Here is a 57,576-nt window from a genome sequence, read left to right as displayed (position 1 = left end):
TGGCACTGATCTCGGTCGTTCTTGTCTTCGTCCTCAAGTAGCCGAATAGGCGGTAGGACAAAAAGGGGATGAGCGGCGCGGTTTGGGTCTAGCCGGCCTTTAATGCGTATCGCGACTGAAACGAACAGAGTTGTCCAAGTCAAATATACTAACCCGAGCGACCTGCGTTGATCAGCTGCACGGCTGAGAGACCATATGGGGTTGCTCATTTGTCCTCGTCCAAGTGGCGGGGGCGGGAAATGTATGTTTTTGGTTCAGAAGAATGACTGCCTTTAGTTACCAGCTGGGCGGTCTCGATTGACATGAGTTCTGGCGCAGCTTCGGTTGTGGACGGTTAAACGTCCTCAAGTAGCCGAATAGGCGGTAGGACAAATATAGTGTGCTCAAGTAGCCGAATAGGCGGTAGCGCACTAAGTTATGTCTTTCTTTTTCTGGATCAAATCAAGCGCGAGAAGGGCGTTTGGTGAATGCCTTGGCAGCAAGAGGCGATGAAAGACGTGATACTCTGCGATAAGCCATGGGGAGCTGAGAATAAGCTTTGATCCATGGATTTCTGAATGGGGCAACCCACCTGATACACTCTTATTTATTCGACTGCATGTTTTGCTATGCGAGGTTCGTCCTCAAGTAGCCGAATAGGCGGTAGGACAAAATAAGTGTGTTAAACAGGTACTTAAGACCTGAATACATAGGGTTTTAAGAGCAAACCCGGGGAACTGAAACATCTAAGTACCCGGAGGAAAGGAAATCAATTGATACTCCCCCAGTAGCGGCGAGCGAACGGGGACCAGCCGAGCCGTGAGTGTGAATAGAACCTGTTGGGAAGCAGGACCATAGAGGGTGATAGTCCCGTATATGAAGCATGATCGGACGTATTAAGTAGGGCGGAACACGTGAAATTCTGTCTGAAGATCGGAGGACCACCTTCGAAGGCTAAGTACTCCTTGCTGACCGATAGCGAACCAGTACCGTGAGGGAAAGGTGAAAAGCACCCCGACGAGGGGAGTGAAACAGTACCTGAAACCGAACGCCTACAATCAGTCGGAGGCTCCTTGCGAGCTGACGGCGTACCTTTTGTATAATGGGTCATCGACTTGGTCTCACGAGCAAGCTTAAGCCGTTAGGTGTAGGCGTAGCGAAAGCGAGTCTTAATAGGGCGTTGAGTTCGTGGGATCAGACCCGAAACCGAGTGATCTAGGCATGGCCAGGTTGAAGGTAAGGTAACACTTACTGGAGGACCGAACCCACATCCGTTGAAAAGGATCGGGATGAGCTGTGCCTAGGGGTGAAAGGCCAATCAAACTCGGAGATAGCTGGTTCTCTGCGAAATCTATTTAGGTAGAGCGTCATCCGAATACCCCGGGGGGTAGAGCACTGGATGGGTAATGGGGCCCCACAGGCTTACTGATCCTAACCAAACTCCGAATACCCGGGAGTACTAGATGGCAGACACACTGCGGATGCTAACGTCCGTAGTGGAGAGGGAAACAACCCTGACCTACGACTAAGGCCCCCAATTCATGGCTAAGTGGGAAAGCAGGTGGGACGACCAAAACAACCAGGAGGTTGGCTTAGAAGCAGCCATCCTTTAAAGATAGCGTAACAGCTCACTGGTCTAAATAAGTTGTCCTGCGGCGAAGATGTAACGGGGCTCAAGCCATGAGCCGAAGTCTAGGGATGCGTAAGCATCGGTAGCAGAGCGTAGTGTGACATAGAACTCATCCGTATTTGCATCTGTGTTGTGTAAGCAGCTGGATGTAATGACGGATCGAGTTCTTTCGATGAAGCCGGGGCGTGAGCCATCCGGTGGAGAGATCACTAGTGAGAATGATGACATGAGTAGCGACAAAGAGTGTGAGAGACACTCTCGCCGAAAGTCCAAGGGTTCCTGCTTAAAGCTAATCTGAGCAGGGTAAGCCGGCCCCTAAGCCGAGGCCGAAAGGCGTAGGCGATGGGAACTAGGTTAATATTCCTAGGCCAGGAGGATGTGACGGATTGCAGATGTAGTTCAGCCTTATCGGATTGGTTGGGCTGCTGAGCAGTTCCTGGAAATAGCCCTCCATCAGACCGTACCCTAAACCGACACAGGTGGACTGGTAGAGCATACCAAGGCGCTTGAGAGAACGATGTTGAAGGAACTCGGCAAAATACCTCCGTAAGTTCGCGAGAAGGAGGCCCGGTTCCTAGGCAACTAGGGGCTGGGGGCACAAACCAGGGGGTGGCGACTGTTTATTAAAAACACAGGGCTCTGCGAAGTCGCAAGACGACGTATAGGGTCTGACGCCTGCCCGGTGCCTGAAGGTTAAAAGGAGAGGTGAGAGCCTTGAATTGAAGCCCAGGTAAACGGCGGCCGTAACTATAACGGTCCTAAGGTAGCGAAATTCCTTGTCGGGTAAGTTCCGACCTGCACGAATGGCGTAACGACTTCCCCGCTGTCTCCAACATCGACTCAGCGAAATTGAATTGCCTGTCAAGATGCAGGCTTCCCGCGGTTAGACGGAAAGACCCCGTGCACCTTTACTACAGCTTCGCACTGGCATCAGGATTGTGATGTGCAGGATAGGTGGTAGGCTTTGAAACCGTGACGCCAGTCGCGGTGGAGCCTCCCTTGAGATACCACCCTTCGCACTCTTGATGTCTAACCGCGGTCCGTTACCCGGATCCGGGACCCTGCGTGGCGGGTAGTTTGACTGGGGCGGTCGCCTCCTAAAGCGTAACGGAGGCGCGCGAAGGTTGGCTCAGAGCGGTCGGAAATCGCTCGTTGAGTGCAATGGCAGAAGCCAGCCTGACTGCAAGACTGACAAGTCGAGCAGAGTCGAAAGACGGCCATAGTGATCCGGTGGTCCCGAGTGGAAGGGCCATCGCTCAACGGATAAAAGGTACGCCGGGGATAACAGGCTGATACTGCCCAAGAGTCCATATCGACGGCAGTGTTTGGCACCTCGATGTCGGCTCATCTCATCCTGGGGCTGGAGCAGGTCCCAAGGGTACGGCTGTTCGCCGTTTAAAGAGGTACGTGAGCTGGGTTTAGAACGTCGTGAGACAGTTCGGTCCCTATCTGCCGTGGGTGTAGGAGACTTGAGAGGAGTTGCCCCTAGTACGAGAGGACCGGGGTGAACGATCCACTGGTGGACCAGTTGTCGTGCCAACGGCAGTGCTGGGTAGCTATGATCGGAAAGGATAACCGCTGAAGGCATCTAAGCGGGAAGCCCCCCTCAAAACAAGGTCTCCCTGAGGGCCGTGGAAGACCACCACGTCAATAGGCCGGAGATGTACGCGCAGTAATGCGTTCAGTTGACCGGTACTAATCGCCCGATAGGCTTGATTTGATCCAGTAACAGAAAGACAAATCAAAAACATACACCTCAGTAAACATGGATAACTTCGTCGCTTCAAACGACGATGTTGATTGACATAGCAACCGTGCAGGAACGCGCATCCGCTTCGCGAATACGCTGCCTCCTGCGCGTCGCCTTTTTGCAAAGCAAAAAGAGCGACGGGGATTTTCCTCGGTTTGGTGGTCATAGCGCAAGTGAAACACCCGGTCCCATCCCGAACCCGGAAGTTAAGCACTGCCGCGCCAATGGTACTTGGGCTTAAGCCCCGGGAGAGTAGGTCACCGCCAAACCTAGAAAAATCCCCAATCTCTCAAAACGATGAAAAGAACACTACCCGGTCTCAAGTAGCCGAATAGGCGGTAGACCAACGCTAAGTGTCGCGGGATGGAGCAGCCCGGTAGCTCGTCAGGCTCATAACCTGAAGGTCGCAGGTTCAAATCCTGCTCCCGCAACCAGCGTTTCCGACATAGCCCCCGCCATTCGCGGGGGCCTTGTTGTATCCAGATCTCCGAAACTCAGAATGCCCGCAAGTTCCCCAACAAGTTCAATGGCATGGCCATAGCGCGCTGCCGCGTCCGGCATCATCCGAACCTCTGAAATCAGCCCCCGCAAGCTTTCTGCCGCCTCTCGTTTGACTTCGGGTGCGTTTAGTGAGCCGGCGAGATCTTCGATCTGCTCGCGGTACAGGGTCGACAGGCTTGGGTGCAGCCGCAGGGCAGGGGGCTCGGGGCTCGGCAGGGCCCCCATTGGATCAGGTCTGTTTCTCCACCCATAGGCCGAGAAATGTACCCGCTACAATGAACCCGGCGCCGACCACTGCAGTCGGCGTTGCCGGCTCGGACAGGAGTGCCCATGCAAGCTCGCGCCCCAGACCAGCGCCACGCCGAGCACCGCCAGATCCGCCCAGAGCGTCGTCTGCCCTGCCATAAAACTTTTCGATACCGCCACCTTTTCCTCCGTGTCCCGTGTGAAATCACGGTGTGATAGGTCGGCGGGCGTGTTGCGATATAGAACGAAAACGCGGTGTCAGCCCTTGGCGAAGGCCGCGGGGGTGATGCCGACGATGGCCCGGAAGTGGCGGCCCATGTGGCTCTGGTCCGCAAAGCCTGCCTGGGCAGCCGCTTCTGCCGGAGATAGGCCTGTGCGGAGCAGGCGTTTCACCAGAAGGACCTTTCTCTGCAGGTGCCAGGCGTGGGGTGGCAAGCCGGTAGCGCGCCGGAAGGCCTCGATTGTCTGCCTGCGCTGCAGACCGGTGATCCGGCACAACTCGTCGAGCGAGACATCCTCCTCGACGTGACTGTCCAGATAGTCGACCGCATCTGCGATCCGCCCATCGCCCTGCGGTTCCGACGCTGAAAGCTGGGGAGCCAGTTCCCGCAGGAGCGCGCCGAGCAGCGCATCGAGCGCCACGTCCCGGGACAGTCGCTGTACCGAATTGTGCAGGGCCTGGTGTAGGACGGAAAAGCTCTGCGCAAGATCGGGTCGGGCATGAAAGGCCGCGCCGAAATCAAGCGTTCCGGTGGGCACGCGCCCGGTGATGTCTTTCACCAGCGCCCGCATCCCGGCTTCGGGAATGTAGAGCATCCGCTGCCGCCAGCCGGTCTCGCTCCCTGCGCCGCCGTGATGGATGTCGCCGGGACGCATCGTGACGACCGAGCCACGCGGCACCCGGTGCATCTCGCCGCGGCACCAAACGGCATGGACGCCGCCTTCGATCACGCCGAACAGGTACTCGTCATGGGCGTGGGGCTTGAAGGTCTGCTTCAGGTAGCGCGCCGACAGGGTTTCGATGCCATAGAAGTCGGGACGCGACCGCAGGGTCACTTCGTTTCTGCGGCGGTGCAGGTCCTCTTCTGACAAGACAGGACGTTCCTTCCGGGTGATGGCCTGACGCTTACCGCCGAGATTCCGGCGGGTCAATGCGTCCTGACCCTAGCTCGATCGGATGACTTTCCACTAAGCTGACATTGACTTCCAGAGCTTGAGTTACAGCCCCGTTGGCTTTTTGGCATTCCAACACCTTGCAGATAAGGTCCGTTCCGAGCCCACACCTACCGAACTTCTTTTGCCAGCTTTCCAGCAAACCCAAGAAGTACAATCCCGGATAAAACCCGAAACCCTCGGTACCTGGACTGGGTCAGCATGCGCGCGCGCAATAATCCGGCAAGTGCCGCGTAGGTTGTCAGAGAAGCGATGGAAATTGCACTATAGGTGGACACCAGTACAAGTGCCTGCGGCGCGGCGGACACGTCCGGTTGAATGACTTGTGGGAAGATCGCCACGTAAAAAAGAACGGCCTTCGGGTTAGATACCGCCAGAGTAAACGCCTCCAGAAACAGTGCCGCGGTCGACACAGACGGTCGGGCGGATGTTGATGGGCCAAGGTCAAGCGTTTCGCGCACGAAAATCAGGCGTAGCCCCAAGTAAGCAAGATAGAGCACGCCCGCCCAACGAAACAGGAACCATAGCCACTCAGACGCAAGAACAAACGCAGCGACGCCAAACGCGCATGCAAATCCGGCAACGGCGAGCCCGACCGCGTTTGCAGCAATCGTCGGCAGACATTGTTTGAAGCCGAGTTGCGCGGCCCGTCGGATCGTATTCAAGATCGCGGGACCCGGTGTCACGATGTTTGCAGCGGAAATCAACGTAAATGCAAGCCATGCTTCAAATGACATTCTTTTCTCCGCCAGCGAGACCAATCAAACATTGAAGGTGATCTAAAGACCGTTCGGCGGCTCCCTCGCAGAATTTCAGCCTAAAGGCAATGTCCACAAAGCCTCTCCGCTTTGCGGTCGTAGCCTCCCTATTGTTGAGCTTCAATTGTTCGTTTTTGTGCCCAGTTTGCCCAATGCTGCGTCGCCAGCGAACGGCTGCTTCTGTCAGTTCAAATGATGTAACCAGGCTCGACCTAAAGCCAATCTACAAACTGGCCATGCGGGCCTGTTCGGGCAATTGCACGACCGTTGTAGGAAAGGACAAATGCCCCCGGTCTTCCTTCCAACATTTTCAATGATGCAACCTCGGGAAGGATACTTGCGCCTTCGTTTGCAAGCCATTCTGCTCCGTTATCATTGACGAGCGTTGCAAACTCTTTGCGGACTTCTGGTGCCACGTAACTCAGAACTGCGGAATGAAAGATTACAAGACGTGCATCAGTCGGAGCTTGTGCCGCTAACGCCTCGGTTGCTTCGAGAAGGTCACCTGCGATGACATTTGGTGGATCGCGTCTGGCAACCGAAATTGCTGCCTCCAGTCGGGAGAGTCTGTCGGCTTGTTCCGGCCAGACCAGTGTCTTGAGCCATTGCATGTCCTCGTCACTGCGCACGTCCAGCGGGTTGAGGTCGAGGCCCGCTCGCCACACTATATTGGGAAGAGAGGGTGGAATGGGGGTCTGATCGGAGGTTTTACAAGGAAATACCGGGGCTCCATCTTCGACGGCTGACAACCGAGCGCGACCATAATCGTAACCGTAACGGTCGGGGATCAGACACAGACCTGCCGCCGCTCCGACTTCGATGATGGCAAGAGGTTCTTTGAATTGTGCAAGTGCCGGAAGCAGGCAGGCGCAGCGCCCAGGCTCGTTTGTTTGGGTGGAGCGAGAAAGAATGATGGGCCTTATCTCGTCCCACGCGTCCAAAACGTGCTGAGCGAAGTCAGCATTCGCCTCAGGAAGACCAACAGCATGGCGTGTTGCAGCCAACAGTAGGTTTGGTTGCTGCTTGCCGCAGGGCAAACCCAAAAGCCGTTCCAGCAAGTCGCTACTTTCGGCCACGGACGTCGTATAGCTTTCGTATGTCGGCGAGAAACCGTGCGCTTCGCGGCGTGCGAAGCCAAGGTATCGGTCTGCGAGTTCTCGGGTGTTTACCTTCATGTAAATGAGCTAACGGAAATGAGTACTGTCCGAAAGGCTGTTATGTAGTTAAATTGGATGACTTTTTCAGTGAGCTGACATTGACCTCAAGCATCTGAATGACAACAAAGTCCCGCATTTCGAGAGTTCAGGCAGCCTTTGATTTTGTGCCCGCAGCGAACGGCAGGTTCGACGGGCCGCGCCGCAGCATGGAGACTGTAGGGTTAAGGTCGGGAAAGAGCCGGGACCATCATGCCGCGCCTGCAGTCACGTGGATCTGACGCATGGCATCTCAGGGCTCATTCGACCATTTCGGGCTTGTCGCAGAGAATGGCCGTATCGAACCCCATGCTGACATTTTCTGCACTGAGTATGAATGAAGGCAGAGGAGCTACAAACTAATCAGGTAGTCACGAAATTCCTTGCCCTTTTCCTTCTTGAACACTTCACCGGTTTCGGAGGCTGAAACGAGCCGACCTATTCTGAAATTCTTGAACCCAGATCTGAGCTCACACCATCCGGTCAGCACCCAAACGGTTTCGAATGCGGTCAGTCCAAGTGGGCGTACAATACGCTCGCTCGTTTTTTATGAGCTTCCTCATAAGTTATGGCCAGCTTTTTCCTATGTCTTATTGCGGCTCTGAGGGCGCTCAAGCCTGATGTCGTCTCGGCCTTGTTCTCACCGCCGACAGCCAACAGTGGCTGTTGAAGGTGCCTTCGGTCCTGTGACAAAACGGCTTCGATTTTCCCCAACAGCCGATGTGCGGCCTGTCCGAGCGGTTCGTCGCCGCGCGCCGTTACCATTCGAACACCCAGGAGCAGGGCATCAAGCTCGTCTGGATCAAAGTGCAGTGGGGGCAGGAAAAAGCCTGCCTCGATTTGGTATCCGATACCACCTTCACCCCTGATGGGCGCTCTCATCGACTGCAATGTTGAGATGTCACGATAGATCGTTCTGACCGAAACGAGCAGATCTGCAGCGAGTGTATCTGCGGTAGCCGGTGTTCGCCGACCGCGAAGGTGATCAAGGATCGAAAAAAGTCTTGTCGTTCGCATCACACCCCTGACGAAAATTGTCAATTAGTTCCATTAACACGCTGGGAAGCATCAATTGAAAGGACTTTATATGCTAAAGAAAAACATTGGCCCTGTATCGGGCATGGGGTTCGCGCGGTACTCTTCCAAGCCTGGGATTGATCCGGCTGATCTGATCGCAGTTACGCGGGTTTGGCAGAAGGAGTTTTTGGCACATCAGCCCGGTATCGCGATGCACTGTTTTCTCGGGAATTTGAATGGTGACTTTGCCGATGCCATTCTTGCAACCGATGAAGCTTCCTTTGTCGCGATGGCGCAAGCATATCCTACGGCCCCTTCCACCGGGCCGTTCATGGAAATGCTGGACAGGGACAGCATTCGGCTGGCTAAGAATAATCTGCTTGGCGGACCTGCACCGCTGCCAGAGGGATTTTCGTGTGTTGAGTTCGGGACCTTCTCCCCTGGTCAACCAAAGTCTTTTTCGGAAGAAGACTTACTGGCAGTCTCCCGCAAGGTTGAAAGCTCGTACCTCTCGCAGTTTGAGGAAGCAAAGTCTCACTTTGTTGCACGAATTGATGAGGGGACATACTCGGAAATCGCATTTGTAGAGTCATCGGGCGCTGCTCGCGAAATCTGTTCAGGGTATCTCGGCAACAAAGATTGCACGCCGATGTTGGAGATGTTCGATCCACAGTCGTTCGACTTGGATTTCTGACACGTGTTAGCTTAAACTGAACCAAAGCTGTCGTTGGTGTGAAAGCCGCTAACGGCAGCAAAGTCCGCATGTCAGACGCTGGACACCGTCGCAGCGAACGACCGGATTGGATTTCCGCGCATTAAACCGATCTTAACGTCCGGTTAGGGGAAGCGGTGCTGCGGAGCCGCGACGCAAATCGCGATTTAGTTATCACTTGGGACCAGATTTCGCCGCATCCGCATCAGGCTGAAAAGTCCGCGATCTGTGAATTCGAACAGGTCAGGATTTTTGCAGTGCGGCGAAAGTCCGGTCTGACGGGCCGCGTTGCAGCATGAAGGACCTGGGACGGACGGCAGCTATGAGCCGTTCCTTGATGCTTAATCTCACTTCAAAGGTTTGCATTCTGAACTTTCGCTGATCATCGCGAGGACCCCTGAACGGAAGTGTCAAATTCTAACTGCTTGTGCTCGCAGTGCCAAGTATCCTGAGCAGGCACGAAGATCCCTAACGTGGCGCAGCGAGGTTTTCGGCCATTGATGCATAGTGCAACGATTTTGAAGATGTATACTCACAAACTGCGGAGTTTCCTGACCGTCGCGGACTACATTTTTTGGCAAATCTTGAAGTATTCAGAACCGGGGTCGAGCCTCGTTCTTATTTCTTATCCAAAACATAGTGGTTAAGGCGAGGGCGATTGCGGACAGAAAGACCTTTGTGCTGCGAATGAAAAAGAACTGGGTGAGCGATAGCAAAGTTAAATGCTGCTGGAATTCACGACTTGCGCTGAAGAGCAAAAAAGCAGTTGATGGCGAAGCTATGTGGCTACAGGAAAAATTGAGCTTAAGTAATGGCCGCGCCGAAACTTCGTTCGGATCCGTCGATGAGCAGAAAATAGCGGGAACGGAATTTGTTTAGCGCGATACTCAACGCGGCTTCTCAACGTTACATGGATATCCGCTTAGGCATCCCCGGCGGATATCGCGTGTGCATTCTTGAACGTCCCGGCCTATGGATGCCGGACGATGCGCTTACCACACTGATCGAGGATCTGCGGCTTGTTGCGTCAAAAACTCTACCTGCCGGGAACCTGACCTATGGTGTCTTTGCCGGTGATCGGGATCGGCTTGAACATTCGGTGATCACCGTGATCTCGCGCCGGGATGATGACACTCCCGTGGCCTTCAACGCGCTTGCCCTGATGGATGTAGACCTTGGGCATCGGTCCGAACAGGTTGTGCATCTGGGATTGGTGATGGTTGATCCAGACCTGCGCAGCCAGGGAGTCAGCTGGGTTCTTTATGGTCTGACCTGCGTTTTGATCCTATTTAGAAACGGTATGCGTCCGCTCTGGGTTTCGAATGTGACGCAAGTTCCGGCAGTGGTCGGGCTGGTCGGGCAGGGGTTTGCCCGGGTCTTTCCGTCGGCACAAATGGGCCCTCAGAACCGACGCAGCTTATTGCACCTGCAATTGGCGTGGAGCATCATGCGTGATCACCGCCAAGTTTTTGGCGTCGGCCCTGACGCCGGGTTCGACGAAGACCGCTTTGTAATCACCAACGCCTATACCGGAGGGTCGGATCATCTGAAGAAAACCTTCGCTGATGCTCCAAAACACCGCGATCAGGTCGTCAATGCGTTCTGTGCGGACCAACTCGATTATGATCGGGGCGATGATGTCCTGCAATTGGGGCAAATGGATATGCAAACCGCGCTGTCTTATGTTGGACACGACGTCCCGCGCGGATCCTTTGCCGCCCTCGCCTTCGCCGTCGGCGCAGCGGCGTTGCAGCGACTGGCGATGCCGCTCTGGCAATGGGCAGATACGCAGCACGAATTCGGTATTCTAAGACCACGCGAGCAAAAAAAATGACGGCTTGTAGATATCAGGAGTTCACCTCCCGAAACCTTGTTTTTGTCTCGGAGGATGAGCAAACACGCCTGCGCAAAACCTGTGCTTTCGCCTGCGGCACCGGCGGAATAGGGGGCAGCGCACTCATGATGCTGATCCGCGCTGAGGTGAGCCGTTTGACCCTAGCCGATCTGGGCGGGTTCGAATTGTCCAACCTAAAACGTCAAGTGTTTGTGACGCTGAAAGTCGTAGAACAAGACCAAGCAAGGGCAACCAGGGATCAGTGTCTGGAAATTATCTCCGAGGTTGAATACGTGCTGACCCATTCCTCGTCCCGGCATCATTTTGATCTGGCCTTGGCGGGCGGGTTGACTGCACGAACCCGCAGCCGCATGTCTTTTGCGCCGATGGTCATCATGGCAGGAAATTTGATGAATAGAGTTGCGTTGCAGGCCGTTCTGGATTGCCCGCGAGGTACTGGTTCCCGCGGTTGGTTCCTAAACGCCCACAGCGGAAGCATCGAACGTACGTCGCCGCGTTTCCTCTCCGCGCTGATGCGCCCGCTGGTCCGACAGTAGCTAAAGAGGCTGCTGACCGAATGACAAACATGGCGGTGTTTCTCTCAGATTCCTGGGTTTCAGTCTGCGCCGCATTTGGCGCTGCAACCGTACTGCTGCACCTTCAGGATCTTGTGCAGAGACCTCAGATCGCCAGACGGTTTCGATTTTGTCTGTGGTTGCTGATTGTCCTGATGCTGGCGCGGATTGGTCACTGGGGTGGCTGGGGCTGGTTTTTCTCGGCGCTCACAAACATCTGTGCGGCGCTAATACCGTTGGCAGCCCTTCTTCTGTCCGAGGGGTTGTTGCGACGCCACGCACCCGCGATGCTAAAGCAATTTTGCGCGTGGGGAGCTTTGATTTTCGGGCTATTGGGTCTTTTCCAGTTCAACAGCCTGGAGTTTGTCAGGCTGGCAGGACTACTGCTGCTTCAATTGTTTGGCTTGGTTGGTGTGGCCTTGTTCGTGATACAGCGCGATAAGAACAGCCTGTCGTCAGCGGAAAATAGAACCATCAATTGGATCAGCTTGTCCTTTCTGTTGATCCTGCCCTTTCTTGCAACGGATTTCATGCGCGGAACAACGCTCGATCTGCCGGTCAGGCTGGGTGGTGTGGCGGTGCTGGGGCTGTGCTGGTTATCGGTCGCGATGAATCGCTCGGGCTTGCGACCGCGAGACACGCTACGCGGTTTCGGCATCGTCTGTGTCATGGCCGTTCTTCTGTCACTGATCGTTTCGCAGATTATGCCGCCGGATGTTTGGACGGTTGTGCAAGTCGTAGCGATCAACTTGTCTGCACTCATGCTGCTGGCAATATGGCAAGCGGCGATTGCCTTGCGAATTGAGGATCGCCAGTTGTTCGCGCTTCGCGAGATTGCTGATGCCAATGGGCAGGGCCCTCAGGCCAGCCTGGCTCTGCTGCGTCGGGCTGCCGGGGCTCCGGACGCGATATTGGTGGAAGAGGCGGACTTGGCGGACATGGATCTGGAAGATCTGTGCGCCAGCTTCGAGACTACATCAGTGCAACAGCTGGGGACGGCAGAGAACGAACAGGTCAATTGGCTGTTTTCGCGTTTTGATGCCACTCATGCAGTATTCTTATCCGGCGCACCGCTACGGTTGGTCATGCTCAACGCTCCTGACATTGCTACACTGGACAGTACCGGCGCTGCTTTGCGCGCGGTTCAACGGATTGCGCGGGTCTTGGTGGATGAGGGGAAAGCCTGATAGTGCTGCCGGAACGGGACTTCACAAGTTTCTTTGCGGAGCCGTTTCATTCCTGTGATGCAGACGCACCACGTGTTCCTCTAATGAATGCGAACCTGAAGCGCTTTTTGTGCGTCGCTAATCCCCGGTTTTTGGACGTATCAGATTTCACCGATTTGCCGCTGAAACGAGGCGCCAAGCCTGTTGGCTCGATCACAGTATCTCTGTTTCGTAAATCAAATGAGTTGCATGACGAGGTGCGCGGATGATTTGGTTTTTCTTTCTCAATTTTCCCGCGCGCCAAACTCGAGAGACCGGGTCGTGCGCTGTGCAGGTTGCACCTTTCTTCTAAGGAGTTGTCATAGTGGATCATGCTGAATTTGAAGCAATTGTTGCGCAGGCGATGCTTGCCCCGTCAGCGCATAATACGCAGCCAGCACGATGGCGGCTGCATTCGGACTGCATCGAGATCTTTGCGGATCTGTCGTGGCGACTGACTGTTGGCGATCCGAATGATCGTGATTTGGAAGCATCCTGTGGTGCTGCGGTTGAGGGCACCGTATTGGCTTTGGCTGCACATGGGGCAGGTGCCAACGTTACCCTGTTAGAGGAACCGGTGGAGGCCGGATTGCGCCCAGTTGCCCGCATCACTCCGAAGGCGATCGCTGACGCCGAGGATGCACAGACGGCTGTTCAGATCCCGAAACGCCTGACGCACCGCGCGGGCTTTGTACCCGCGCCGAAAACGGCCTTTGACGACTGGAATGCCAGCCACAAGACTCTGGTTCAGGACAAGACCCAGATCGATTGGCTCGCCAAACAGATCGACATCGCATCGGCCCGTGTCATGCGATCCAGAGCCTTTCGCTCAGAGTTGCAGCAATGGATGCGATTGCAAGAGAATGATTCGAACTACCACATCGACGGGCTGAACCGAGAGGTGCTTGTCATGGATACGAAAACTGCAAGGTATGTGCCCACAATTCTGGGTGGCAGGCTTTATGATCTGTTGTCGATGCTGGGCCTTGGCCTTCATCTGTCCGGCGAAGCGCCGCGCAGCCGTGGCGCGTCCGCAATCGCACCGTTTCACTGGCCCGCGACCGGTTCGATGGTCGAAGGGGGGCAGGCGTTCTATCGATCTTGGTTGCAATCTACTGCGCGTGAGTTGGTAGGATGGCCCGCTGCGGCGCAGGCAGATGATCCCATCACACGGGCCGACGTATCGGATCGGTTCATGATACCTGCCGACAGAGTCTTGTTTAACGCGTTTAGACTGGGGGTCGCAAATCTTGCCACCCCCAGTCGAACGCGCCTGTCTCTGCGCGAGGTTATCGTTTAGGCAGCGATATTCTCGCCCACCTCTTTTAGAAGTTTTTCGGTTTTTGCGTCTTCGATGCGGTTGTGCAAACGCTGGGATTCCTCGCGGTCGCGCAGGGTTTTCGTAATCGAAACGGTGGTGTGTACCAGCATCAGCGCCGACATCGAGTAGAAGCCTTTTGCCGCAAAGCTGGCTTCGAGGAAGTAGATGCCACCAGCCATCATGGCGGCAGCGACAATAAACGAAGCAATGGTGAACATATTCCAGGCATTGGACTGCGGCAGGTTCAGGTTTTCTTCGGTATTCATGGTTCAATTCCTTTCAGCTTAAGTTTCAGTTTAATTCAACGTGGTCGTCAGCTCGATTTCGATCTCTTGGATTTCCGGGTCTTTTTCTTCAGGCGATCGAGAACGTCATCGGTGCTTGATCGCACCGGCTTGCCGCACCCGGCCGCGGCCAGTCGGTCACGAGTATTTTCGGCTGATCCGGTGGTTTCCAACTCGGTCATGGCGCGAGCTGTTGCATCTATCTCGCTTTGTCGTTCCTGCAAACGTTGCAAGGTGTCTTCCGCCTCGCGCAATGTGGATAAACCGCTGTCCGGCACGACTTGCTGAAGACGCTGCGTCTTGTCAGTCGCTGTGGCAAGACGCTGACCGCGTTGTAATTGTCTCAGGCGGGCTTCCGCCTCGCGCAGCACAGCGCGCAGTCGGGCAATCTCTGTGTCAAACCGGGTTTGGGCTTGAGCTGACACATCACGCTCGGCCTCGAGAAGGGCGATAGTCTCAGCTGCGTCCCGCGCCAGATCCTCGCGATCTTTTTGTAAGGCGTCCAGGGTTCGGGCCTCGAGGTCTGCGATCTGTTGGGTCAGCCTTGTGTGCTGTTTCATCTCCTGTTCGTTCTGCGCCATCGCAACGGCAACAGCCTTGCGGGACATTTGAACAGCATGGGCGCAATCCCGGATCTGCTGGCGGAGAATGGGCAGAGCATGGCGGTCCGTTACGACGGTTGCCGCCTCAAAGGCCCGGCCTCTTATCAAAGTGGCAAACTGTTTGAACATCGTAGGCTCCTCATTTATGAACATTGTTCATGATTAGACTATGTGGTGATTCTGAACATTGTTCAATATAAAAGTGAACAATGTTCAATTATTGTCAGATCGAGAGGGTTAAGTGGCTAAAAACAAGAAGGAAATTCTGAAAGAAAAAATCCTGAATGCCGCGGAATCGCGCGTAAAAGCACAGGGGCTGACCGCATTGCGTGCTCGTGACGTCACAAAAGATGCCGGATGTGCGCTGGGTAGCCTGTACAATGCGTACGAGGACCTGGATCTTTTGATTCTGGCGGTAAACTCACGCACTCTGGCGCGTCTTTACGCGTCACTGAAAGACGCATCTAGCGCTCAAACAGCGCCCCGGGACAAGCTCCTTGCACTCACATTGGCTTATATTGATTTTGCCACCGTAAACCCGAACCTGTGGGCGGCACTGTTCGATCATCGAATGCAACCAGGCACGGCTGTACCGCCATGGCATCTTGAGGAGCATGCAGTACTCATCGCCGAGATTGTCGGCCCGTTGTCGCAACTCAGTCCCAACCTCGATGAAGATGCCCTAGCCGCGCGCGCTCGTACCGTGTTTTCCGCCGTGCATGGTATCGTCAAGCTGTCGCTCGAGGGTCGGTTCGTCGCGTTGGATCCGGATTTAGTCCGAGCGGAATTGACGGAGTTTGTTGCCCATTACTTGCGGGGGTATCAGTCAGGGCAAATGTTATAGGGTGTCCATATGAGAGGACCAAGTATCGCACGTGATCCAAACATCATGTTCGCCTAAGATTTCTATGGGATTCTTGACCTCAGAATTTATGGCCAATAGTTGGCGGTCGCAGCGAATTTCAGCTGTGCGGGCTGCGACCGCAGCATTCGAAACGACTGTCGGATGTCGGCTCTGGGCCGGTGAGGTTCCGAAGGGCGAAGACAGTTCGCAACTTTGCAGCAGTAGCTTCTGCGCAGACTTGCCATTAGCTGCGAGCTATCATGGGTTTATATGATTGCGGAGAGGGCCGGTAGGATACGCCGGTTGCCTGCTCCCGCAACCAGCGTCAGAAAATCTCAGTACAGCCCCTACAAACAACAATCGATCCACTGGATCAATTGCTTAACGTCTTCACCTCGTCAGGCCCATAAACCAAACCCAAAAAACACGCACGGCCGAACAAAGTACCGAACAAGCCGCCCCCGGGCGGCTTTACTCGTTCCGATTCCGCCCAACCATCAATACAAAAACACCCAAGAATACCGGACGTGTGCATTCCTGGCGAAAAGCCACTCCTTGTTGGTACTGAAGACTGCCTGGGCGTGATTGATATTAAAGGACGCAAGCCGCATATTCTTGGCAGAAGGATGACGGTCTCACCTGCCATATCACCCGGCTTTAGGGAGTTAAGGTTGATACTCCGGCATAAAGCCGCTTATTTCAGTTTGGCTGAGCCCGAATAGCCTACAGCGCATGCCTTGCAACATTGACATGCAAGTCCAAATCCTTACTCGATGCTGCTGTTGTAACAACACATTCAAAAGTGATACCTTCGACCGGCAAAACTACTCCACGAAGGATATTTCGACAAGAATAGCTTGAACTGGGAAGCAGATGCAAACTTCGAAGGAAATTGTTGCAAGCCTTTGTGACGCGCTGGCGTCAGAAAGTGGATCGGCGCAAACCAGGGAAGGTGAGACGTTCCGCAGTTTGTGCAGAACGCAACTGTCCTCGCGTAATGCCAAATCGTCCGCAGCTTTATCCTCTTTATACAATGAAATTCGGAACCGCCCGGAAACCTGGGGAAACTTACCGAAGTTCCAAGATGCCGGTGTCGAATTCGAGCCAAACGAAAGCATCGAACCGGGCTACTCGGTCGTGACGTGCTGCATGAACAGAAACGATCACCTCGCGCAGACCTTGCCGACATGGTTGGTACATCCTGAAATTGGTGAAATCATCATCGTGGATTGGAGCTCCCGAATTCCGGTCGCAGTTACACTTGAACAGGCCGGAATACGAGACACCCGCATTCGCATATTGCGTGTCGAGGATGAGGGAACCTGGATTTTGTCCCATGCGTATAATTTGGGGTTTCGGGCGACGACAAAGGACAAGATCGTTAAAATCGACAGTGACATCATACTAGAGCCTAATTTCTTCAAGCGAAACACCACAGGCGTAATGCAATTGACCGCTGGTAACTGGCGGTACGCAAAATCAGGGCAGACTCATGTAAACGGCTTTTTTGTCGTGGGCCGCGATGCCCTTCTCTCAGTCAATGGATTCAATGAGCGTATTGTGACCTACGGCTGGGATGATGACGATCTCTATGATCGATTGGCGAATGCCGGCGTTCAGAGAAAAGACGTTGACCCCGACACAATCATGCACATCGACCACTCGGACCTACGACGGATTGAGCACCCAAAATGCAAACCGTTGACCGGATGGGACGAAATACAGACCATTCCGCAGTTCTGGATCGCCTTGAACAGGCAGTTCGCGTCTTCTTGTGCGCCATGGGATGCAAACTGCCCAATGGCAGGCTTTCGCATTCTCAGTGCCTCCCGTCGAGAGTTGAGGCTAAGGCGCACACACCCTTACGGAATTGACACCAATCTTATCGGAACCCGCACCGAACGTGCCGAGGCGGCAGTCTGTGCGATTGAAGCTGCCTTCAGCGGAGTTGCCGTCACAGCATCACCAGATGTCGTCGATTATGCGCTCATGACGCGCTCGCTGAAAGACGCAGTTGCTGCAATCAGTAATCAATCCCCGCAGCCGGTTGAACAAAAACGCAAAGTGACCGCCCCGGCTGGCCACAGAATCGACAGACCAAAGCTTATCCTTGATGCCCAGCATGGTTTGGGGAATCGGATGCGTGCGATCGCCTCGGCCTATTCGTTCGCGCAGGTTCACGACCGGGACTTGGTTATCCAGTGGGTCCGTGACGAACACTGTGATTGCAGCTTTGACTCATTGTTCGACTATGATGGCGCTGTCGAAGATACTCGAGAGACCAAAAACGAAGACACTTTGGAAATCGACCTGATGAACAAAGCGTTTCGTGACGCTTTTGATCCGAATTCTTTGGTTCGCACAGATCGAGATGTGATCATTCGGTCCGCTTACAGGTTCGCATCTGGTAGCCGGTACGACGCGATCGAAAAAGAGTTTCTAAATACACTCAGGCCGAGTGCGGACGTACAAACACTCATCGACTCGGTGCGCAGTCCAAATGACATTGCGGTTCATGTGCGCATGAACGGGGGCGCGTCAACTGACCCTCATGGGGATGTTCCAGGCGATTGGTCGCGTTCAGAAGATGAAATTTCCAGACGGGCCCGCAGCAGATCTCACTATGGGTTTTTTTTCAAGCGTCTGGATGACTTGTTGGAGGAGAAATCCAACCTGACGATCTTTCTCGCATCGGATAACTCGGAAGCCTACGGCGCCTTCAACGCAAAATACGGTGATCGTGTGACCAGCTTACCTAGGACAGTCTACGATCGATCAGAAATGCAGCTTAAATTTGCATTGGCAGATGCGATCTTGTTGTCGCGCGCGCCGCTTTTGCTCGGTAGCAACTGGAGTTCTTTTACAGAAATTGCGCATTCAATGGCCCAAAATCAACGTTTGGAAATTTCGGGTCAGCATTTTTAATATGGTCGAAAATTCAAAGACATCCGTTAAAGTCGCTATGCGAACTGACAAAACTGCCAGAGTGTAAAAATAAATGAACGACAATGAAACAAGGAGCTTGGCCGTTGAGAAGGTTATTTCAGCGATTAAGCAACCAGTGCGTGAAGTTATTGTTCTGGAAGGCAGGAATCACACGGACTGGTGCGCGGCGTATCACCAGAAGGCAATTAAGCAGGTATCGTACACCACCTTTGGAAAGTTCACGCAAACTGCTCGGGATACGGCTGTTAAAGACGGTGTCCGTATCATCCACGTTACAAAGGGTGTTCCTGCGACCAGCCTGAGCGAAGCTGAGCATAGCGTAAGTCTTCTGACGCAACATGCAGACATCGTGGTTTTCTCGCCGATTCCCGCGGCTGAGCAGAATGTTCAGGATCTTCTGATCTCTTGGCCCAGCTTTTGGGCCATGCTGTTTCTCGCCGAAGGCTTCATTCTGCGTGATACCGTACGCCGTGCCGTTTGGGACAGTTACTACAGTGACTGGGACGCGCTGCAGAGCACCATTGTGTTCACCAATTCCTCATTGGGCGACGCCTGGTTTGACGTAGATGCTAATACCGTCAACCCCGTCATTGACTACGTCCATCCCGCTCTGTTCGAAATCAGTCTGCAACGCCAGTTAGCATTGCAAACAAGCGCCCTCATGTCCTTGAATTCGTCATCTTCAAATCTCCACGCGCCAGGTGAATTTGGATCAAATATTTATATCGCTCTGCCCAAGCGGTACTCGAAGAAAGAGTATGAAAAGAAACTTTTTCAGGAAAGTCGCAAGTGGTGGCAAGTCGCGGTTCTTACTCCTTGGCGGATTTCATATTGGGGTGATCTGTGGCGTTTACAGCGGCGCACCAAGCGTCGAATGAACTCCTGATAGCCTAGCTGGTGTTTGTCTCATGAATCCGGTGCTCGATAGCCGTACCTGTCAGCGGCTACTGCGCCGTAACCTGATCTGTTGACGCGTGGGCGGGCAGTCTTTTGTTGCGATTGTAATCTGACGGCCATTGCCGGGTAAGACTGCACTCGGAATCCTACAAAAATATCATTAAATTTTTGATTTAAAGCCAATTTTCGCCACACAGATCACATGGCTGCTGCGCTTTGTTTCTTTAGCTCTGATCCGGATCAAAACGGGATTCGGAGACAGAATAATGCCGCGCTTTATCGATCGTTTTGCTAAAACCCGTCGGACCGTGAAGGGACTTTTTTGCCGCAAAGGCACCAGGGTCGTTCCCGCGTTGCTGGCCGTTGCGGTGCTAGTGCCCGCAATAAGTGGGCCGTCCCGAGCTACAGCGCATCAGCCCTATATCGTTGGAAATGATCGCGGTGGATATCTGCATGACCGCTTGATCGAGCTTGAAAATCTTCGGCGCAACGGTGTCGAGGTCGAAATTCGCGGGCGTGTTTGCTACTCCACATGTACACTGTTTCTTGGCCTTGACGGAACCTGCATCGATCCGGACACAGTTTTTGGTTTCCACGGCCCGTCCCGCAGCGGCCGGCGCCTTGCAGAAAGGGATTTTGACTATTTCAGCAAGGTCATGGCGGATTACTACCCTGAGCCGCTGAAGTCATGGTTCATGAACAAGGCACGCAATCGCATAAAAGGTGTTTATAAGGTCAAAGGTAGTGAGATTATAAGCATGGGTGTGCCCGCATGTCGGTCCGCCTGACCTAATCTTGCCCGCAGACGGGCCCGTGGATATTAAGCGGGCAGCCATAACCAGTGCTTTGTCCAATGCATTGGTTTGTTTTATGGCCACCGGACAGGAGATAGGCGCATCGTGCTGTCATCGCTTATGCAACGAATAGGACGACGCAAAACGTTCTCACCACCGAAATCAGACGATCCGATATGCGTGATTGGTGACGTGCATGGCTGTATTGCTCAGTTGGAAAAGCTCCTAGCTCAATTGCCGAAGGCCCACCGTGTGATATTGGTTGGCGATTACGTCGATCGTGGTGAGCACAGTGCCGAGGTCCTGCGCCTGATTAGTGCACGTCGCGATCTGACTTGTCTGCGGGGCAATCACGAAGAGCTAATGCTGCGCTTTCTCGAAGATCCCCAAAGCCATGGTCCGCGATGGCTTCGAAATGGTGGATTGCAGACCCTAGCCTCGTTTGGAGTTCGGAGGGCGCGGCCCGAAATGAGTGGGGATGAACTGGCCGAGTGTCGGGACAGTCTGCAAGAGGCGATGGGTGCATCGCTACACCAGTGGATGACGGGGCTGAGGACATACGACCTGTCGGGCAACGTGCTCGTGGCGCATGCTGGCGCTGACCCTGATGTCGCACCGAGTGAACAATCGGACGCGGCCCTTGTCTGGGGACATCCATCCTTTCACTCCAAAGATCGCCGAGATGATGTTTGGGTTGTCCACGGGCATACGATCCTCCCTGTGGCCGAAGCGCGACGGGGGCGGATCGCCGTTGATACCGGTGCTTTCGCGACAGGTGTTTTGAGCGCGGTCTGCCTTGATGGAAGCGAGCCCAGATTCCTGACGGCACGAGGATGATGGAGTGCGGCCTTCGCTGCCGATCCGGCGCAATTCAGTCGCTGGGCTTGCTTTTTCAAGTTGAAGCAGAGCAAAATCTTGTAATTGCAAGTTACATCCACTAGGGCCTGTCCAAAACATATCAGGTTTCGAGCTTATCATGATGATCACTCCTGTCCTCCTGTGCGGAGGGTCCGGAACACGTCTTTGGCCGCTGTCCCGGAAAAGTTATCCTAAACAGTTTGTACCGCTTGTGGGGGAGGAAACTCTTTTTCAGGCCTCCGCCCGCCGTCTTTCGGGAACAACCGAAACGCTTCAGTTTTCTGCGCCCGCTGTTTTAACCAATTCGGATTTCCGGTTCATCGTCGCCGAGCAACTGCAAGCCGTTGGCATTGATCCCGGTGTCATTCTGATCGAACCCGAAGGTCGCAATACCGCACCGGCGGTCTTGGCTGCCGCTTTGCACAGCCATGCCAAAAACCCGGAAGCCGTGCTGCTGGTCGCACCCTCTGATCACGTCGTGCCGGACGTTGCGGCATTTCAGGCCGCTGTCGCACGTGGCATGGAAGCCGTCGCGCAAGGGCAGTTGGTGACATTTGGAATTACGCCGGCGCATCCTGAAACCGCTTACGGGTATCTTGAACTGGCAACCACGCCCGACGATAGTGGATCGCCTGTTCCCTTAAAGCAATTTGTTGAAAAACCCGATTTGGCGCGCGCGACCGAGATGCTTGAGGCTGGGAATTTCAAATGGAATGCCGGGATTTTCCTGTTCCGTGCCTCTGACATGATCGCCGCCTTCCGGGAATATGCACCGGAATTGATGGCTCCGGTAGAAGAGGCCGTTGAAACAGCCAAACCCGATCTGGGTTTTCTGCGTCTGAACCCGGACCCCTGGGGGCAGGCCAAGGATATATCGATTGATTACGCAGTGATGGAGAAGGCAACGAACCTGTCCGTTGTCCCCTTTGACGCGGCTTGGTCCGATCTGGGCGGTTGGGACGCGGTTTGGCGTGAAAGCGGGCCAAATGCCGATGGTGTCGTGACCGGGGGCGCAGCGACGGCGATCGACTGTCAGAACTCGCTTTTGCGGTCGGACAGCGATCAGTTGGAACTGGTAGGCATTGGTTTGGACAACATCATCGCGGTTGCAATGAACGATGCGGTTCTGGTGGCGGATTCCTCGCGTGCGCAGGACGTAAAGGCAGCCGTGACTGCCCTTAAGAAAAAGGGCGCTCCGCAGGCAACCGCTTTCCCGAAAGACCACCGCCCTTGGGGTTGGTTCGAAAGCCTTGTGGTCGGCGAGCGGTTTCAGGTGAAACGCATTCACGTGCACCCCGGTGCGTCGCTCAGTCTGCAAAGCCACTTCCACCGGTCGGAGCATTGGATCGTGGTCGAAGGGACAGCCCGCGTAACCATCGATGATCAGCAACAATTGGTGACCGAGAATCAATCGGTCTATATCCCGCTCGGGGCTGTCCACCGCATGGAAAACCCCGGCAAGGTTCCGATGGTCCTGATCGAGGTTCAGACCGGCGTGTATGTCGGTGAGGATGACATCGTTCGCTACGAAGACAAATATGCGCGCGGTCAGGGCGCAAAGGGTTAACTGAAAAGTACTTTCAGCCTATCCTGTCACAAAAGCCCCCGAGCGGGGCTTTTTCAGTGCTGTAAAGCGGGCTGATGGGGTGCAACGCACGGTTGGCTATCGGGTCGTTAAGTGGATTTTCCTAGCGTGCCGTCAATTGTTACAACCCGCGAGGCCTGAGCCATGACATCCAATCCCTTCACCGAGCGCGCATCCAGCCTGTCTGGCCCTGCACGAGATATTGCACCAGTCACACCGTCCGACACGATTGATCTTACCGACGTGGCGATTGGCCTATACATCGAAACAGGCGGCGTTTTGGTGGTGACGACTGTCCGCGGGGAAACGCGTACCGTTCAAATGGCGGATTTTTCCATCCTGCCCGTCGGTATCGCACGCGTCCACGCCACGGGCACAACTGCGTCGGGTATCCACGCCTTTGTGCTTGCCTGACGCAGCTGGTTCATATGCAGTGCCCGACCGGCAGAATTCTGCGGCTTGAATTCAGGTCGCTGAAGTTTGTCTGCCGCCTAAACAGTCTTAATCCGCGCCAAACAAGTCGCGGGTAAAGACCTTATCTCGCACATCACTGATCTCGTCCGAAAGGCGGTTGGCGACGATCAGGTCCGCCTGCTGCTTGAAGGCACCAAGATCGCGGATCACAGGTGAGTGAAAGAAATGTTCAGCCGACAGCACCGGTTCGTAGACAATGACCTGTATGCCCTTGGCCTTGATCCTTTTCATGATGCCCTGAACCGAGCTTTGACGGAAATTGTCACTGCCTTCCTTCATGACAAGCCGATAGATGCCAACCGTTTTAGGACCTTTCATCAGGATCTGATCGCTGAGGAAATCTTTGCGGGTGCGGTTTGCATCGACAATGGCCCGGATCAGGTTCTGCGGGACGTGATTGTAATTTGCCAGCAATTGCTTGGTGTCCTTGGGCAAGCAATAACCGCCATAACCAAAAGACGGGTTGTTGTAATGCGTACCGATCCGCGGGTCGAGGCTGACGCCTTCTATGATCTGGCGTGGATCCATCCCACCGGCCAGAGAATAGCTGTCGAGCTCATTGAAAAAGGCGACACGCATTGCAAGGTAGGTATTGGCAAAGAGCTTGATCGCCTCGGCCTCATCCGGACCCGTGAACAGGACCGGCACGTCCTTGTCCAGCGCCCCTTCTAGCAACAGGTCGGCAAACACTCTGGCGCGGTCAGACCGTTCGCCGACAATGATCCGGCTGGGATGCAGGTTGTCGTACAACGCGCGGCCTTCGCGCAGGAATTCGGGCGAAAAAAACAGGTTTTCAGTTCCGAACCGCGCACGCGCCTCAGTAACAAAGCCGACGGGGATGGTCGATTTGATCACGATCACAGCATCAGGGTTCAGCGCAGTAACCTGTTTGATTACCGCCTCGACCGAGCTGGTATCAAAATAGTTGCTGCGCGGATCATAATTCGTCGGCGTAGCGACCACGACAAAATCCGCGCCGACAAAGGCAGTTTCTGGATTTGTGGTGGCCGACAGGGTGAGCGTCCGGTTGCTGAGGAAATCCTTGATTTCGGTATCCTGGATCGGGCTTTGGCGTTGGTTGATAAGGGCCACGCGATCAACTGATACGTCAAGGGCCACCACTTCGTGGTTTTGTGCAAGCAGCACCGCATTGGACAAGCCGACATAGCCGATACCGGCAATCGCGATTTTCATATCGCTGTTCCTTGTGTAACCAGAACCCTAACACCCGGCCCGACCATAATCATGTTTTTACTGTCTGATAAGCTCTTGAAACAATTCAGGGCGATTATTCGGTTCGACCCTTTGTCGCACGCAGGTTTTTAGAGCGGTGTCCCGTCGTTCGTATCAATTCACGGCAGCATTGATCGGCGTTGTGATGAGCGGTGTCGACAACCCTCAAAAACTTTGCGCCGAAACTGATGAGCAAAAACCGGTTGTCAAACTTCCTGTCATCATACTACCACAGATTGTGTCGATCACAATCGATTGGGTGCCAACGCAATGCGAAGCTGTCCTGCGTCTGGACAGTCTGCCTTTGTGCCAATAATTCCACCGGCGGCGCTGCAGCCACGCTGAAATTGGTTGGGCATCATATGAAAAAATTGACTGAAAAGACGAAAAATGCTGCCATCTCGCCACACAGGAGAGTGTTATGGAAAAAGCTAAATTCTCAAGACGAATGCTGCTGGCCGCAGCTGCAGCGATATCCACCTTGTATTCTGCCGGGTTGGCGGCGGCGGAAACTGTCAAGGTGGCGGCGATCTATACCTTGCCGGTTGAACAGCAATGGATCAGCCGCATTCACAAAGCTCTGAACACCGCAGCTGAGCGGGGCGACATTGAATATGTGTTCTCGGAAAACGTCGCGAACACGGATTATGAGCGGGTCATGCGTGAATATGCGGAACAGGGCGCGCAGCTGATTGTGGGCGAGGTTTTTGGCCTGGAACGCGCGGCACGCAACGTAGCAAAGGATTATCCCGACACCGCGTTTCTGATGGGTTCGTCCTTTGGGCCAGTGGGGCCTAATTTCTCGGTCTTTGACAATTGGATTCACGAACCGTCTTACCTGACCGGTATGGTGGCCGGGGCGGCGACTGAGTCCAATGTCATTGGCATGGTCGGCGGCTATGCCATCCCCGAGGTGAACCGCCTGATGCATGCGTTCATGGATGGCGCGCGCGAGGTGAACCCGGATGTCACCTTCCTCGTGACCTTTATCGACAGCTGGTATGATCCACCAAAAGCGAAGGAGAGCGCCATCGCGATGATGGATGCGGGGGCTGACATCATGTATGCAGAACGCTTCGGTGTTTCCGACGCAGCGGTCGAGCGCGGTGTCAAGGCCGTGGGCAACGTCATCGACACATCGGGGGACTACCCCGGAACGATTATGGCGTCAGCAATTTGGCATATGGAGCCAACAATCGACAGGGCCATCGCCAATGTTGCCAATGGTTCGTTTGAGGCTGCGGATTATGGCCAATACAGCTTTATGGGTTACGGTGGCGGCTCGCTTGTTCTGGATGAAGAACTTGTCCCAGCCGAGGTTGTCGAGGCCGTAAATGCCCGGCAAGCCGAGATTCTGGATGGTCTGTTTCGCGTTAACGTGAACGATGACCGACCGGTATCTGACAATTGATTACTTTCGGGCCGGTCATCGCACCGGCCCGCAGTCCCAATGAAAGACTCCACAGTTCTAAAGCTTATCGGGCTGAGCAAGCGGTTCGGTCCGGTCATCGCCAATGACAATGTCAGCCTGACCCTGAACAAGGGCGAAGTTCTGGCGTTGTTGGGTGAAAACGGCGCGGGCAAGACCACGCTGATGAATATGCTGTTCGGGCATTACCTGCCCGATTCAGGCACGATCGAGGTCGCGGACGAGGCGGGTATCCTACACCAGCTGCCTCTGGGGCATCCGCAGGTCGCACTCGCCGCGGGCGTGGGAATGGTCCACCAGCATTTCACACTGGCCGAAAACATCTCTGCGTTGGACAATATCACCTTGGGGTCAGAACCCTTGTTTGCGGTGCGTCGCAATCGACGTGCCGCTCGGCGCAAAATCGAGTCTATCATGGCGCAAAGCGGCTTGAATGCGCCGTTAGATTTGCCTGTTGGACGCTTGTCCGTCGGTGAAAGACAAAGGATCGAGATTCTAAAAGCCCTGTACCGGCAAGCCCGTATTCTGGTGTTGGACGAACCCACGGCTGTGCTGACTCCGCAAGAGGCCGATGCCCTGTTCGAAAACATCCGAATTATGACGAACGAGGGGCTGTCGGTCATTTTCATCAGCCACAAACTGCGTGAGGTTCTGGCCTTCTCCGATCGGATCGCCGTGCTGCGGCATGGCCGCAAGGTGGGTGAGATGGCGACTTCGGACGCAGACGAGAAATCCATCGCGCGGTTGATGGTCGGTGCTGAAACGCCTGAACTCGCAAGCACCAGGATGGCGCCGGGCGCGCCGGTTCTGACGTTGTCGGGTATCTCGGTCACAGGCCGTTCAAAGCGCGATACGCTCAATGGACTAAACCTGACTGTGCATGCGCATGAAATCCTGGGAATCGCCGGGGTGTCGGGAAATGGTCAGAGCGGACTGGCCAATGTGATCTCAGGCACCACAGAGCCAGAACAGGGTCTAATCAAGGTGAATGAAACCAACATTGGGGCTCCGAACCCTACCGCGATGGTGCGCGCGGGCGTCGGTCGCATTCCCGAGGACCGTCATCGTGAAGGCATCGTCGGGGCGATGAGTGTTGCGGAGAACATGATAATCGAGCGGCTGGATGACCCCGATGTGCAGTCGCGCGGTCTTTTGCGGCGCGAGGCGATACAGGACAACGCGGAACGCCTCGCCAAGGCCTATGACGTGCGCGGACCGGGAGTGGATGCGCCGGCACGCCTGTTGTCTGGCGGCAATATCCAGAAACTCATCCTAGCCCGTGTTTTTGAGCGTTCCCCCAGCCTGATCCTTGCCAACCAACCAACGCGTGGTCTCGATATGGGGGCTGCGGCCGAAGTCGGGCGTCGCCTTCTTGAGGCGCGCGCGCGCGGCGCGGGTGTCGTGCTGATTTCGGAAGACCTTGATGAAATCTTGGGCCTTGCCGACCGGATCATGGTTATCCGCGACGGCGAATTGCACGAGGCCCCCAGTCGCGATCGGGAACAGATCGGGCTGATGATGGCAGGAGAACCGGCATGATCCGTATTGAGCCACGCCAGACCCAATCGCGCGCTTTCGCAGTGGGTGTCCCCATCCTGTCAGCCGTGATCGCGCTGGCCTTCGCGGCCATTCCTTTGCTGGCCGCCGGGGCGAACCCGATGCAGGCGTATGGCGAGATGTACAAGGGTGTTTTTGGCTCAGTTTTTGCGTTCTCCGAAGTTCTGACCCGCGCTACGCCATTGATTTTTACCGGTTTGGCTGCCGCTTTGGCGTTTCGCGCCAAACTCTGGAATATCGGTGCCGAGGGGCAGCTTTATCTGGGGGCGATGGCTGCCGTGGCGATTGGATCAGGAGTGTTGGATGTGCCCGGCCTCTTGCTTCTGCCTCTGATTGTCGTCCTGGGTGCAGCGGCTGGTGCGGCGGGGATGGTTGCCCCGACCTATCTGAAAACGCGCTTCGGCGCGGATGAGGTTGTGACGACGCTGTTGTTGAATTTCATCATTCTGATCTTTGTGCAGATGATGCTGGAAGGCCCGCTGCAAGACCCGATGAGCCTGGGCTGGCCGCAATCTGCCCCGATTCTGGATCAGGGAATGCTGCCCCCGCTGATCGAGCGGATGCGGGTTCATTCCGGGTTGATATTGGCTCTGATACTGGCTGGTTTGGCTCAATTCATGCTGGCGCGCTCTGTCTGGGGCTTTCGGTTGCGGGCTGTGGGCGAGAACGCCGCCGCCGCGCGGCACGCCGGGATCAATGTGAACCGCTCGCTGTTTGGAGTCGCCATCTTGTCGGGCGCTGTGGCCGGTCTGGCCGGTGTCAGTGAGGTTGCCGGGCTCAAAGGATACCTGACATCGGACCTTTCACCTGGCTTTGGGTACACGGGAATCGTCGTGGCGATGCTGGCGGGTCTGTCACCTGCAGGCGTGGTGATCGCGGCGCTGTTCATCGCATCCGTTTTCGTTGGTGCAGACAGCATGAGCCGCGCCATGGGCGTTTCGTCTTTTCTGGCTGATCTGGTCGTATCAGTTTCGTTGCTCTGCGTGCTCGTCGGCGGTTTCTTCGCTCGATACCGGGTTGTGCGGGCCAGCACCACGAGGGCGGCGTCATGATGGATATTCTCAACATCCTTCTGTCCGAAAGCTTTTGGGCCGCGTCACTGCGCATCGCAACGCCGCTGATTTTCGGTGTCTTGGGCGCGCTGATCTGCGAGCGGGCGGGCGTGCTGAACCTTGGGATTGAGGGTATCTTTGTCGTCGGCGCGATGTGTGGCTGGATGGCGGTTTGGCTGGGCGCCGGGCTGTGGGGTGGCGTTTTGGTCGCGGCGCTGGCTGGGGCTTTTTTCGGCCTGCTGCATGCCATTCTGACGGTACCACTTGGGCTGTCCCAGCACGTCTCGGGCCTGGGGATCACGCTGTTTGCCACATCGGTTAGTTACTATACCTACCGTACTGCGCTGCCGAATGTTTCCTCGCCACCAAGGATTGAACCGTTTCAACCGCTGGATCTGCCGGTGCTGTCCGAATTGCCTTTTTTAGGCTCTGTTTTGTTTCAGCAAACCGCGTTGACATGGCTGGCCCTCTTGCTGGTGGCTGTGGTCTGGTACGTGATGAATCGCACCGCGCTGGGCGTGGCCGTTCAGGCGGTCGGGGACAACCCCGACAGTGTCGACGCGCAGGGTTTATCGGTTTACGGGCTACGGATTGGCGCCATTGTTGTCGGATCGGCTCTTATGGCGCTGGGCGGCGCGTTCCTGACGATGAGCGCGTTTGACGCGTTCTTCTTTGGCATGGTCAACGGGCGCGGCTGGGTTTGCATCGCGCTGGTGATTTTTGCCAGTTGGAGACCGGGCAAGGCGCTGCTGGGTGCGCTGTTGTTTGGCGCATTCGATGCCTTGCAGGTGCGCCTGCAGACCGAGATCGGCGCGTTGGTGCCCGGCCAGGTATTCCTGATGGCCCCCTATATCCTGTCGATTATCGCGCTTGTCGTTGCCGCGCGGTCGGCGGATTATCCGAGCGCATTGCTTACCCCCTGGTTCAAAGGCCAAAGATAGGAGCCTGCATGTTCGACCTGATCGTAAAAAACGCCACCCTTCCTGATGGACAGACCGGGGTGGATATTGCCTGCCTGGATGGCAAGATCGCTGCGGTTGAGCCCTCGATCAACGCCGAGGCGCAAGAAGCCTTGGATGCCGGGGGGCAACTGGTCTCGCCGCCCTTCGTAGACCCGCATTTCCACATGGATGCGACCTTGTCGCTGGGCACGCCGCGCATGAACGTGTCAGGCACCCTGTTGGAGGGGATCGCGCTCTGGGGTGAGTTGAAGCCGATCCAGAGCGTTGACGATATCATCACCCGCGCCTTGCGCTATTGCGAGCTGGCTGTGGCCAAGGGTATTGGCGCAATCCGCAGTCACGTGGACACCTGCGATGACGAACTTAAGGGTGTGCAAGCCTTGCTTGAGGTCAGGGAACAGGTGAAGGATTATCTGGACCTGCAGCTGGTCGCTTTCCCGCAAGACGGGGTGCTGCGCGACCCAACTGCGATGCAGAACACGATACGCGCCTTGGATATGGGTGTAGACGTGGTGGGCGGTATTCCTCATTTTGAGCGTACAATGGCTGACGGGGCCGAGTCCGTGCGCCTGCTGTGTGAAATGGCAGCTGACCGTGGGTTGATGGTCGACATGCACTGCGATGAAAGTGACGATCCGCTGAGCCGCCATATCGAGACTTTGGCCTATGAAACCCAACGTTTGGGTCTGAACGGCAGGGTTGCGGGATCGCATCTGACGTCCATGCATTCAATGGATAACTATTATGTCTCAAAGCTGATCCCGCTGATGGTTGAGGCCGGGGTGCATGCAATCCCGAACCCCCTGATCAACATTATGTTACAAGGTCGGCATGACGCCTACCCCAAACGCCGGGGTCAGACCCGCGTTCGCGAGTTGCGCGATGCCGGGATCACCGTTGGTTTTGGTTCGGATTGCGTCATGGACCCGTGGTACTCATTGGGGAAGGCTGACATGCTGGATGTCGCTTTCATGGGGTTGCACGTGGGACAGTTGTCAAGCCGGGCGGACATGGCCTGGTGCTTTGACGCCGTGACGGAAAACTCGTCCCGGATCATGGGGTTAGAGGGGTATGGCGTCGCCAAGGGATGCGCGGCGAACTTCGTTCTGCTGCAAGCCAGCGACAGGATTGAGGCGATCCGGCTGCGCGCGCATCGTCTGGCCGTCGTGCGCAAGGGGCGCATCATCGCGCGGTCAAACCCGGTCACATGCGAGCTGAGCCTGCCTAATGGGACAAAAACCTTGGACGAGGCACGGGTGCCATTCAGTTGATTCGGGGTCGTTTCCCCCGCGTCTTCATTTTCAAACACAATCTAGTGTTGCAACTGCCGAAATGATCTGGATGATCGGGTGTACCACGGCCGCAGAAAGCGACCGGCCGTCGCAATGACGGCGCTAACAAAAAACCGGGGAGACTATAATGATCCTAAGAAACCTGATGATTGCCGCCAGCGCCACTGCGTTGATGGCGGCGAGTGCGTCTGCTGAAACTTTGCGCTGGGCACGGGCGGGTGACTCGCTGACGCTGGACCCGCATGCGCAAAACGAAGGCCCAACCTCGGCGCTGGCGCACCAAATCATGGAAACGCTGGTGATGCGTGACCATTCCGGCGCGCTGGTTCCGTCTTTGGCCACCGAATGGGCACCCTCGGAAGACAATCCCAATATCTGGGTGTTTAAACTGCGCGAAGGTGTAACCTTCCACGACGGTGCCGAGTTTGACAGCGAAGATGTTGTCTTTTCACTGGATCGTGCAAGAACACCGGATTCCGACTACAAGGAATTGCTGGCTTCTGTGAAAGAGGTGCGCGCGACCGATAAATACACGATCGAGATCGAGACGGACGGTCCGAACCCGATCATGCCCAACAACCTGACCAACATGTTCATGATGGACAAAGGTTGGGCCGAGGCGAATAACGCCGTCAAGGTTCAGGATTACGAGGGCGGTGAAGACACGTTCGCGGCCAAGAATGCCAACGGCACCGGACCTTACATGCTGGTCAGCCGCGAACCCGATGTGAAAACCGTTCTGGCCGCCTATGACAACTACTGGGGCAAAGATGAGTTCCCGCTGGAAGTCACAGAAATCATCTACACTCCGATTCAGAACGCAGCCACTCGCGTTGCCGCCTTGCTGTCGGGTGAGGTCGATTTCATTCAGGACGTGCCTGTGCAAGACCTTGAGCGTGTTGCCAGCGCTGATGGTCTGGACGTCCGCACCGCGCCGCAGAACCGCGTCATCTTCTTTGGTATGAACATGGGGGATGCGGACCTTGCCAACGACAATGTCGAAGGCAAGAACCCCTTGTCGGATGTTCGCGTGCGCCAGGCCATGTCCCAGGCGATCAACCGCGATGCGATCAAGCAGGTCGTGATGCGCGGTCAGTCTGCCCCGGCGGGCATGATCGCTCCGCCGTTTGTGAATGGCTGGAATGAGGCGATGGACAGCTCGGCCACCGATATTGAAGGTGCCAAGGCCCTGATGGCTGAGGCTGGTTATCCGGACGGGTTCTCCATTCAGCTTGACTGCCCGAACGACCGCTACATCAACGATGAAGCGATCTGTCAGGCGGCGGTTGGTATGCTGGCGCAGATCGGGATCACCGTGAACCTGGATGCCAAACCGAAAGCGCAGCACTTCCCACTGATCAACAACCTGGAAACCGACTTCTACATGCTGGGTTGGGGCGTTCCGACTTATGACTCGGAATACATCTTCAACTTCCTGGCGCACACCAAAGGTGAAAAATATGGCTCGTGGAACGGTACGCGCTACAGCAACCCGGAGCTGGATGCCAAGATCGTTGCGCTGGCGTCGGAAACCAACTTGCCTGAGCGTGACAAGCAGATCGCTGAGATCTGGCAGGTTGTTCAGGACGAACAGCTGTACATCCCGATCCACCACCAGGTGCTGAACTGGGGCATGAAGTCAAACGTGGGTACTGTGGTCGAACCGGAAGATTCGCCCAAGATCAAGTACTTCACCCTGAACTAATCACTCAGAGTAAGTGATATGGCAGGGCGTGATCATCGCGCCCTGCTTTTTGTGTTACCCTTCAAGAAGACGCCCCGGTTTGGGGCACATAGGGAAGTTCCGCCATGATCCTCAGAAACAGCGCCGTTGGTCTCGCGATGCTCATCGCCGCCAGCGCTCAGGCCGCCGAGTTCAAATGGGCCTCAACCACCGACCCGCAGACGATGGACCCGCACGCGGTTAACTCTGCCCCGGTTCTTGGCTTTCTCAACAACGTCTACGAAGGGCTTGTGCGCCGCGATAAGGATATGCAGGTGGAACCAGCCCTTGCGGTCAGCTGGGAACCAATCGGTGACGGCGAAGGCTGGCGGTTCAATCTGCGCGAGGGCGTGACCTTTCATGATGGCAGCACATTTGATGCGCAGGACGTTCTGTTCAGCTATGAGCGCGCCTCGGGCGAGGCGGCGGATACCCGTAGCTGGTTCGCTCCGATCCGTGAGGTGAAGGTCGTTGACGATTATACCGTCGATTTTCTGACCACCGCTCCGAACCCGCTGTTTCCGTCGTCTATCGCCAACTGGATGATCATGGATCAAGGCTGGACTGAGGCCAATGACGCCACAGTGCCCGACAAGGAAACGGGAAACTATGCGACGCTGAATGCCAATGGCACCGGCGCGTTCAAAGTTACCGCGCGCGAACCGGGGCTGCGCACTGTTCTTGAGCCGTTTGAAGGATGGTGGGGTGAAGCCGAACACAACATCACCCGCGCCGAGTTTACGCCGATCCAGAACCCTGCCACCGCCGTCGCGGCCCTCCTGTCAGGTGACGTGGATATGATCAACCCGGTGCCAATTCAGGACGTGGCACGCTTGCAGGGCAGCGACGGTGTTGATGTCATTCAGGGCATTGAGGCGCGCGTCATTATGCTGGGATTCGATCATCAGGCCGAGACGCTGAAATACACCGAGGATGAGGGCAAACCGAACCCATTCCGCGATCCGCGCGTACGAAAGGCCGTGGCACATGCCGTGAATGTCGATGCAATCCTTGCTACCATTATGCGCGGGAATGCCGAAGCAGCCTCGCAACTCGTCAGTCCGGCGATGAGCGGGTATTCGCAGGCCAATGCCGCACGCCCGGCCTTTAATATCGACGTCGCCAAGTCTCTGCTGGCCGAAGCAGGCTATGGCGATGGGTTCTCTTTCGGTCTGAAATGTCCCAATGACCGCTACCTGAATGATGAAGCGGTCTGCCAGGCTGTCGTCAGCATGCTGGCACAGATCGGGATTACGGCAGAGCTGGACGCCATGCCTGTCCGCAACTACTGGCCCGAACTGCGCGAGGACAATTACGACATGTACCTGCTGGGCTGGAGCCCGGGGACCTTTGATGCGGAACATCCGGTGAGGTTCCTGGTCGCAACACCCAACGAAGAGAAAAAGCTGGGCAGCTGGAACTTTGGCGGTTTCTCGAATGAACGGATCGATGAAGTTCTGCCGTTGATCCAATCAGAGTTGGACGCCGAAAAACGGCAGGCCATGTTGGATGAGGTCGCGCAGATCATTCAGGATGAACAGGTTTACGTGCCGCTTTATGTCCAACCGTTGCTGTGGGGGACGCGCAGTAATATCGATCTGACACAACGCCCGGACAATTTCTTCCTGCTGCGTTGGGTGACGGTAAACTAGTTGGCGGGAACGTGACGTCTGGATGGTGGCGATAACTTGACCATTTGGTCAGGACTGGCCTAGAGAGACAGATCAACGGGGAAAAGTGAATGTTCGCATATATTGTCCGAAGGATGTTCCAATCCGTGATCGTTTTGCTGGTCGTGGGTCTGGTTGCATTTTCGATGTTCCGCTTTGTCGGCGATCCGATCGACAACATGCTGGGGCAGGAAAGAACACAGGCCGACATCGACCGCCTGCGTACTGAGCTTGGGTTGGATCAACCATTCCCGGTGCAGTATTTCAAGTTCCTGCAAGGCGCGGTACAGGGCAATTTCGGTGTGTCGTATCGGCAGGGCCGACCGGTTTCCACCATCATAGCCGAACGTGCACCCGCGACGTTGGAACTGGCTTTTGTTTCCGGTGTCCTCGCGATCACACTGGGTATCGCTCTGGGGGTCTTTACGGCGATCCGACGACAAGGGGTGGCGGCGAATGTCATCATGACGGTGTCCCTGATCGGAGTATCCTTGCCCACCTTCCTGATCGGCATCTTGCTGATCTACATATTCTCGGTTGAGCTTGACCTCCTCCCCAGCTTCGGGAGGGGCGAGACCGTTATGATTGGCAACTGGTCCACGGGGTTTCTGACGACCTCGGGGCTCAAGGCACTGATCCTGCCCGCGATCACGCTGGGTCTGTATCAAATGACATTAATCATGCGGCTGGTGCGGTCGGAAATGCTTGAGGTGATGCGCGCCGATTACGTCCGCTTCGCCCGCGCCCGAGGGCTGTCGGATCGGGTGATTAACTTTCGCCATGCGCTCAAGAATACGTTGGTGCCGGTGATCACCATTACGGGCTTGCAACTGGGCTCGATCATCGCCTTTGCCATCATTACCGAGACGGTGTTTCAGTGGCCCGGTGTCGGGCTGTTGTTCATCAACGCGATTCAGTTTGTCGATATCCCCGTCATGGCCGCTTATCTGATGCTGATCTCGGTCATGTTCGTCACGATCAACCTGATTGTCGATCTTCTCTACTATGCCATTGACCCGCGCTTGCGTGTCGACGCGAGGGCCACATGACCGATACCATCGAAACCCCGACATCTGCGCCCAAATCGCGTTTCGCTAAATTCTGGGACAGCGATTTCGCGTGGTCGTTCCGGCATTCGCCTGTGGCGATCATTGCGTCGCTTGTGGTGATTGTACTGGCGTTGGCAGCGATTTTCGCACCGCTGATTGCACCCTATAACCCGTTTGATCCGGCAACTCTAAACCTGATGAACGGATTTACCCCGCCAAGGACGCCAAACGCATTCACTCAAGAGACATTCCTGATGGGTACCGACGATCAGGGGCGGGATGTATTCTCGACCATCCTTTATGGCATGCGCATTTCGCTGTTCGTCGGTGTTTCGGCTGTTCTTCTGGCGATGATCATCGGCGTCATCCTGGGGCTGATGGCTGCGTATTTTGGCGGCTGGACCGAAACCATCATCATGCGCATCGCCGATGTACAACTGACGTTCCCGGCCATTCTGGTGGCCATGCTGATCTTTGGTATCGCCAAGGGCGTGACCCCGCCTGAATACCGGAATGAAATGGCAATCTATGTGCTGATCATCGCCATCGCGCTGTCCGACTGGGTGCAATTCGCGCGCGTGGTTCGGGGTGCTGCGCTGGTTGAGAAAAACAAGGAATATGTGCAAGCTGCCCGTTTGATCGGGCGTGGGTCGATTCCGATCATGTTCCGCCATATCCTGCCCAACGTGCTTAGCCCGGTTCTGGTAATCGCGACGATCTCACTGGCGCTGGCGATTATTGCCGAGGCAACGCTCAGCTTCCTTGGCGTAGGTGCCCCGCCGACCCAGCCATCGCTGGGAACCTTGATCCGTATCGGGCAAGGCTTCCTGTTCTCGGGTGAGTGGTGGATCCTGTTCTTCCCGGCCTGCACCCTTCTGGCGCTTGCATTGTCAGTGAACCTGCTGGGCGACTGGCTGCGCGACGCGCTGAACCCCAAGCTGCGGTGATTTCATGAGCCTTCTGACGATCAATGACCTGACGGTCGAATTCCCGACCCGCCGCCAGTTGTTTACTGCGGTGGACCACGTGGATCTGTCGGTCGAACCCGGTGAAATCCACGGTCTGGTGGGCGAATCCGGTGCTGGTAAATCCACCATCGGTGCCGCGATCATGGGCTTGCTGGATCGGCCCGGCCGTATCGCCAGCGGCACGATCAAGCTGAGCGGTGAACAGATCAGCGGTCTGGACGCGGAGGCGATGCGCGGGCTGCGCGGCAAGAAAATCTCAATGATCTTCCAGGACCCGCTGACATCGCTGAACCCGCTGTTCACTGTGCGTGAGCAGCTGGTGGAGACGATACAGGCCCATCTGGGCGGCTCGGACGCCGAGGCGAACAAGCGCGCCCGTGACCTGATCGACCGGGTGGGTATCCCTGACCCCGATACGCGACTGGATCAGTACCCGCACCAATTCTCAGGCGGGATGCGGCAGCGCGTGGTGATTGCGCTGGCGCTGTGTACCGAGCCGGATGTGATTATTGCGGATGAACCGACGACGGCGCTGGATGTTTCAGTTCAGGCGCAGATTCTGGATCTGATCAAGGAGCTGGCGACGGAACGTCAGGTCGGCGTGATCCTGATTACGCATGACATGGGTGTAATCGCGGACACCACCGACAAAGTGACCGTCATGTACGCGGGCAAGGTCGTTGAGACTGGCCCGACGTCTCAGGTCATGGGGCGTCCCAGCCACGAATATACAAAGTCGCTCATTGCTGCTGTACCCCGCCCTACGCTTAAGCTGCATCGCTTTCCGCAAATCAGCTATGGCGGGCGTGAGACACGCTTCGCGATTGAGGATATGGCCCGACACTGGCCGAAGGTGGACAACGACACCTCCAAGCCGGTGTTCGAGATTCGCGACCTGACCAAGAAGTTCCTGCAACGCAAGGGTCTGCTGCCTTGGGATCGCACCTATTTCACGGCGGTGGACCAGGTTAGTTTTGACATCCGTGCGGGTGAAGTTTTTGGTGTCGTAGGCGAGTCCGGCTCGGGCAAATCTACGGTCGCCCGGATGATCGCGGGGCTATATCCGGTGGATGGCGGAACCATCACGTTCGAAGGGCAGGTGGTGAGCGACCTGAAAAACCGGGCGGCCCTGGATGCATATCGCAAGAACATCCAGATGATATTCCAGGATCCGTATTCCTCGCTCAATCCGCGTATGCGGGTGGATGATATTGTGGCCGAACCCATCCGCCACCACCGTCTGATGGACGGGGCCGACATCAAGCGCCGCGTTGATGAGCTGCTGGATCAGGTAGGGTTGGGACATGAGGCGGGGCTGAAATACCCGCATGAGTTTTCGGGCGGTCAACGTCAGCGAATTTCCATTGCGCGCGCGCTGGCCACGCAACCGCGTTTCCTGATCTGTGATGAGCCGACCAGCGCCCTCGACGTATCGATTCAGGCGCAGATCCTGAACATCCTGAAGGATTTGCAAGAACATCTGGGCCTGACCCTTCTGTTCATCAGTCACGATCTGCCTGTGGTGCGCCAGATGTGCGACCGGGTCGCAGTGATGAAACAGGGCAAGGTAGTGGAATTGCAAGAGACCAACAGCCTCTTCGCTAACCCGCAGACTGACTATGCCAGTGAGTTGCTTCGTTTGATGCCGCGATTGGACGACCTGTCGACCGAAGGACTCAGCGCCGAGGGTTAAGCCACTGGTCCATGTATGCAGCGCGCTAGCCTTGTTCGTGGCTTGGGCGCAGCCTGCCATCATGCGGGCTCTGCTACACGCTTTAGGGCTCCAAAAGCGGATGTTCGGGGAACAAACCTCGCTTGGATTGTCGCTTTTGCCTCGGAATGCCAGAGGTTTGCCTTGCGCATGCCCATTTTCATCCAGCCGCGACATTTCGCCAAATCTATCGTCATAATGACGTAACTTTCGACGCTTTCGTCAAGAATGCCCCTGCGGTTCGAACAGCCCAAGCCTCATACTTTTGAGAAACCAAAAAAGGAGGCGCGTTTTGAGCTGGAGCATTTGTGTCATAGGGGCAGGTAAAATCGGTCAGATGATCGCCAGCCTGCTGCAATCATCATCCAATTACTCGGTCACGGTTGCCGATCGGGATTTGGCTGCGCTGGCGGTTCTCAACAAACAAGGGATTGCAACCCGGCAGATTGATGTGGGGGATGAGGTGCAATTGTCCCAAGGATTGGCGGGGTACAATGCGGTAATCTCGGCTGCTCCGTTCTTTTTGACGCCGACAATTGCAAAGGCGTCAAAGACCGCAGGCGCGCATTACTTCGACCTGACCGAAGATGTAGCTGCCACCAATGCCGTGCGCACCTTGGCCGAAAACAGCGAAACAGCGTTTATGCCGCAGTGTGGCCTTGCGCCGGGCTTTGTCGGAATTGCAGGGGCCGCCCTGGCGGATGAGTTTGATGAGCTTGACAGCCTGCACATGCGGGTGGGTGCCCTGCCGCTGTATCCGACCAATGCGTTGAAATACAATCTGACGTGGTCCACGGATGGGTTAATCAACGAATACTGCAACCCCTGCGACGCCATCGTGAATGGCGAACGCGTAAAGACCGCGCCGCTGGAAGACTATGAGGTGCTGGGCCACGACGGGGTAGAGTATGAATGCTTTAACACATCCGGTGGTTTGGGCACGCTGCCCGAAACGTTGGAGGGCAGGGCGCGGGCAGTGTCCTATCGCTCGATCCGTTATCCCGGGCATTGCGATATCCTGAAGCTGCTGCTCAAGGATCTGGGGCTGGAGCGCCGCCGCGATTTGCTGAAGGACATCTTTGAAACCGCCCTGCCGCGTACGGATCAGGATGTGGTTCTGGTCTATTGTACCGCAAAGGGCATGATTGACGGGGCGCTGCGCGAGAAGTCCCTGATCAACAAATCCTTTGCGCGTACCCTTAACGGGCAGGTCTGGAGCGCCATTCAGATCACCACCGCCGCTGGCGTTCTGGGCGTGGTTGACCTGATGCGGACCGGGGCTGTGCCCACCAAAGGGTTTGTTCGGCAGGAACAAGTGAGCCTGTCCGATTTCCTTAACACCGAATTTGGTCGGCTCTATCGCGCCGGCGACGAAACCAATCAGAACAAGGCGGCCTGAGATATGAAAGACATTGTGATGACTGCGCAAACCACACTTGCAAACCTGGACCTGTCCAAGGCCGAGCTGACAGGCGGTACGCTCAAAGTGACCTCACCCATCGACGGCAGTGTTCTGGCTGAGGTGCATCAAACGCCCGAACCCGAGATGGACGCTGTTTTTGCCCGGTCCAAGGCGGCCTTCAAGGCATGGCGCACGGTTCCGGCGCCCCGCCGCGGGGAATTGATCCGCCTTCTGGGTGAAGAATTGCGCGCTGCCAAAGATGACCTTGGTGCCTTGGTCAGTTGGGAGGCGGGCAAGATCACTTCGGAAGGTTTGGGCGAAGTGCAGGAGATGATCGACATCTGCGACTTTGCCGTTGGTCTGTCGCGTCAGTTGTATGGTCTGACCATTGCGTCCGAACGTCCGGGTCATCGGATGATGGAGACATGGCACCCGGCGGGTCCGGTCGGCGTGATCTCGGCCTTCAACTTCCCGGTCGCGGTCTGGTCATGGAATGCGGCGATTGCGCTGGTCTGTGGTGACACGGTGATCTGGAAACCGTCCGAAAAGACCCCGCTCACAGCCATGGCCTGTCAGAAGATATTCGAACGCGCGCTGGCACGGTTCGGCGATGCGCCCGACCATTTGCTGCTAACGGTGATTGGTGGTGCCGCGCTGGGCGAGGCGCTCGTGGCGAGCGAAGACGTGCCCGTGATCTCCGCCACCGGATCCACCCGCATGGGCCGCGCTGTTGCACCGGTCGTGGCGCAGCGGTTCGGTAAGTGCATTCTGGAATTGGGTGGAAACAACGCCATGATCGTTGGCCCGTCAGCCGATTTGGAAATGGCGGTGCGGGCGATTGTGTTCTCGGCCGTTGGGACGGCTGGTCAGCGGTGCACTTCCCTGCGCCGCCTGATCGTCCATAACGCGATCCGAGAAGAGCTGCTGAGCCGCTTGAAAAAAGCCTATGCCGGTCTGCCCATCGGCAACCCGCTGGACCAAGGCACGCTGGTCGGTCCCCTAGTGGACGAAGCCGCGGGTGAAGCGATGACCGCAGCACTGAAAGCTGCAGAGGCCGAGGGCGGGCAAGTATTTGGCGGCAATCGCGTGACCAAAGGTGTTCCAGACGGCGTTTACATGGAGCCTGCAATCGTCGAGATGCCAAACCAGACCTCGGTGGTGAAAACCGAAACCTTTGCCCCGATCCTTTATGTCATGGGATATGACGATTTCGGCGACGCGATCGAGATGCAAAATGACGTACCGCAGGGGCTGTCCTCATGCGTGTTTACCCTGAACATGCGTGAGGCCGAACAGTTCCTGACCGCCGCCGGGTCAGATTGCGGTATCGCCAACGTCAATATCGGACCATCAGGGGCCGAGATCGGTGGCGCGTTCGGCGGCGAAAAAGAAACTGGCGGCGGGCGCGAAAGCGGGTCTGATGCATGGAAGGCGTATATGCGACGTCAAACAAACACGGTGAACTATTCCGCTGAACTGCCGCTGGCGCAGGGCGTGAAGTTCGATATCTGATCAACGGTCCGGCGGCGTCGATAAGTGCCGCCGGATCAATCCGCGAACAAGTAGTCCAGCCGCAGGACGGAATTTGCCTGTTCATTCGACACACCAAGAAACTCGGCTATCGCCTCCCCGTTCTCGGCTTGTGTGTTGGTTTCTCTCATACGTGAGTATCCACTGAAACCTGCCCTCCGGATCAACTCGGATTCGTGGGCCAAGGCGTTGCGCAAAGCGGGCACAAGGCGGGCTACAGTTTCCGTCGGGCTGTTTTCACCGGCCAGACCAACGCGGCGGGCATGTCCGATCAGGTAGTCGTCGGAATATTCGCACTCGATCTCAAGCACGTGCGTTTCGGCCTGGTCCGCACAGAAATCCTGAATGATATCGAGATTGGCGGGATCGACGCAGAGCACCAGCTTGCTGGCACCAAAATGGTCGAACAACATACGCAGGACCGCCCGGCGGTGGCGCGAGCGTTTCTCCAGCGTCGCCTCAATACCACCCAGATCGGGCAGCGGCGCGCCCTCTTCGTTGAAAATATATTCGATGCAGGGGATATTTGTCTCGGACCTGATTTGATGAACAAGACGCTTGGCCACGTGCCATTTCTTGCAGGCGATCAGCAGTATCTGACGCTCAGACCCCAACGTATTGCCAGCCTCCCAGAATCGTTGTCCGAAACGGCGGCCAACGCGGCCGCGTCCGGTCAGAAAGCTGTAGAGGTTTCGCCCCTCATCCGAGATTTTGAATTCGACCCCTTCGCTGGCGTAAAGCGCGCCCAACCGGTCCTTCAACTCATGCGCTTCGGGGCTTATCTTCCGGGCGAACAGGTAGTTTTGCCCCAACAGCATGTCATAGTGGTCGTTGTAGAAGGTTACCGGCATTCCATAATCTGAGAACATCAGAAAGGTCGGGGTGCGGTTCTCGATCTCTTCCTTTGGGATCAGGTGGCGGACAAGGGATTGGAAAAAAGTCTCGTCCGGTATCCAAGTGGTTGAGAAAAACCGGATCACATCCGGGCGCTTCTGCAGGAAATCGAGGATCATCTCAATCGTGCGGCGGCGCAGACACCACCACTGGCTGCCGATCATGACCTGAAGATCCGCCGGAATGTCGCGCGTCAGGCCAAAGCGTTTCTGAAGGCCATATGAGGCGTAAAAAAGCTGGCTCTGGGTGCGTTCATTGAAAAAGTGGCGATAAATCAGCCGGTCCTCTTTCATGCCGGTTTTGATCCAGTTGCTGGCAAAGAAATCGTGACTTTCGATGAAATCTTTGTCGGTTTCGTCAAGAAACCAATGCGCATATTCGGCGGTTTTGATTGCCATGCAGTCACCGGACAGCATGTAGAAATGCGTGACTTTCGGGAACGCTTCTACCGCAACCTGCAAAGCATTCAGGGTTGCTTGTACAAGGGACCACTCGCCCCAGCCGCATTTTACACGCTTGGCAGCAAAAACCACATTCGGGTTGTCCTTGAGTGCACTAAAAATGCGGTCATAGGCCTGCGAACTGGCCCGTGCATCGAAGTGTATCGCCATGCAATCGCCTGCGGCTGTCAGCTGCTCGGCCTGCGCAACAATCGCGTCAGGGTCTTTATGGCACAATAGAATATAGGCAATCCTTGCCATCTTGTGTCTGCGAGGTCCGTTTCTGCCTGTTTACACCCTGATACTGAGGATGAGCGATTGAATAAACAGATTAATTTTGGTTCTTTGGCTCTCAAAGCAAGAGTGTGTTGCGAGTTCCTACACGTTGAGGAGGCACAGCAGATGGGTTTTCCCGGTGTTTGGATGACCGAAAGTGAAAGCATGATCTATAGGGTCGTGCCGAAATGTGCCTGCTCGACCATTGGTCAGATCATGTACTACTCGGATCATGGCCGCTTTTTCGACGGGGATATTCACGACGCCTCGCAGGGGCTGCATAAATGGGCCTTTGCTGACAGTCAGGACCGGATTTCGAGGACAGTGCGCGAGCATACGTCGTACTCGTTTACTTGTGTGCGCAATCCTTACACGCGGATACTCAGCTCATTCTTCGATAAGATTTGCGGCATTCAGCGGAATGGCAGCCGGTATCGTGGCAATTTGGTGCCGACATTGATCTATAATTACGGGATCGAGGTCGGGGGTGATGACGGCAAGGGTGAATTTGATCAGATCGCCAGCTTTCGCCGGTTCCTGCTGTTTGCGCGGGATACGATCCGCTGGCGTCGGCCAATGGATCCCGACATCCACTGGTCGGCCATGTCGGGTCACGTTTCCACTTTCATTGTGAACGGCGGGCGATACGATCGAATTTTCTGGACTGAAAAGTTCAACGATGGGATGCAGGGCGTGCTTGATGCGCTGGAAACCCCACATCCCGTGACCCTGTCCGAAATCCCGCGATTCAATGAATCCGAAGGGCATGGCCCCAAACGTGCGCATCCGGTCGAGGATTATTTCGACGATCTGTCGATGCACCTGGTCTATGAAATCTACAAACAGGATTTCGAGCTGTTCAGATACGACTTCGAAAACCCGGCAAACAAAATGCCCGTGGGTGAGATTGACTTGGACGAGATCCACGCGAAACTGGGCGATTGATCTAGTCTGCCCCAACAGGCGGGGGCGCTCCCGCCCATCGTCAATGTCTCTGGCGAGACATCTTCTTTGGTTGGGCCGCCGCGCGCAGCGCGGCGCCCCCCAAGACTGATGGAAGCATCGGCGAAGCCGATTGTGCCGGTCAGACGCGGGAGCCTTTGCGATTTGGATGATCGTCCGGTCCACGTGGCGCGGACCGGTTGAGATCAGACCTGACGCACGGCACCTTTCGCCGCGCTGGTGGTTAGCTTCGCATAGGCTTTCAGTGCCGTAGACACCTTGCGTTTGCGTGGCTGGGCAGGCTCCCATCCTTTTGCGTCCTGTGCCTTGCGGCGTTCGGCCAGTTCTTCGTCGGACACAGCCAGATGGATAGTCCGGTTGGGGATATCGATCTCAATCGTATCCCCGTTCTGCACCAGCCCGATCTCACCGCCTTCGGCGGCTTCGGGTGAGACGTGGCCGATCGACAAGCCCGACGTGCCGCCCGAGAACCGACCGTCGGTCAGCAATGCGCAGGCTTTGCCCAGCCCTTTGGATTTCAGGTACGATGTCGGGTACAGCATCTCTTGCATTCCCGGACCGCCGCGCGGGCCTTCATAGCGGATCACCACGACGTCGCCCTCTTTGACCTTGCCGGTCAGAATGTCGTTGACTGCCTGATCCTGGCTTTCGCAGACATAAGCTGAACCGGTGAATGTCAGGCTGCTTTCATCCACGCCCGCGGTTTTTACGATACATCCGTCACGCGCGATGTTGCCGAACAGAACGGCCAGACCGCCATCCTGACTGAAGGCGTGTTCCTTGGTCCGGATGACACCGTTTTCGCGATCGGTGTCCAGCTCTTTGTATCGGTTCGACTGGCTGAAAGCCTGAGTGGTACGCACACCGCCCGGGGCCGCCTTGAACAGGTCCTGTGCCTTGGGGTTGTTGGCAACCTTGATGTCCCAGTTGGCAATCGCCTCGCCCATGGTGCCGGAATGAACCGTGCTGCAATCCTCGTGCAGCAACCCGGCCCGGCCGAGTTCACCGAGGATCGAGAAGATGCCACCGGCGCGGTGGACGTCCTCCATATGTACATTCTCGGTGTTGGGCGCGACCTTGCACAGGCAGGGCACCTTACGGCTCAGACGGTCCATGTCGCTCATGGCGAAGTCGACGCCGCCTTCATTGGCAATGGCCAGCAGGTGAAGAACTGTGTTGGTGGATCCGCCCATGGCAATATCCAGGCTCATCGCGTTTTCGAAGGCATGGAACGTGGCGATCTCGCGCGGGAGGAAGCCCTTTTCGTCCAGCTCATAGTGACGTTTGGTGATTTCAACGATCCGGCGACCAGCTTCAAGGAACAGCTCTTTGCGGTCAGAATGCGTGGCCAGGGTCGAGCCATTGCCCGGAAGCGCCAGACCCAGCGCCTCAGCCAGGCAGTTCATCGAGTTCGCGGTAAACATCCCCGAGCACGACCCGCAGGTCGGGCAGGCGTTCTCTTCGATGTGCTGAACCTGCTCATCGGTGAACTTGTCGTCAGCGGCGGCAACCATAGCATCGACGAGGTCGATCTTTTTGGCTTCCAGATCTTCGATGTCGATCTTGCCGGCCTCCATCGGGCCGCCCGAAACAAAAATGGCCGGGATATTTAGGCGCATCGCGGCCATCAGCATGCCGGGCGTGATCTTGTCGCAGTTCGAGATACAGACCATCGCATCGGCGCAATGGGCGTTGACCATGTATTCGACCGAGTCCGCGATCACTTCGCGCGACGGCAGCGAGTACAACATGCCGTCATGGCCCATGGCGATGCCGTCATCTACCGCGATGGTGTTGAATTCCTTGGCAACACCGCCTGCAGCCTCAACTTCGCGCGCGACCATCTGGCCCAGATCCTTCAGATGTACGTGACCCGGCACAAACTGGGTAAATGAGTTGACGATGGCGATGATTGGCTTGCCGAAATCGCTTTCGGTCATGCCGGTGGCGCGCCACAGGCCGCGAGCACCGGCCATGTTGCGGCCATGGGTGGAGGTTCTGGATCGGTACATTGGCATGATGCTGTTTCCCTTTTGCCCTAAATGCGATATGCGGGCTGTGTGCGTTATAGCGCACGTACCACATGTGCGCTATAACGCACAAGGGGATTCGAAAGACGATGAAGATGGCACCGGACGAAATCACACTGAAGCTCAGGGAAGTGCGCGCCGCTGCGGGCTTGAGCCTATCCAAGGTGGCAGAGATGACCGGCGTCAGCAAAGCAATGCTGGGCCAGATCGAGCGTGGCGAATCCAGCCCGACCATCGCAACGCTGTGGAAAATCGCAAAAGGATTTCAATTACCGTTGGGGGCACTTATCGGGGCGGAAACGCTGCGGGAAACGGCCAGTTCGGACGTTTTTCGTACCGTGACCTTCCCCGGCAGTCTTGAGGTCAAGATCGTGTTTCCCTTTGATCCCGCGCTGCGGGCTGAAACGTTTCATGTTGATCTTGCGCCGAACCAGAGCCACGAATCCGCAGCCCACGCCACTGGCGTGACCGAAGAGGTTTTTGTCCTGCATGGATCGCTAGAGATTCTGCGCGATGGAGAATGGGTTCCGTTGCGGGCCGGGCAAGGACTGCGGTTCGCCGCCGATCTACCACATGGCTACCGTGCCGGTGATCAGGGCGCGGCGTTTCTGAATATGCACCATTACGCGCAGCTTGACGCGCTGGCCGCGATCAGCTGACCGTGAATCAAAAAAGCCCGGGGAACGACATGGCCGCTTTTCTTGATACTTTGACGCTGGCGGATGCTGTCGGCTCGTTTGGTGCGCTGGTAGTCGTTGCTGCATACTTCGCCACCCAGATGCGATTGATGAATTCGGAGGACCTAGCCTTTCCGGTGCTAAACTTGGCGGGGTCTATTCTGATCGTCTATTCGCTGCTTGAGAACTTCAATCTGGCCTCAATGCTGATCGAAGGGTTCTGGATTCTGATCAGCCTGATAGGGATCGTTCAGTTTTTTCGGCTTCGCCGCACGGGTTAAGCCTGCAAACCCCCTTCCAGCCTTGAACCCGCATGCCTGCGCGTATAGGGAAAAACCAACCGCGCTTTGGGGAGGCTTTGATGCAGGACGATCCAAAAACCCTCGTTTCAACCGAATGGCTTGCCGCCCATATCAAAGACCCGGATCTGCGGATTCTGGACGGGTCTTGGTATCTGCCGCAACAAGGGCGGGACGCCAAGGCGGAATATGACGCGGGTCACATCCCGGGCGCGCGGTTCTTCGATATTGATGAGATTTCCGACTTGCGCTCGGACCTGCCGCATATGGCTCCACCGGTTGAAAAGTTCATGTCGCGCTTGCGGGCGATGGGTGTGGGCGATGGTCATCAGGTCGTGGTCTATGACGGCGCCGGGCTAATGTCCGCCGCGCGGGTTTGGTGGCTGTTCCGGCTGATGGGGCAGGAAAACGTGGCCGTTCTGGATGGCGGTATGCCAAAATGGCAGGCCGAAGGGCGCGAGGTCGAAGACCTGCCCCCTGTCATCCGTGACCGCCACATGACCGTGCGTGTGCAAAATCATCTGGTGCGCGACGTGACGCAGGTTTCAGCCGCCGCGAAACTGGCGGATCACGAGATCATAGACGCCCGGTCGGCGGGCCGTTTTGCCGGGGCCGAGGCCGAGCCGCGCGAAGGCCTGCGTTCGGGCCATATTCCGGGGTCGCGGAATGTGCCGTTTGGCAACTTGCTCAACAAAAATGGTACGATGAAGTCACCTGACGAATGCCGTGCCATATTCGAGGCCGCAGGTGTCGATCTGTCGAAACCTGCCATTACGTCCTGCGGATCGGGTGTAACGGCCGCGATCCTCAGCCTTGCGCTGGAACGCATGGGCAAGAAAGACCATTCGCTTTATGACGGCTCCTGGGCTGAATGGGGTGCCTTCCCAACCCTGCCCGTCGCAACCGGAGAGATCTGATGTTCGAGAACCTCAAACCGCAGCCCGCCGATAAGATCCTGGCGCTGATGCAGATGTACCGCGAAGACCCGCGCGACAATAAGATTGATCTGGGTGTTGGCGTCTACAAAAACGCCGAAGGCATCACTCCGGTCATGCGGGCGGTGAAAGCGGCTGAAAAGCGCATTCTGGAAGAGCAGGAAACCAAGGCCTACACAGGTCTGGCCGGTGATCCGGCTTATGCCGATGCGATGATTGGTCTGATCCTTGGGGCCTCGGTGCCGCGTGCCAATATCGCGGCCGTTGCAACCCCCGGAGGCACAGGCGCCTGCCGTCAGGCGTTTGAGATGATCCGCATGGCCAATCCTTCGGCCCGCGTGTTTGTGTCAAATCCAACATGGCCGAACCATTTGTCGATCCTGAACTATCTGGGAATCGAGACGGTTCAATACCGCTATTTCGATGATGAAACGCGCGGTGTTGACTTCGACGGCATGATTGAGGACCTGAAAACCGCTAAGGCGGGCGACGTGGTTCTGCTGCATGGATGTTGCCATAACCCGACCGGAGCAAACCTGAATATGGTCCAATGGCAAGAGGTTGTGACCCTGATCAACGAGCGTGGTCTGGTGGCGATGATCGACATCGCTTATCAGGGTTTTGGTGATGGCCTGGAAGAAGACGCACAAGCGGCACGACTGGTGGCGTCGTCGGTCAAGCGCTGCCTGATTGCGGCGTCCTGTTCAAAGAACTTCGGCGTGTATCGTGAACGTACTGGCCTGCTGATGGCGATCAGCGATGACGCGGGGCAAACGGCCCTGAATCAGGCGACGCTGGCGTTTTTGAACCGCCAGAACTATTCTTTCCCACCCGATCATGGCGCGCGCGTTGTGACCACGATCCTCAACGACGATGCCCTGCGTGCGGATTGGGCGACCGAGTTGGAAGAGGTCCGCCTGTCCATGCTGGGTCTGCGACAGCAGCTGGCAGACGAGTTACAGCGCCTGACCGGTTCTGATCGTTTCGGCTTTGTCGCTCAGCACCGCGGCATGTTTTCGCGGCTGGGCGCAGCGCCTGAACTTGTCGAGAAACTGCGCGTAGATCACGGGATCTACATGATTGGCGACAGCCGCCTGAACATTGCCGGGCTGAACGCGACAACCGTGCCGATTCTGGCAAAGGCGATTGTCGAGGTTGGCGTTTAAGCCACCCTGTTCACAAAAAAGAAAACCCGGGCGCGAACGCCCGGGCTTTTTTGTCTGCGCGTGGCTAGGGTTTAGCCTTTGGAGAATTCCGGATAGGCTTCCATACCCAGTTCCGCCATGTCGAGACCGTTGATCTCTTCTTCTTCGCTGACGCGGATGCCCAAGGTCGCCTTCAGCACGCTCCACAGGATCAGCGCGCCGACAAAGGTAAACACGCCATATGCGACGATACCGGTCAGCTGCGTGATAAGGTTCGCTTCACCGTAGAAGATCACGGCGATAGTGCCCCAGATACCCGCGAACAGGTGAACCGGAATCGCACCAACCACGTCGTCGATCTTGAACTTGTCCAGCATGGGGATCGCCAGCACGACGATCACGCCGCCAACTGCACCGATCCAAAGGGCGCCGAACAAGGTCGGGGCCAGCGGCTCGGCCGTGATCGAAACCAGACCGGCCAGCGCGCCGTTTAACACCATGGTCAGGTCAGGCTTTTTGTACAGAATCTGCGACAGAAGCAGGGCTGCAACAGCGCCCGAAGCGGCTGCCATGTTGGTATTGGCAAAGATGCGCGATACATCCGAGACATCGCCCACGGTGCCCATCGCCAGTTGCGAGCCGCCGTTAAAGCCGAACCAGCCCAGCCACAGGATGAACGTACCCAGGGTCGCCAAGGCCAGGTTCGAACCGGGGATCGGATGAACCTTGCCATCTTTGTACTTTCCGATTCGCGGGCCAAGGATGATGCAGCCAGCAAGAGCCGCCCAGCCACCGACCGAGTGAACAACGGTCGAACCGGCGAAGTCGGAGAAACCAGCTTCGGACAGCCAGCCGCCGCCCCACTGCCACGACCCCGAGATCGGGTACATGACACCTGTCAGCAAGATGACGAAGATCAGGAACGGCCAGAGCTTGATACGCTCAGCCACGGCACCCGACACGATGGATGCGGTCGCGGCCACAAAGACCAACTGGAAGAAAAAGTCCGATCCGATGGACGCGTAATCCAGCGCCGCTTCCTCGGCGGGTACACCGACCGGATCAAGAACAGTAGTTGAAAAGAACGGTCCGACCCAGCCGCCGATTGTCCAGCCATCGCCGGGATACATAAGGTTGAAGCCGATCAGCCAGTACATGATCGCGGCAAGGGAAAACAGCGCCACGTTTTTGGTCATCTGCATGGCAACGTTCTTCGAGCGTACCAGGCCGCCTTCCAGCATTGCAAAGCCTGCGGCCATGAAAAACACAAGGAAACCCGCCATCAGGAACAGCAGCGTGGTAAAGATATACTGGGTGTGCAGCGCGGGCTCTCCGGTCGCGGTGGCCTCTTGCGCAAGACCCATCTGCGGCAGCGCGACGATCGCGACAGCAGGGATGAGAGATTTCATCAGATTCATTGTCAGTCCTCGAATGTTGTGAATGGCGGCGCTTACAGCGCCTCTTCGTTCGTTTCCCCGGTCCGCACGCGCATGGCTTGCTCAACTTCGAGGACGAAAATCTTGCCGTCGCCGATCTTGCCGGTCTTGGCGGTTTTTGTGATGGTTTCGACGATCTGGTCGGCCATCGTGGCAGGCACCACAATTTCCAATTTGATCTTGGGCACGAAATTCACGGCATATTCTGCGCCACGATAGATTTCTGTGTGACCCGATTGCGAGCCGAAGCCCTTGATTTCGGTCACCATCATGCCGCGTACGCCTGCGTTGGTCAGTGCCTCGCGCACCTCCTCAAGCTTGAACGGCTTGATTGTCGCAATAATCAGTTTCACGTTTATCCCCTCTGCTTTCCGGGTCCGTCCGGTCTGTTTTGCACTTGCAGAAAAAGAGCGTGACTGACCGCAGTAAGGAACGGTTAGAGGGCGCTTCAGGGGGCAAACTGGGGGCAAGGTGCACAATTTTTGCACAAAAATATACGAATGAATAAAAATTAGGCGAATTGATGAGGCGATTTGACGGAAATTCAGACCTCTACTTCATCGTCATTGCGGGGTATTGTGCCTCAAAACGATAACCGGGCAGAGTTTGAGCATGACTGAGTCCAGGCGCCGCAAGACACCGCTTGTCGCGGACAAAAGATACCCGTCGAAAGGGCGCAGGCCCGCAGCGACCAAACGAACGGCGAAACCCGCGGGCAAGAAGGCGGTTGCGCGCAAAACGGCTGCGCGCAAACCCACCCGAAAAAAGACGCGCAAGAAATCCGGTGGCGGAGGCGGCTTTTTTCGCCGCCTCTTTCGCTGGGCTGCGCGGCTGATCTGGAGTGTGACGTGGCGCGTCGGTGCAGTCGCCGCCATGTTGTTAGCGCTGGCCGTCGGGGTGGTTTACACGTCGCTGCCCGATCTGGATGCCTTGCTTGATGGGCGCGCGCGTGGCTCGGTCACATTGCTGGACCGCAACGGGGATGTCTTTGCCTGGCGTGGCGATCAGTTTGGTGGCGTCATTACGGCGGATACCGTCTCACCGCATTTGAAAAATGCCGTCGTCGCCACCGAGGATAAACGATTCTACCGGCATTTCGGGGTGAGCCCGCGCGGTATTGCCAGTGCCGTACGCATCAACCTGAGCGAAGGGCGCGGGCCATTGTCAGGGCATGGTGGATCGACGATCACGCAGCAAACCGCAAAACTTCTGTGTCTGGGTGTGCCATATGTTCCAGGCGAATGGGACTCCGAAGCCGCCTATGAGGCGGATTGCCGTCAGGGTTCGTTGTGGCGGAAGGCCAAAGAGGCGGTCTATGCCATCGCGATGGAGGTCAAGTACTCAAAGGACGAAATCCTTACGATCTATCTGAACCGCGCATTCCTTGGCGCAGGCGCGCGTGGGTTCGAAGCCGCAAGCCAGCGCTATTTCGGCATCTCAGCGGCTGAGGTGAACCCGGCGCAAGCGGCTATGTTGGCGGGTCTGCTGGTTGCACCGACACGCTATGCGCCGACAAACAACCTGCAACGTTCGCAAAACCGGGCGCGCTTGGTCATTGGGTTGATGGAGGATCAGGAGTATCTGACCACTGCCCAGGCCAGCACTGCGCGCAACAACCCGGCCCAGCTGTCCGATGCAGCAGCGGCGCAGGCTGGTGGCTATTTTGCCGATTGGGTCATCACCGAACTGCCCAGCTATTTTGGCACGAACACCAGAGATGACGTCGTTATCCGCACCACGCTGGATCAACGGCTCCAGAAATCGGCGGAAGAGGCGCTGAAATACATCTTTCAGGAAAAGGTCCGCGAGGGGTCCAAGGCGCAGGCCGCGATTGTTGTGATGTCTGCGGATGGTGCCGTGCGCGCAATGGTCGGCGGACGCAAAACACGCGTATCCGGCGCGTTCAACCGTGCCACGCAGGCGCTGCGCCAAACCGGGTCGTCCTTCAAGCCCTTCGTCTATGCCACGGCGCTGGAATTGGGCTATTCCCCGCTGGATACGGTCGTGGACGAACCCTATTGCGTCGACATTCCCGGTTCGGGCCAGTGGTGCCCCAAGAACTATACCAACAAGTTCTATGGTCGGGTCACCCTTGCGGATGCTCTGAAGAATTCGTTGAACATCCCGGCGGTCAAAGCGGCCGAGGTTGCAGGGCTGGACAATGTCCGTACGGTTGCCAGCGAGTTTGGTATAGAAAGCGATCTGGCGCAGGGTCCGGCCCTGGCGCTGGGCGCGTCGGAAAGCACGCTGATCGAGATGACCGGAGCTTATGCCGGTATCCTCAACGGCGGTTCCGCGGTTGAGCCATACGGGCTGTCTGAGTTGAAGCTGCTTGGGGACGAGACGCCCGTGATGGTGACGACAACCGGCATCGGCGAACGGGTTATCAACGATAAGGCTGCCAAGCAACTGACCTGGATGATGGAGCGCGTGGTGTCCGAAGGTACCGGCGGACGCGCGCAGCTGCCCGGCTGGCAGGTGGCGGGCAAGACTGGCACGACACAGGCAGCACGGGATGCCTGGTTCATCGGATTCACGGCGGATTATGTGACCGGAGTGTGGATGGGGTATGACGACAACACGCCCCTGTCCGGTGTGACAGGTGGTGGATTACCTGCCGAGATATGGCGGGAAACCATGCTACGCGTGACCGAGGGCATGACGCCCACGCCGCTGCCCATGCTGGCCCCGGACCCCCCGGTGCGGACAGCTCAGCCGCAACAGCAACGACGCCGGCAGGGTGGCGGTTTTGAAAATGCCATCAACAACCTGCTGAACAACCTTTTCGGAAACTGATCGGCCAAAAAAAGGCGATGCACCCGGCACCGCCTTTCTGTCCAATCGCACCCAGTGATCAGAGGCTATCGTCCAGTGCGGCTAAAATCGCGTCACCCATCTGAGTGGTCGAGACCGGCGTTACCCCTTCATCCGCCAGCAGGTCGCCGGTGCGGACGCCATCGGCCAACACCTTCTCGATCGCGGCTTCCAGGCGGTCAGCTTCGTCGCCCTGATCAAAGCTATAGCGCAGCGCCATGGCGAAGCTGAGGATACAGGCGATCGGGTTGGCTTTGCCTTCACCCGCAATATCCGGGGCCGAGCCGTGCACCGGCTCGTACATCGCCTTGGGACGGCCATTGGCCATCGGCGCACCAAGGCTGGCCGAGGGCAACATACCAAGCGAACCGGTCAGCATCGCGGCGCAGTCCGACAGGATATCGCCAAACAGGTTGTCTGTCAGGATCACGTCAAACTGCTTGGGCGCACGCACCAGCTGCATGGCACCGTTGTCGGCATACATATGGCTCAGCTCAACTTCGGGGTAGTCTTTGGCCACGCGGTCCACGACTTCACGCCACAGAATACCGGATTCCATCACGTTGGCCTTCTCCATCGAGCAGACTTTTTTGTTGCGACGCATCGCCAGTTCAAACGCCGAACGCGCGGCGCGCTCAATCTCGGATTCGGTATAGCGCTGGGTGTTGATGCCGACGCGTTCGTTGCCTTCTTCGAAAATGCCGCGCGGCTCGCCGAAATAGACGCCCGAGGTCAGCTCGCGCACGATCATGATGTCCAGACCCGCGACGATGTCTTTTTTCAGCGATGAGAAATCGGCCAGCGCGTCGAAACACTGTGCCGGACGCAGGTTTGAATACAGGTCCATTTCCTTGCGCAGGCGCAGCAGACCGCGCTCGGGCTTGAGGCTGAAATCCAGATCGTCGTATTTCGGGCCACCCACGGCACCCAGCAGAACCGCGTCCACCTTTTGCGCCTTGGCCATTGTCTCATCGGACAGGGGCTTGCCGTGCGCGTCATAAGCCGCGCCGCCCACCAGATCTTCGCTCACATCAAAGTGAAGGCCGCGTTTGTCGCCGAACCAGTCGATTATTCTGCGCACTTCGGCCATAACTTCGGGGCCAATTCCGTCTCCGGGCAGGATGAGGAGCGAAGGGTTGGACATGAAGGATCTCCTTGCGTTTGGTCGAAAAGGCCCTAGCGTCTGCGCCGCATCGGGTCAATGAGACGAACCCGTCAAACTACGAGGAAAATACATGCTGATACCGGGAAAACCCGTCCCTGCGCTGAAAATCGAAACTGTCGGTCACGGAACATTCGATCTGGATGCTGACAAAGGCGAAAATGGCACGCTGGTGATTCAGTATAGGGGTCTGCACTGTCCGATCTGCATCAGGCAAATGTCCGAGGTCGAAGCCGCCCTGGATGAGTTTGCCGCGCTGGGCATCGAAGTGATTATGATTTCCACAGATACGGCGGATCGTGCGGCGGAAACCGCGCAGAAGGCTGGCGTCTCGCGCCTGCGTGTGGGTCACAGCCTGCCGCTTGCAGCCGCGCGCGAGGATTGGGGGCTGAACATCTCGACCGCGCGCGAGGGCAGCGCGGAACCCGCTCTGTTTGCGGAGCCGGGGCATTTTTATATTGCACCTGACAGGACGCTTTACTTTGCTTGGCAGCAAACAACACCATTCGGGCGCCCATCCACGTCCGATATCGTGGGTGGCCTGAAATTTGCACTCGGCAATAACTACCCGCCGCGCGGTACTTACACCGGCCCGCTCTGACCAGTTGCCGTCGGACAGAAGCCCGTTTCGCCCATAGCGGGACAGGTTCGGAGCTTCCCTGACTAAGCTGGGCAAGTCAGTTCGTCGGGCGGATAGGCGCGGTTACGTCCGCCCATACCAGCCGGTGCCTGCTGGCTTGCTCAGCCGCTTTCCGCAGGGGCGTGCCTGGGTCGGGCCAAAAGATGCCTGCATCCAAGACCTGCAGGTCCGCTGATGGCAGCACATAATCGACCCGCATTTCGCCTACGGCCTTCCATTCCACCGTCGTCAGCGCGCCTGACCCGTCAGCGGGGCGGGGATCCTGCAGGCGCGGATCGGCCAGCAGAGCTTGTATTGCTTCGGTGCGTCCATCCCCCCGCACGGGATCCAAGTTGGCATCTGCGGCGATAACAAACGGACCATCCGGTTTGCGCCCGAGTTCACCGTCTAGAACAAGGGACCAGAGCCGGATTTCATCTCGGTTTCGCAACCCGTTTCGATCCTCGGGCCCGTCAAACACAGGCGGTGCGGCGTGGAAAGTCATCAGGTCCAGCGACCCGATCGGCGTGTCCACTGGCACGATCCAATGGGCAACAGAAGACAAGCGCTGTATGGACTGAGCTTCTTCCGAGGGGAACGGACCGGCGTCCGTAACCGGCAATTCTGCACCCGGCAAGTCTCGCCACAGCAGGTTGGTAAAGTCCTGCACCCCGTCTTCATGGATGGGGTACCGCGAAAGCACCGCCAACCCAGCTTGGCCGGTGAAGCGACCCCAGCCCTGAGCGTCCGCCGGGCCGTGGGTGCGCCCGTCACCATTCAGGTCCAAAGCTGTTTCGAGCCCCGAATTCGGTACCGCAGCGAAATGATAGGGGTAGTGCAGTCCTGCGGTACGGAGTTGGTCGATCAAAGCGGCAATAGCTTGCCCCTCCAAGTCCCAGTCGACCCCCTGCAGGGAAACGATATCTGCCTGCGCCGCGACAAGCACATCGACCACGGCCCGCACCTGCGGGTCGCCACGCTGAATGTCGCGCAGCAGCAGGCCCGGTCCATCGCGGCTGAGTTCGGTGTTGTATGTGGCAATGCGCACTGTCTCTGCCTGCGTCATCACCGGCAGCAGCAAGAAAATCAGGGCGCGGATCATGCAGCCTGTGTGAAGTCGGCGGTAGAATAGGCGCGGCGTTTTTCGACAATCAGGTTGGCGATGCGCAGTGTCGCCATGCCGCGCATGATCATGCTGGCGGGCAGAAAGGCCCAGGCGCTCATGGTCCAGATCAGAGTCTGAGGATTGCTCAGCGAAATCGGGTTGGCAAAGTCGGTCAACAGCTTGATCACGGCCGGAATCAGGAAGGGCAGCAGCACCCCGATCGAGATGTTCAGGCGCCCATCCCGTTGCAGCCGGGTGACGACATCTCCGCCTTTGGTCGGGTCGAACAATGGCAGGTTGGTCCAAACGTTGAATGCGCCGTTTCCCGTGGGCCAGCCACGCATTTTCACGGCGTAGGCAAAGCTTGCGATCGTCACCAACGCAGCCACATAAGCCATGCTGGCTGAAATGCGCACCAATTCGATCAGTTGTGGGCTGGCATCAGAAGGCAGAACCAGCACGACGAGGCGAACGGGTGAGTAAGGGAAATCAACCACATTGGCGACGCCAAGACCCATCGCATAGAATGACTCGGTCAGATCAGTTGGAACATAGACGTTTTTGCAGATGAGCGTCAGGAAGGTGACCATCGACATCAGCCCAACAAAGCGCAAGCGATTCACAGGCGGCGCGTCGCGGAATTCGATAAAGCTGGGAAAAGCCGAGTTGTATTCGGCAAACGTCAGGAAAAAGGCGAGAATCGCAAGAAAGACGACAATCTCAGTGCCGTTGGTTGATGATACGGGCAGGTACAATGCGGGGGTTAGTACCATTAAGGCGACCAATATACCCCGAATCGCCGCCCCTGTTGTGCGCGCAATCACTATCCGAACCCTTTCCAAACCGGAATAGCCGATTCTACGCCGACTTCGTTCCAACTCGTGCCCGCCGCGTGTTTATTAGACGGATGCCTCTTAAATACCAGACATTGGCGATAAGCGACATTTCGCTCAAGCCAAGCATTAGAAAACACTGAGTTTTGGGCAAAAAGATGGCGCAACTGGTGCGGGATTGCATCATTTTCGACGCAAATCCGACGTGTATCACAATAGGGTATCTATATATTGTGGTTTACAGAATTTTGACCCCAAGAATGAGAATGGAGCCACGTCAGTGACCCCATTAGGTTGAGTATCCACAGAATCGCCCTGAGAATCATACCCAAGGACGGGCTTGACTCGCGTGTTCCTCAAATTTGTCGATGTGGTGGTCTTTTTCCATGGTCAGGCCGATATCGTCCAAACCGTTCAGCAGGCAGTGTTTGCGATGCGGGTCGATGTCGAACTCGATCACAAAACCATCCGATGTCGTGATTTGCTGATCTTCCAGATTGACTGTCATACGTGCGTTTTCACCTTTGTGCGCGTCGTCCATCAGAACTGTATGGTGTTCTTCATTGACCACTATGGGCAGGATGCCGTTCTTGAAGCAGTTGTTAAAAAAGATGTCTGCAAAGCTGGTTGAGATCACAACCTTGATGCCAAAATCCTTGATCGCCCAAGGGGCGTGTTCACGCGACGAGCCGCAGCCGAAATTGTCCCCCGCGACAAGAATGTCAGCCTCACGGTATGCGGGCTTGTTCAGAACAAATTCTTGGTTTTCCTGACCGTCGTCGTGATAGCGCATCTCATCAAACAGCACGACGCCAAGACCAGACCGTTTGATGGTTTTAAGGTGCACTTTCGGGATGATCATATCTGTATCGATATTGATCAGCGGCATTGGGGCGGCCACCCCGTGGACTTTTTCAAACTTTTCCATGTTCATTCTCCTGCGGGAGAGGGCCGCGCCCGTGCCCCGCGTTTAAGCTTCTTTCGCTTCCGTTACGTCATTGGGCGCGCTTTTGATAAAGAGCGCCATGAAAACCAATCCGAACCCGTTGAACAGCATCTCGATTCCCAACAAGATACCCAGCAAGCTAAGCGCCAGCCCTATCGAGGCATTGGCAAGGATGTAAGCGGCCAAGGCCAGGGACAGCACGCCTGAAATGAGCGTTGGCCAATAGAATTGAGTGCCGCGCATCTG

General features: G+C 56.5%; 49 protein-coding genes, 1 tRNA gene and 2 rRNA genes (1 of these 52 running past the window's edge). 35 read left to right on the top strand and 17 right to left on the bottom strand.

Annotation, left to right across the window (positions count from 1 at the left end; all coding sequences use genetic code 11):
• Positions 1-439 precede the first annotated feature (439 nt).
• The 3 genes from ACXAET_RS12530 (at position 440) to ACXAET_RS12520 (ending at position 3,793) form a co-directional block, all read left to right on the top strand.
• Positions 440-3,329, top strand: a 23S ribosomal RNA gene (locus ACXAET_RS12530).
• Between the two features lie 184 nt (positions 3,330-3,513).
• Positions 3,514-3,628, top strand: a 5S ribosomal RNA gene (gene rrf / locus ACXAET_RS12525).
• An 88-nt stretch (positions 3,629-3,716) separates the two neighbouring features.
• Positions 3,717-3,793: transfer RNA gene (locus ACXAET_RS12520), tRNA-Met, on the top strand.
• A 571-nt stretch (positions 3,794-4,364) separates the two neighbouring features.
• Here ACXAET_RS12520 and ACXAET_RS12515 read toward each other — a convergent pair.
• The 5 genes from ACXAET_RS12515 to ACXAET_RS12495 all read right to left on the bottom strand — a co-directional run bounded on the left by ACXAET_RS12515 (position 4,365) and on the right by ACXAET_RS12495 (position 8,247).
• Entirely contained in the window at positions 4,365-5,198 is an 834-nt protein-coding gene (locus ACXAET_RS12515) for an AraC family ligand binding domain-containing protein (RefSeq protein WP_475185380.1), read from the bottom strand.
• Positions 5,199-5,389: 191 nt separating this feature from the next.
• Entirely contained in the window at positions 5,390-6,016 is a 627-nt protein-coding gene (locus ACXAET_RS12510; protein ID WP_475185378.1) for a LysE family translocator, read from the bottom strand.
• 233 nt (positions 6,017-6,249) lie between these two features.
• Complete coding sequence (locus ACXAET_RS12505; RefSeq protein ID WP_475185376.1) at positions 6,250-7,212, bottom strand: DUF2332 domain-containing protein; 963 nt, start codon at positions 7,210-7,212, stop codon at positions 6,250-6,252.
• Between the two features lie 370 nt (positions 7,213-7,582).
• Entirely contained in the window at positions 7,583-7,762 is a 180-nt protein-coding gene (locus tag ACXAET_RS12500; RefSeq protein ID WP_475187213.1) for a WYL domain-containing protein, read from the bottom strand.
• Entirely contained in the window at positions 7,741-8,247 is a 507-nt protein-coding gene (locus tag ACXAET_RS12495; protein ID WP_475185374.1) for a helix-turn-helix transcriptional regulator, read from the bottom strand. Before ACXAET_RS12495 ends, ACXAET_RS12500 begins: the two co-directional genes overlap by 22 nt.
• A gap of 55 nt (positions 8,248-8,302) precedes the next feature.
• On the opposite strand from ACXAET_RS12495, the gene ACXAET_RS12490 reads away from it, so the two are divergent.
• From ACXAET_RS12490 to ACXAET_RS12465, 6 genes are all read left to right on the top strand, one after another.
• A complete protein-coding gene (locus ACXAET_RS12490; RefSeq protein ID WP_475185372.1) occupies positions 8,303-8,941 on the top strand; it encodes a hypothetical protein in 639 nt (212 codons plus the stop codon).
• Positions 8,942-9,646: 705 nt separating this feature from the next.
• Positions 9,647-9,838, top strand: coding sequence for a hypothetical protein (locus ACXAET_RS12485; RefSeq protein ID WP_475185367.1), 192 nt, complete (start codon positions 9,647-9,649; stop codon positions 9,836-9,838).
• 31 nt (positions 9,839-9,869) lie between these two features.
• A complete protein-coding gene (locus ACXAET_RS12480) occupies positions 9,870-10,793 on the top strand; it encodes a hypothetical protein (protein ID WP_475185364.1) in 924 nt (307 codons plus the stop codon).
• Entirely contained in the window at positions 10,790-11,350 is a 561-nt protein-coding gene (locus ACXAET_RS12475) for a ThiF family adenylyltransferase (RefSeq protein ID WP_475185363.1), read from the top strand. The genes ACXAET_RS12480 and ACXAET_RS12475 overlap by 4 nt, the downstream gene beginning before the upstream one ends.
• Positions 11,351-11,370: 20 nt before the next feature.
• Positions 11,371-12,555, top strand: a complete 1,185-nt coding sequence (locus tag ACXAET_RS12470; RefSeq protein ID WP_475185359.1) for a hypothetical protein — start codon at positions 11,371-11,373, stop codon at positions 12,553-12,555.
• Between the two features lie 343 nt (positions 12,556-12,898).
• Positions 12,899-13,873, top strand: coding sequence for a hypothetical protein (locus ACXAET_RS12465; protein WP_475185356.1), 975 nt, complete (start codon positions 12,899-12,901; stop codon positions 13,871-13,873).
• Here ACXAET_RS12465 and ACXAET_RS12460 read toward each other — a convergent pair.
• Positions 13,870-14,160, bottom strand: a complete 291-nt coding sequence (locus tag ACXAET_RS12460; protein WP_475185353.1) for a YiaA/YiaB family inner membrane protein — start codon at positions 14,158-14,160, stop codon at positions 13,870-13,872. The two genes, ACXAET_RS12465 and ACXAET_RS12460, sit on opposite strands and share 4 nt — an antisense overlap.
• A 47-nt stretch (positions 14,161-14,207) precedes the next feature.
• A complete protein-coding gene (locus ACXAET_RS12455; protein WP_475185352.1) occupies positions 14,208-14,909 on the bottom strand; it encodes a PspA/IM30 family protein in 702 nt (233 codons plus the stop codon).
• 112 nt (positions 14,910-15,021) lie between these two features.
• Here ACXAET_RS12455 and ACXAET_RS12450 point away from each other — a divergent pair, with 112 nt between their 5' ends.
• The 7 genes from ACXAET_RS12450 to ACXAET_RS12420 all read left to right on the top strand — a co-directional run bounded on the left by ACXAET_RS12450 (position 15,022) and on the right by ACXAET_RS12420 (position 23,118).
• Positions 15,022-15,624: a TetR/AcrR family transcriptional regulator gene (locus ACXAET_RS12450; protein WP_475185348.1), complete on the top strand. Its 603-nt coding sequence runs from the start codon at positions 15,022-15,024 to the stop codon at positions 15,622-15,624.
• 873 nt (positions 15,625-16,497) lie between these two features.
• Complete coding sequence (locus ACXAET_RS12445; RefSeq protein ID WP_475185344.1) at positions 16,498-18,549, top strand: galactosyltransferase-related protein; 2,052 nt, start codon at positions 16,498-16,500, stop codon at positions 18,547-18,549.
• Positions 18,550-18,622: 73 nt separating this feature from the next.
• Complete coding sequence (locus tag ACXAET_RS12440) at positions 18,623-19,456, top strand: hypothetical protein (RefSeq protein WP_475185342.1); 834 nt, start codon at positions 18,623-18,625, stop codon at positions 19,454-19,456.
• 277 nt (positions 19,457-19,733) lie between these two features.
• Complete coding sequence (locus ACXAET_RS12435) at positions 19,734-20,255, top strand: hypothetical protein (protein ID WP_475185340.1); 522 nt, start codon at positions 19,734-19,736, stop codon at positions 20,253-20,255.
• A gap of 126 nt (positions 20,256-20,381) precedes the next feature.
• On the top strand, positions 20,382-21,098 hold the full coding sequence (locus ACXAET_RS12430) for a metallophosphoesterase family protein (protein WP_475187210.1): 717 nt from the start codon (positions 20,382-20,384) through the stop codon (positions 21,096-21,098).
• Positions 21,099-21,237: 139 nt separating this feature from the next.
• Positions 21,238-22,686 carry a mannose-1-phosphate guanylyltransferase/mannose-6-phosphate isomerase gene (locus ACXAET_RS12425; RefSeq protein ID WP_475185338.1) on the top strand — a complete coding sequence of 483 codons (1,449 nt, stop codon included), beginning with the start codon at positions 21,238-21,240 and terminating at the stop codon, positions 22,684-22,686.
• A gap of 162 nt (positions 22,687-22,848) precedes the next feature.
• Positions 22,849-23,118 (top strand): spike base protein, RCAP_Rcc01079 family, encoded by a 270-nt coding sequence (locus ACXAET_RS12420; RefSeq protein ID WP_475185335.1) that lies wholly within the window; start codon positions 22,849-22,851, stop codon positions 23,116-23,118.
• Between the two features lie 87 nt (positions 23,119-23,205).
• Here ACXAET_RS12420 and ACXAET_RS12415 read toward each other — a convergent pair whose 3' ends face one another.
• The gene (locus tag ACXAET_RS12415) at positions 23,206-24,372 is read right to left on the bottom strand and encodes a nucleotide sugar dehydrogenase (protein WP_475185331.1); all 1,167 of its coding nucleotides are present in this window, start codon (positions 24,370-24,372) and stop codon (positions 23,206-23,208) included.
• A 460-nt stretch (positions 24,373-24,832) separates the two neighbouring features.
• On the opposite strand from ACXAET_RS12415, the gene ACXAET_RS12410 reads away from it, so the two are divergent.
• The 12 genes from ACXAET_RS12410 to amaB all read left to right on the top strand — a co-directional run bounded on the left by ACXAET_RS12410 (position 24,833) and on the right by amaB (position 40,738).
• The gene (locus tag ACXAET_RS12410) at positions 24,833-25,822 is read left to right on the top strand and encodes a BMP family protein (RefSeq protein ID WP_475185329.1); all 990 of its coding nucleotides are present in this window, start codon (positions 24,833-24,835) and stop codon (positions 25,820-25,822) included.
• A 39-nt stretch (positions 25,823-25,861) separates the two neighbouring features.
• The gene (locus tag ACXAET_RS12405; RefSeq protein ID WP_475185325.1) at positions 25,862-27,379 is read left to right on the top strand and encodes an ABC transporter ATP-binding protein; all 1,518 of its coding nucleotides are present in this window, start codon (positions 25,862-25,864) and stop codon (positions 27,377-27,379) included.
• Positions 27,376-28,449, top strand: a complete 1,074-nt coding sequence (locus ACXAET_RS12400; RefSeq protein ID WP_475185323.1) for an ABC transporter permease — start codon at positions 27,376-27,378, stop codon at positions 28,447-28,449. Before ACXAET_RS12405 ends, ACXAET_RS12400 begins: the two co-directional genes overlap by 4 nt.
• On the top strand, positions 28,449-29,390 hold the full coding sequence (locus ACXAET_RS12395) for an ABC transporter permease (RefSeq protein ID WP_475187208.1): 942 nt from the start codon (positions 28,449-28,451) through the stop codon (positions 29,388-29,390). Before ACXAET_RS12400 ends, ACXAET_RS12395 begins: the two co-directional genes overlap by 1 nt.
• Positions 29,391-29,398: 8 nt before the next feature.
• Positions 29,399-30,682 (top strand): amidohydrolase family protein, encoded by a 1,284-nt coding sequence (locus tag ACXAET_RS12390; protein ID WP_475185321.1) that lies wholly within the window; start codon positions 29,399-29,401, stop codon positions 30,680-30,682.
• Between the two features lie 148 nt (positions 30,683-30,830).
• Positions 30,831-32,408, top strand: coding sequence for an ABC transporter substrate-binding protein (locus tag ACXAET_RS12385; RefSeq protein WP_475185318.1), 1,578 nt, complete (start codon positions 30,831-30,833; stop codon positions 32,406-32,408).
• A gap of 104 nt (positions 32,409-32,512) precedes the next feature.
• Positions 32,513-34,078, top strand: coding sequence for an ABC transporter substrate-binding protein (locus ACXAET_RS12380; protein WP_475185316.1), 1,566 nt, complete (start codon positions 32,513-32,515; stop codon positions 34,076-34,078).
• 89 nt (positions 34,079-34,167) lie between these two features.
• Complete coding sequence (locus ACXAET_RS12375) at positions 34,168-35,145, top strand: ABC transporter permease (RefSeq protein ID WP_475185314.1); 978 nt, start codon at positions 34,168-34,170, stop codon at positions 35,143-35,145.
• Positions 35,142-36,092: an ABC transporter permease gene (locus tag ACXAET_RS12370; protein ID WP_475185310.1), complete on the top strand. Its 951-nt coding sequence runs from the start codon at positions 35,142-35,144 to the stop codon at positions 36,090-36,092. Before ACXAET_RS12375 ends, ACXAET_RS12370 begins: the two co-directional genes overlap by 4 nt.
• A gap of 4 nt (positions 36,093-36,096) precedes the next feature.
• Positions 36,097-37,806, top strand: coding sequence for an ABC transporter ATP-binding protein (locus ACXAET_RS12365; RefSeq protein ID WP_475185308.1), 1,710 nt, complete (start codon positions 36,097-36,099; stop codon positions 37,804-37,806).
• A gap of 310 nt (positions 37,807-38,116) precedes the next feature.
• Positions 38,117-39,223, top strand: coding sequence for a saccharopine dehydrogenase family protein (locus tag ACXAET_RS12360; RefSeq protein ID WP_475185307.1), 1,107 nt, complete (start codon positions 38,117-38,119; stop codon positions 39,221-39,223).
• A 3-nt stretch (positions 39,224-39,226) separates the two neighbouring features.
• On the top strand, positions 39,227-40,738 hold the full coding sequence (gene amaB / locus ACXAET_RS12355; protein ID WP_475185305.1) for an L-piperidine-6-carboxylate dehydrogenase: 1,512 nt from the start codon (positions 39,227-39,229) through the stop codon (positions 40,736-40,738).
• A gap of 35 nt (positions 40,739-40,773) precedes the next feature.
• Here amaB and ACXAET_RS12350 read toward each other — a convergent pair whose 3' ends face one another.
• The gene (locus tag ACXAET_RS12350; protein ID WP_475185302.1) at positions 40,774-42,351 is read right to left on the bottom strand and encodes a DUF5928 domain-containing protein; all 1,578 of its coding nucleotides are present in this window, start codon (positions 42,349-42,351) and stop codon (positions 40,774-40,776) included.
• Positions 42,352-42,492: 141 nt separating this feature from the next.
• On the opposite strand from ACXAET_RS12350, the gene ACXAET_RS12345 reads away from it, so the two are divergent.
• Positions 42,493-43,311, top strand: coding sequence for a sulfotransferase family protein (locus ACXAET_RS12345; RefSeq protein WP_475185301.1), 819 nt, complete (start codon positions 42,493-42,495; stop codon positions 43,309-43,311).
• 203 nt (positions 43,312-43,514) lie between these two features.
• Here ACXAET_RS12345 and ilvD read toward each other — a convergent pair whose 3' ends face one another.
• Positions 43,515-45,347 (bottom strand): dihydroxy-acid dehydratase, encoded by a 1,833-nt coding sequence (gene ilvD, locus ACXAET_RS12340; RefSeq protein WP_475185299.1) that lies wholly within the window; start codon positions 45,345-45,347, stop codon positions 43,515-43,517.
• 107 nt (positions 45,348-45,454) lie between these two features.
• On the opposite strand from ilvD, the gene ACXAET_RS12335 reads away from it, so the two are divergent.
• The 4 genes from ACXAET_RS12335 to ACXAET_RS12320 all read left to right on the top strand — a co-directional run bounded on the left by ACXAET_RS12335 (position 45,455) and on the right by ACXAET_RS12320 (position 48,436).
• Positions 45,455-46,018: a helix-turn-helix domain-containing protein gene (locus ACXAET_RS12335; RefSeq protein WP_475185297.1), complete on the top strand. Its 564-nt coding sequence runs from the start codon at positions 45,455-45,457 to the stop codon at positions 46,016-46,018.
• A gap of 29 nt (positions 46,019-46,047) precedes the next feature.
• A complete protein-coding gene (locus ACXAET_RS12330) occupies positions 46,048-46,317 on the top strand; it encodes a CBU_0592 family membrane protein (RefSeq protein ID WP_475185294.1) in 270 nt (89 codons plus the stop codon).
• An 80-nt stretch (positions 46,318-46,397) separates the two neighbouring features.
• Positions 46,398-47,252, top strand: coding sequence for a 3-mercaptopyruvate sulfurtransferase (gene sseA / locus ACXAET_RS12325; protein WP_475185293.1), 855 nt, complete (start codon positions 46,398-46,400; stop codon positions 47,250-47,252).
• A complete protein-coding gene (locus ACXAET_RS12320; RefSeq protein WP_475185291.1) occupies positions 47,252-48,436 on the top strand; it encodes an amino acid aminotransferase in 1,185 nt (394 codons plus the stop codon). The genes sseA and ACXAET_RS12320 overlap by 1 nt, the downstream gene beginning before the upstream one ends.
• Positions 48,437-48,507: 71 nt before the next feature.
• Here ACXAET_RS12320 and ACXAET_RS12315 read toward each other — a convergent pair whose 3' ends face one another.
• Entirely contained in the window at positions 48,508-49,833 is a 1,326-nt protein-coding gene (locus ACXAET_RS12315) for an ammonium transporter (RefSeq protein WP_475185290.1), read from the bottom strand.
• Positions 49,834-49,865: 32 nt separating this feature from the next.
• Entirely contained in the window at positions 49,866-50,204 is a 339-nt protein-coding gene (locus ACXAET_RS12310; protein WP_068338425.1) for a P-II family nitrogen regulator, read from the bottom strand.
• Positions 50,205-50,463: 259 nt separating this feature from the next.
• On the opposite strand from ACXAET_RS12310, the gene ACXAET_RS12305 reads away from it, so the two are divergent.
• Entirely contained in the window at positions 50,464-52,647 is a 2,184-nt protein-coding gene (locus ACXAET_RS12305; RefSeq protein ID WP_475185287.1) for a transglycosylase domain-containing protein, read from the top strand.
• Positions 52,648-52,705: 58 nt separating this feature from the next.
• Here the strand turns inward: ACXAET_RS12305 and leuB are convergent, their stop codons facing one another.
• Positions 52,706-53,809, bottom strand: coding sequence for a 3-isopropylmalate dehydrogenase (leuB, locus tag ACXAET_RS12300; RefSeq protein ID WP_475185285.1), 1,104 nt, complete (start codon positions 53,807-53,809; stop codon positions 52,706-52,708).
• Positions 53,810-53,900: 91 nt separating this feature from the next.
• Between leuB and ACXAET_RS12295 the strand changes: the two genes are divergently transcribed.
• Complete coding sequence (locus tag ACXAET_RS12295) at positions 53,901-54,428, top strand: redoxin domain-containing protein (RefSeq protein WP_475185281.1); 528 nt, start codon at positions 53,901-53,903, stop codon at positions 54,426-54,428.
• Between the two features lie 76 nt (positions 54,429-54,504).
• Here the strand turns inward: ACXAET_RS12295 and ACXAET_RS12290 are convergent, their stop codons facing one another.
• From ACXAET_RS12290 to ACXAET_RS12275, 4 genes are all read right to left on the bottom strand, one after another.
• The gene (locus ACXAET_RS12290) at positions 54,505-55,548 is read right to left on the bottom strand and encodes an endonuclease/exonuclease/phosphatase family protein (protein ID WP_475185280.1); all 1,044 of its coding nucleotides are present in this window, start codon (positions 55,546-55,548) and stop codon (positions 54,505-54,507) included.
• Complete coding sequence (locus ACXAET_RS12285; protein ID WP_475185276.1) at positions 55,545-56,324, bottom strand: hypothetical protein; 780 nt, start codon at positions 56,322-56,324, stop codon at positions 55,545-55,547. Before ACXAET_RS12285 ends, ACXAET_RS12290 begins: the two co-directional genes overlap by 4 nt.
• 382 nt (positions 56,325-56,706) lie before the next feature.
• Positions 56,707-57,312: a 3-isopropylmalate dehydratase small subunit gene (gene leuD / locus ACXAET_RS12280; protein WP_475185273.1), complete on the bottom strand. Its 606-nt coding sequence runs from the start codon at positions 57,310-57,312 to the stop codon at positions 56,707-56,709.
• A 42-nt stretch (positions 57,313-57,354) separates the two neighbouring features.
• Positions 57,355-57,576, bottom strand: the 3' end of a protein-coding gene (locus tag ACXAET_RS12275) for an HdeD family acid-resistance protein (RefSeq protein ID WP_475185269.1). The gene runs 324 nt beyond the window's last position; only the last 222 of its 546 coding nucleotides appear in the window; its start codon lies beyond the right edge, outside the window — the gene reads right to left on this strand; the stop codon is at positions 57,355-57,357.

The organism is Ruegeria sp. AWH4_226 (assembly GCF_056159225.1).
Note: the sequence above shows the minus strand (reverse complement) of the source record. Positions and strands in the feature narration are given on the sequence as shown.

Bases quoted from the DNA above. Each gene is read 5' to 3' on its own strand.
- ACXAET_RS12365 (WP_475185308.1), top strand. From the start codon at position 36,097: ATGAGCCTTCTGACGATCAATGACCTGACGGTCGAATTCCCGACCCGC.
- sseA (WP_475185293.1), top strand. From the start codon at position 46,398: ATGCAGGACGATCCAAAAACCCTCGTTTCAACCGAATGGCTTGCCGCC.
- ACXAET_RS12445 (WP_475185344.1), top strand. From the start codon at position 16,498: ATGCAAACTTCGAAGGAAATTGTTGCAAGCCTTTGTGACGCGCTGGCG.
- ACXAET_RS12370 (WP_475185310.1), top strand. From the start codon at position 35,142: ATGACCGATACCATCGAAACCCCGACATCTGCGCCCAAATCGCGTTTC.
- ACXAET_RS12295 (WP_475185281.1), top strand. From the start codon at position 53,901: ATGCTGATACCGGGAAAACCCGTCCCTGCGCTGAAAATCGAAACTGTC.
- ACXAET_RS12455 (WP_475185352.1), bottom strand. From the start codon at position 14,909: ATGTTCAAACAGTTTGCCACTTTGATAAGAGGCCGGGCCTTTGAGGCG.
- ACXAET_RS12485 (WP_475185367.1), top strand. From the start codon at position 9,647: ATGAAAAAGAACTGGGTGAGCGATAGCAAAGTTAAATGCTGCTGGAAT.
- ilvD (WP_475185299.1), bottom strand. From the start codon at position 45,347: ATGCCAATGTACCGATCCAGAACCTCCACCCATGGCCGCAACATGGCC.
- ACXAET_RS12420 (WP_475185335.1), top strand. From the start codon at position 22,849: ATGACATCCAATCCCTTCACCGAGCGCGCATCCAGCCTGTCTGGCCCT.
- ACXAET_RS12410 (WP_475185329.1), top strand. From the start codon at position 24,833: ATGGAAAAAGCTAAATTCTCAAGACGAATGCTGCTGGCCGCAGCTGCA.
- ACXAET_RS12480 (WP_475185364.1), top strand. From the start codon at position 9,870: ATGGATATCCGCTTAGGCATCCCCGGCGGATATCGCGTGTGCATTCTT.
- ACXAET_RS12435 (WP_475185340.1), top strand. From the start codon at position 19,734: ATGCCGCGCTTTATCGATCGTTTTGCTAAAACCCGTCGGACCGTGAAG.
- amaB (WP_475185305.1), top strand. From the start codon at position 39,227: ATGAAAGACATTGTGATGACTGCGCAAACCACACTTGCAAACCTGGAC.
- ACXAET_RS12335 (WP_475185297.1), top strand. From the start codon at position 45,455: ATGGCACCGGACGAAATCACACTGAAGCTCAGGGAAGTGCGCGCCGCT.
- ACXAET_RS12375 (WP_475185314.1), top strand. From the start codon at position 34,168: ATGTTCGCATATATTGTCCGAAGGATGTTCCAATCCGTGATCGTTTTG.
- ACXAET_RS12470 (WP_475185359.1), top strand. From the start codon at position 11,371: ATGACAAACATGGCGGTGTTTCTCTCAGATTCCTGGGTTTCAGTCTGC.
- ACXAET_RS12505 (WP_475185376.1), bottom strand. From the start codon at position 7,212: ATGAAGGTAAACACCCGAGAACTCGCAGACCGATACCTTGGCTTCGCA.
- ACXAET_RS12440 (WP_475185342.1), top strand. From the start codon at position 18,623: ATGAACGACAATGAAACAAGGAGCTTGGCCGTTGAGAAGGTTATTTCA.
- ACXAET_RS12305 (WP_475185287.1), top strand. From the start codon at position 50,464: ATGACTGAGTCCAGGCGCCGCAAGACACCGCTTGTCGCGGACAAAAGA.
- ACXAET_RS12350 (WP_475185302.1), bottom strand. From the start codon at position 42,351: ATGGCAAGGATTGCCTATATTCTATTGTGCCATAAAGACCCTGACGCG.
- ACXAET_RS12320 (WP_475185291.1), top strand. From the start codon at position 47,252: ATGTTCGAGAACCTCAAACCGCAGCCCGCCGATAAGATCCTGGCGCTG.
- ACXAET_RS12315 (WP_475185290.1), bottom strand. From the start codon at position 49,833: ATGAATCTGATGAAATCTCTCATCCCTGCTGTCGCGATCGTCGCGCTG.
- ACXAET_RS12495 (WP_475185374.1), bottom strand. From the start codon at position 8,247: ATGCGAACGACAAGACTTTTTTCGATCCTTGATCACCTTCGCGGTCGG.
- ACXAET_RS12460 (WP_475185353.1), bottom strand. From the start codon at position 14,160: ATGAATACCGAAGAAAACCTGAACCTGCCGCAGTCCAATGCCTGGAAT.
- ACXAET_RS12390 (WP_475185321.1), top strand. From the start codon at position 29,399: ATGTTCGACCTGATCGTAAAAAACGCCACCCTTCCTGATGGACAGACC.
- leuD (WP_475185273.1), bottom strand. From the start codon at position 57,312: ATGGAAAAGTTTGAAAAAGTCCACGGGGTGGCCGCCCCAATGCCGCTG.
- ACXAET_RS12330 (WP_475185294.1), top strand. From the start codon at position 46,048: ATGGCCGCTTTTCTTGATACTTTGACGCTGGCGGATGCTGTCGGCTCG.
- ACXAET_RS12380 (WP_475185316.1), top strand. From the start codon at position 32,513: ATGATCCTCAGAAACAGCGCCGTTGGTCTCGCGATGCTCATCGCCGCC.
- ACXAET_RS12290 (WP_475185280.1), bottom strand. From the start codon at position 55,548: ATGATCCGCGCCCTGATTTTCTTGCTGCTGCCGGTGATGACGCAGGCA.
- ACXAET_RS12430 (WP_475187210.1), top strand. From the start codon at position 20,382: ATGCAACGAATAGGACGACGCAAAACGTTCTCACCACCGAAATCAGAC.
- ACXAET_RS12415 (WP_475185331.1), bottom strand. From the start codon at position 24,372: ATGAAAATCGCGATTGCCGGTATCGGCTATGTCGGCTTGTCCAATGCG.
- ACXAET_RS12510 (WP_475185378.1), bottom strand. From the start codon at position 6,016: ATGTCATTTGAAGCATGGCTTGCATTTACGTTGATTTCCGCTGCAAAC.
- ACXAET_RS12395 (WP_475187208.1), top strand. From the start codon at position 28,449: ATGGATATTCTCAACATCCTTCTGTCCGAAAGCTTTTGGGCCGCGTCA.
- ACXAET_RS12405 (WP_475185325.1), top strand. From the start codon at position 25,862: ATGAAAGACTCCACAGTTCTAAAGCTTATCGGGCTGAGCAAGCGGTTC.
- ACXAET_RS12425 (WP_475185338.1), top strand. From the start codon at position 21,238: ATGATGATCACTCCTGTCCTCCTGTGCGGAGGGTCCGGAACACGTCTT.
- ACXAET_RS12345 (WP_475185301.1), top strand. From the start codon at position 42,493: ATGGGTTTTCCCGGTGTTTGGATGACCGAAAGTGAAAGCATGATCTAT.
- ACXAET_RS12285 (WP_475185276.1), bottom strand. From the start codon at position 56,324: ATGGTACTAACCCCCGCATTGTACCTGCCCGTATCATCAACCAACGGC.
- leuB (WP_475185285.1), bottom strand. From the start codon at position 53,809: ATGTCCAACCCTTCGCTCCTCATCCTGCCCGGAGACGGAATTGGCCCC.
- ACXAET_RS12385 (WP_475185318.1), top strand. From the start codon at position 30,831: ATGATCCTAAGAAACCTGATGATTGCCGCCAGCGCCACTGCGTTGATG.
- ACXAET_RS12400 (WP_475185323.1), top strand. From the start codon at position 27,376: ATGATCCGTATTGAGCCACGCCAGACCCAATCGCGCGCTTTCGCAGTG.
- ACXAET_RS12475 (WP_475185363.1), top strand. From the start codon at position 10,790: ATGACGGCTTGTAGATATCAGGAGTTCACCTCCCGAAACCTTGTTTTT.